This window comes from Streptomyces sp. NPDC056835 (genome assembly GCF_042789485.1).
GTDB lineage: Bacteria > Actinomycetota > Actinomycetes > Streptomycetales > Streptomycetaceae > Streptomyces.
In genome coordinates this window covers 115,344-164,730 of sequence record NZ_JBHUBB010000020.1, presented here as the reverse complement: position 1 = coordinate 164,730, position 49,387 = coordinate 115,344, and the positions used below count along the sequence as shown (strand labels likewise).

Sequence of the window (49,387 nt, the reverse complement as noted above, 5' to 3'; positions counted from 1 at the left end):
AACGCTCGGCTGGGAAACCCCAGCCGAGCGCCTGTCTAAACTGCTCGCGGCCTGATCAACCGACCACGGTGTTGCAACGACCCCTCGAATTCGCCCAACTGCCGTGCGGGGCTTCTGTGTTCGTTGACGTGCGCGTATGCTCAGAACTGGTAGTTAGAAGTGTTGGGGTCCGCGAGGGTGACCCAGCCCGTGCCGTCGGGGCGGCGGTGGTCGCCCACGAGGGTGGCGCCGAGGGTGAGGAGGCGGTCCACCTCTTCGTCGCGGGTGCGGTCCTGGGGCTGGAGGTCCAGATGGACTCTGTTCTTGATGGTCTTGGTCTCGGGCACCTGGATGAACAGCAGCGTGGCGCCCTCTGCCGCGAGCAGCGCTTCCGGGTCGCCGGGATTGTCGTCGTCCGCCAGGGAGGCGCCGAGGACCTTGGCCCAGAAGCTGCCCAGGGCGTAGGTGTCCGCGCAGTCGACGGTGATGTGGCGTACCAGGGATGTCATGCGGTCACTCTGATTATTCCGGCTGTTTCTGTCCAGGGTGATTCCGCAGTGCGAAATGAACTCGACTGGACGGGTTGTCGCCGGTAGATGTGGAACATGACCTCACTTCCCGAAGAGCTGTTGCCCAGTACGCGTCGAGCTCTGTTGCATCGCATCGCCCGAGCTCAGGCCGAGGGCCGCGCTCCGTCACTGGTCGGTGCGGTGGCGCGGGAGGGGCGGATGGTGTGGACGGGGGCGCGTAGTTGCATGGAGGGGCATGCTCCGGACTCGGATACGCAGTACCGGATCGGGTCGATCACCAAGACGTTCACCGCCGTGCTGGTGCTGCGGCTGCGTGATGAGGGGCTGCTTGATTTGAATGACCCCCTGGAGAAGCACCTTCCGGGCACCGGGGTGGGTGAGGTCACGATCGCTCAGCTCCTGGGGCATAGCGCGGGGTTGAGCGCGGAGGCTCCGGCGCCCTGGTGGGAGCGGACACCGGGGTCGCTCCGCCCCGAGCTCGCGGACGTCCTCGGTGAGCGGCCCGTGCTGCACCCGGCGGGGCGGCGCCACCACTACTCGAATCCGGGCTTCACGCTGCTTGGTTCGCTGGTGGAGGCCGTGCGGCGGGCGTCCTGGGAGGAGGTGCTGCGGCGTGAGGTTCTTGAGCCGCTGTCCATGGGCCGTACGTCCGCACAGCCGGTGGCTCCGCACGCGGGTGGCTGGGCTGTGCATCCCTGGGCCGATGTGATGCTGCCGGAACCGGTGGAGGACCTGGGGCTGATGGCCCCCGCCGGTCAGCTCTGGTCGACGGCCGCCGATCTCTGTCGTTTCGCGGTCTTCCTCTCGGAGGGGGACGAGAGGGTTCTGAGCGCGGAGTCCGTGCGGGAGCTGCGGACTCCGGCCGTCCCGCCCGAGGCCGGCGAGCGGAACGGCGGCTACGGGCTCGGGACGCAGCTTGTCTGGTGGGAGGACCGGACGCTGGTGGGGCATACGGGTTCGCTGCCCGGCTTTGTCGCCGGCCTGTGGGTCAGCGTGGAGGAGGACGTGGCCGCGGTGGTGCTGGCCAATGCCACCTCGGGGCCGTCTGTCGGGGCGATCGCCGCCGATCTCATCGGCATTGTGGCGGACGCGGAGCCCCGCATCCCCGAACCGTGGCGTCCGCTGCCCGAGGCCGAACCGGAGCTGCTGGCTCTCACCGGGCCGTGGTACTGGGGCACGCAGCCCTTCGGGCTGAAGTGGTCGTCGGGCCGGGGCCTGGAGCTGAACCCGCTACGAGGCGGCGGACGTGGTTCCCGCTTCGTGGTGCAGCCGGATGGCGACTGGAGAGGGCTCGACGGCTACTACGCGGGGGAGACCCTGCGGGTGGTACGCCGCCCTGATGGCTCGGTGAGCCATCTGGACCTGGGGTCGTTTGTTTTTACGCGTGAGCCGTATGGGCCGGACGACGCGGTTCCCGGGGGCGTGGACGCGAAGGGCTGGCTCGGCCTCGGGGATTTCAGGGAGTAGGGAGACCATGATGTTTCACGTGAAACCGGGCACGCAGGTCCCTTGGCCTTAGAACGCGTGCGACTCCGAAGCCGCGAGCTTGGATTGCGGCTTCGGCTCCGTAAACGTGCGGGTGGTTTGGCCGGCTGAGGATGCGGTCCTCAGAGAGTCATCTTGAAACCGACATGTGAGGCGGTGAAGCCGAGCCGCTCGTAGAAGCGGTGGGCGTCGGTGCGGCTGGCGTCGGAGGTCAGCTGGACCAACTGGCAGCCCTGGCGGCGGGATTCGTCGACCGCCCACTCGATGAAGCGGGTACCGAGTCCGCTGCCGCGCTCATCGGTGTGCACGCGTACGGCCTCGATGATGGAGCGGGTCGCGCCGCGCCGGGAGAGCCCGGGGATGATCGTGAGCTGGAGCGTGCCGATGACCCGGCCGTCGAGTTCGGCCACCACGACGTGCTGGTTCGGGTCGCGGGCGAGTCGTTCGTAGGCCTCGGCGTACGGGGTGAGGTCGTCGGGGGATTCGCGCTGGGCACCCAGGGGGTCGTCCGCGAGCATCGCCACGATGGCGGGGATGTCGTCGGGGGCGGCGGGCCGTATTTTCAGATCGCTCATGAGCCGCACAGTACGCCGGAGGGCGGCGGTGCGGGCCGGACGGGGCTGTGGCCGGTTTCGGGGCTTTTCCGGATGCCCTGTGGTGCCCCGTGGGTGTCCTGTGGTGCTTCTGTGGCTTCTGCTCTGGGCCTGCGGGGCCTGCCGGGCCTCCACGGTCGTCCCGGGCGGCCCTGGTCGGCCGGGGAGGCTCAGCCGGTCGCCATGTTCAGCGGCGCGAACCGCCGGGACCGGTCGCCGGGCAGGTCACGGTCGCCGTATGTCATGAGTGTGGTGCGGGTGACCGGTTTCAGGCCGTGATCCTTGAGCCAGTTCAGCAGTTCTTTGTGGCGCAGGTCGATGACGGTACGTACCGGTCGGTCCGAGCCTGTGGCCAGCGGGGAGATCAGCGCTTTCGCTGTCTCCGTGTCCCGGGCGATCACAGGGCCGATGACATTGGCGGCCGGTGTGGGCCAGAGCGCCGCGTATCCGATGAGGGTGGAGCCTTCCTCGGCGACTCTGAGCCGGTCAGCGAAGGCGGGGAGCCGCGCGATGAGGTGGGTGCGGTCTGCTCCGAGGACTTCGGTGTCCAGGTGTACGAGGGCCGGCAGATCGCCGGCGGACGCGGGCCGGGTGGTGATCTGTGGTGGGCGTTCCGGCGACCGGAGGTCTCCGAGAAGCGTCTCGGCTTCGCCGATGCCGGTGAAGCCGAGCTTTTCGTAGAGCGGGCGTCCGAACGGGGTGGCGTACAGGGTGAGCGGGATGTTCCCGGCCTCGTGCAGCGCGTGATCCATGAGCCGCCGCCCGAGCCCCTGGCGGGCGTGCCGCCCGGCGACCAGCAGCATGCCGATGGCGGCGAGCTCCGGGCGGTCCGTGGGGCCGTACGAGGTGACGACGCACACGGCTGCCAGTCCTGTGCCCGCCGGGTCGTCGATGCCGTAGGCGGTGCTCGCCGAGAGGAGCAGACCCCATCTGCGCTCCTCGCGCGCCCAGCTGCGGTCTTCGGCGAGGTCGGCGCAGGACTTGAGGTCGCTCATGGTCAGACGGCGGATCGGCTGTGCGGAGAGCGGTGTCGACATAAGGATCAGGCTGTCGGAGCCGGTGATCGTTCGTCCACCGCTTTAGGAGAAGTGGTCCGACGGGATGTGGCTGTGCGCTGCAGACGCCGGCCGCGCCGTGTGAGTCCCCAGGGTTTGAGCACCGAGATCGCTGTCATGAAGAGATAGGCGCAGCTCGCCACGGTGGGCGCGGCGACGAGGCTGCTGTCGGGGAGTCCGGCGGCCGCGGCGTGGTTGATGGTCGGTCGCAGGGCGAAGACGGTTGCTGCGAGAGTGATCAGGGTGAGCCAGAACTTGGTCCACACCCAGCGATGTCGGGCCAGGCCCCAGGGGGTTCCGAGTGAGAGCAGCGCTCCGCTGACGAGGGCGAGCAGGGCGATGGGGACGATCAGCCAGTCGGTGAAGATCTTCATGGCCCGGTAGGCGGCCTGTGTGGTGCTGGCGTCATTGGTGATGAAGGCGGTGACGCCGAGGGTGAGGAGGCCGAGGGTGAGTCCCAGCCAGCTCACGGATGTGGCGACATGGGCGACGAGGAGGGTCCGGCGCACGGGCCGCTTGAGTTGTTTCACGTGAAACACGGTGTCTTGCGGCGAGGTGTGGGGCGTCTGCCCGCGGGAGTAACCGCGCGTACTAACCTCGGCGTACATGGCGAGCGTGCGCAGACTTCATCTCTTCGACCTCGATGGAACGCTGATCCGTGGTTCGGCGGCGGCTGTGGAGATTTCCCGGCAGCTGGGGCTGGGCGCCGAAATCGCGGAGTTGGAGCGTGAGTTCCTGTCTCTCGGGCTGGCGCCGAACGAGTTCGCGGTGCGGGCCCGGGAGCTGTGGGCCGAACTCACCACGGCGCAGGTGGCGGCGGCTTTCGAGGGCGCGCCCTGGCTGCTGGGTATCCGTGAGGTCTGGGCGGATATCCGGAAGCGGGGGGATTACTGCGCTGTTATCTCCTTGTCGCCCGACTTCTTTGTCGCGCGGCTGCTGGAGTGGGGTGTGCATGCCGCGCATGGTTCCCGCTGGCCGGCGCTGCCTTTCACCGAGCCGGTCGACCGGGCGGGCATTTTGAACCCTGCCGCCAAGGTGAAGATCGCGAACCGGCTGTGTGCAGAGTTCGGGGTGAGCCTGGACGACTGTGTTGCCTACGGTGATTCGATGTCGGACGCGGAGATCTTCGCGACGGTGCCCCGGGCGGTGGCGGTGAATGCGGATCACCATCTGTCGGGGCTTGCTACGCACACGTACACGGGGGGCGATCTGCGTGAGGCCTATGAACTGGTGCGCCTACAGTGAACCGGTACGGCGGCGGCAGTAATACTCTGACCCGGAGGTGCCGCGGGGAAACGCGGCCGGAATCCGGCGAGTGAGCACAGGAGCGATGCAGCCTAACGGTAAATCCGGTGTGGATGCCCGGACTTCGCGCTCTTTGTCCCCTGCGCCGGGCCGGCCTGTCATGCTGCGTGTACAGGCGGTGCGGGCAATGTCGTACTCCTTCACCTTGTGCCCGAATTGGGGCTTCGGGGGAGGTTAACGTGAGGTGTCAACAGTCCTAGTCAGAGCGGGGAATTGCTAGCGTATTCCGGGCCAGCGGAAGTGCGCAGACCGACCGAAAGATGTTCGAGGCGAGGCACACTATGGACGCTCCGACCACCACGTCGGCCGACAACGGCACTTCTGGAGGCGGCGGAGGAGGCGGTTGGTTCGCGGCCCGTAGAGCGCCGAAGGGCGAGGGCCGGCCGGACTCCGGGACCGCGGACGGCACGGAAGAGACGGCGGGGCGGGAACGAATACCCGTTCCGAGTCGCTCACTTGCCTCCATACGCCCGGTGGGCTCCGGGGCGGCTCGTTCCGCTCCGCCCTCGCGTGAGAACGCCGTGGGGCACGAGGTACGCACGGATACGGCGGCCCGGCGGCAGCCGGGGCCGGTGGACGACGTTCCCGAGGCATTCCGGCCGCGCGGCAAGGGAGTGCGCGGCGGGGACGGACCGGCCCCTCATCCGCCGGTCCACGAGGATCCCGCGACAGCAGCCCCCGTCACAGCGGACCCTGTTGCAGCGGACCCTGTTACAGCCGCCACGGATCCCGCCAAGGATCCCGCCCCGACGGCCGGCAGCGGCGGTGAGCCGGCCTCCGAAACCGCGCCAGGGGCAGCGAAACCGGCCGCACCGGTGTCGGCCGCACTGCCTCCCGAGGCTCCGGCGCCGCAACCCTCCGCCGCGGCCACTGCCGCGCCCTCCGCTTCCGCCGGCCCCTCCGCTCCCGCGGACGACCCGAACGCTTCCCCGGACGCGCTACTGGTCCGCCGCACGCTGGCCGAGATCGCGCCGGTCGCCGACCAGGTCACCTCGTACTTCTATTCACTGCTCTTCGTCCGTCACCCGGATCTGCGGGGCCTCTTTCCGGTCGCCATGGATGCCCAGCGTGACCGGCTCCTCAAGGCGCTGCTGACCGCCGCCGAGCACATGGACTCCCCGGCCGTGCTGACGGGCTATCTCCGGCAACTGGGCCGGGGGCACCGCAAGTACGGCACGCAGGCCACGCACTACCCCGCCGTCGGTGAGGCGCTGCTGGGCGCGCTGTCCCGTTACGCCTCGGCCAGTTGGGACGACGAAACCGAAGGCGCCTGGGTCAGGACGTACACCACGATCTCGCAGATCATGATCGACGCGGCGGCGGAGAACGAGCTGCACGCTCCGGCCTGGTGGCAGGCCGAGGTGGTCTCGCACGATCTGCGCACGTCCGACATCGCTGTCGTCACGGTCCGTCCCGATCAGCCGTATCCGTTCGTGGCGGGGCAGTACACCAGCCTGGAGACGCCGTGGTGGCCGCGGGTCTGGCGGCACTACTCGTTCGCTTCCGCGCCCCGCCCGGACGGTCTGCTGTCCTTCCACGTCAAGGCGGTTCCGGCGGGCTGGGTCTCCAACGCGCTGGTCCATCACGCCCGTCCCGGCGACGTTCTGCGTCTGGGCCCGCCGGCCGGTTCGATGACCGTCGACCACAGCACGGACAACGGTCTGCTCTGTCTGGGCGGCGGCACGGGCATAGCGCCGATCAAGGCGCTCGTCGAGGATGTCGCCGAGCACGGGCACCGGCGCCCCGTCCAGGTCTTCTACGGTGCGCGCCACGATGAGGATCTGTACGACATCGAGACGATGCTGCGGCTCCAGAGCGTGCATCCGTGGCTGGCGGTGCGTCCGGTGGTCGCCGAGGGGCCCAGCCAGGGGCTTACGGGACAGCTTCCGGAGGCGGTGCGCGACTACGGTCCCTGGCATGAGTACGACGCGTATCTGTCGGGACCGCCCGGGATGATCCGCAGCAGTCTCGACGCGCTCAAGGGGGCCGGGATCCCGCTGGAGCGGATCCGCCACGACTCCCTCGAAGAGCTGCTGGTGGCGGCCGTCGGCTAGGTCCTGTGGACCGGGCCGGACCTAGGCCCTGTGGACCTGGCCGGACGTGGCCGGGCAGGCGGCTCGGCCGGCCGGTGGTCTCAGCCCAGGTCGGGGGCGTGCATCGCGCGTACGCCCTCGATGTTGCCGTCCAGATAATGCCGCAGTGACAGCGGTACGAGGTGGACGGCGGCGATCCCGACGCGGCTGAAGGGCACCCGTACGATCTCGTACTCGCCGTGTGGCTCCTCGATCTCGGGGCCGTGCCGCAGCGAGGGGTCCATCGACGCCAGCCGGCAGACGAAGAAGTGCTGCACTTTGACGCCGGTCACGCCGCCGTCGGCGATGTGTTCCACGGTGTCGACGAAGCAGGGCACCACATCCATGATCTTGGCGCCGAGCTCTTCGTGGACTTCGCGATGGAGCGCGTCGACGACGGTGGTGTCCGTCGGCTCGACTCCGCCGCCGGGGGTGAGCCAGTAGGGATCGACTCCCGGCTTGGTGCGTTTGATCAGGATCAGGTCGTCGCCGTCGAGCAGGATGGCGCGTGCGGTGCGCTTGACCACGGGCCTTTCGGTCATGGGAAGAGGTTCGCCCGGGATTCCCCTTCTGAAACTCCGGCCGGTTCTTCCCTCACCACTCCTCCGCGGCGCGCAGCAGCCATTCGTGCGCCCGCGCGACCGGGGGCAGGGTGAGGGTGCCGGTGCGTACGACCAGGAAGTAGGTACGCAGCGGGGGTACGGGCGGATCGAGCAGCGCGACCACCTCCCCGCGCTCCAGTGCTCCTTCGCAGAGGTAGCGGGGCAGTACGGCCAGTCCGGCGCCCGCCGCCGTGCATTCGAGGACGGCCCGCAGGTCGGGGGCGATCACGGTGCCGGCGGCGGCCGGCTGGGACTCGAAGACGCTCGCCCAGTAGCGGGAGACGAGCGGGAGGGATTCGTGCACCTCCACCACCGGCAGCTGCTCAAGCACCACCTGGCCCTCGCGCAGCACGTCATGGCCCAGCCGGGCGGCCCAGCGGGGTGCGGCGATCAGTACGTGTTCCTCATCGCAGAGCGGAGTCGAGGTGAGCAGTCCGCCGCGTGGCCGGGTCGTGGTGATGGCCAGATCGTGGTGTCCGGCGGCCAGGCCCTCCAGGGTCTCTTCGGGGCTGCCGAAGAAGGAGGTACGCAGGGCGAGGCCCTGGGTGGTGAGCGGGGTGAGCGCGGGCAGCGCCCGCAGGGAGGTGAACTCCGGTGGTCCGGCCAGGTGGAGTGTCCGTACGCCGGATTCCTCGTCGAGTCCGGTCTCGGCGATCTCGACGAGCGCGTCGAGATGGGGTGCGGCCCGCTGGGCGAGTTCGTCGCCGATGGTGGTGGGTGTCACGCCGCGGGCCTGGCGCAGGAAGAGCGGCCGGCCGAGCTGTCGTTCCAGGGTTCTGATCTGGCCGGTGACGGCGGGCTGGGAGAGGCCGAGCAACGCTGCGGCGCGGGTGAAGGAGCCCGCGCGGTGCACGGTGACAAAGGTGCGGAGCAGGGCCAGGTCCATGTTCCCGCTCTCCCGTCTTGAGCCTCGGCCCCCGCGGCAACTCCGGACAGTCAACTATAAATAAGTCGATAGGTCGCTGTCGCTACTGTGATTGGACACTGACGCAGAGTCAACTAGCCTTGGGCAAATGGTTCTCCGCGCGTGGAACCTGGGACGGTCCGAGCCATGAGGGGGGAGGCTCGGACCGTCCGCCAAGGGGAGGTGCGGGTCGTGCGGGACGTTGAGGACCCGCAGGATCCAGCCGACCCGGAGGCATGGAGAGGGGCCATGTCAGGGGATGTCAGAGGACTGTGCTCAGGGAGCCGCCTCGTCCAGGGCCCGCAGCACGTCCGCGATCAGGTCTTCGGGATCCTCGGCCCCGACGGAGAAGCGGATGAAGCCTTCCGGTACGGCGTCGCCGCCCCACCGTCCGCGCCGTTCCGCCGTGGACCGTACGCCGCCGAAGCTGGTCGCGTCGTCGACCAGCCGCAGCCCGTCCAGGAAGCGCTCGGCCCACTCCCGGTCGGGGAGTACGAACGACACCACGGAGCCGAAGCGCCGCATCTGCTGGGAGGCGATGCGGTACGAGGGGTCGCCGGGCAGCCCGGGGTAGCGCAGCCCGGCGACATCGGCGCGTGTCTCCAGTGCCTGTGCCAGTACGAGCGCGCCGGCGCACTGCCGGTCGACGCGCAGCTGGAGCGTGGCCAGTGAGCGGTGCGCCAGCCAGGCCTCCATCGGCCCGGGAATCGCTCCGACGACCTTGCGCCAGCGCCGTACGCCCGCCGCCAGTTCCGGATTCCCGCTGGTGACATGGCCGAGCAGGATATCGCCGTGGCCGGTCATGCCCTTGGTGTCACTGGCCACCGAGAAGTCCGCGCCCAGTTCCAGCGGCCGCTGTCCGAGCGGCGTGGCGAGAGTGTTGTCGACCGCGACCAGCGCGCCCTCGGCGTGCGCTGCCTTCACCAGCCGCCGGATGTCGCAGACGTCCAGGCCGGGGTTGGACGGTGTCTCGATCCACAGCAGCCGTGCCCCTTCCAGGACGCGCAGCTGGGCATCCGCGCCGGTCGGCGCGGTCCGTACCGTCACGCCGTACGCCTCCAGGCGTTCCCGCAGCAGCGGCAGTGCCTGGTAGCCGTCGTCCGGCAGGACGATCGTGTCACCGGCCCGCAGCTGGGAGAAGGCCACCGCCGAGATCGCCGCCATCCCGGAGGCGAAGACGACGGTCTCGACCGGCTCCCCCGGCGCCTCCAGCTCGCTGATGGCGCGTTCCAGATGGGTCCAGGTCGGGTTCTCGTCCCGGCCGTAGGTGTACGGGCCGGTCGGCTCGCCCGGCAGGTGGTAGTGGGCGGCGAAGACCGGTCCTGGCAGGGTCGGTTCGTACTTCACGGGGTCGGGCAGTCCGGCCCGTACCGCTCGGGTGCCGTCCCCGATGCTCTTACCGTCTCCTGGTTTGCTCATGCCGCCTTCCCGATCGCGTTCCGTACGGCGGCGAGCAGCCCTTCGCCCGCAGCCTCCACCAGCTCCAGACATTCCTCGAAGTCGGCGCTCCCGCCGTAGTAAGGATCGGGCACGCCGAGACCGCCGGACGGTTCGCCCGAGATGTCGAGGGAGAGGTCGTAGGAGCGCAGCAGGCGTACCTTCGCCGCGTCCCCGGGCGTCGGTGCGAGGCGCCGCAACTCGCGCAGATGCCCTTCGTCCAGCGCGATCACCAGATCGAGCCGTGCGAACCACGAGGAGTGGAACTGCCGCGCGGTGTGGTCGCCGGCGTAGCCGTGCGCGTCGAGGACGGCTATGGCGCGCGGGTCGGCGCCGTCGCCTTCGTGCCAGCCGTCGGTGCCCGCGCTGTCCACCTCGACCAGACCGTCGAGGCCGGCTTCCGTCAGTCGTGCGCGGAAGACGGACTCGGCGATGGGCAAGCGGCAGATATTGCCCGTGCAGACGAAGCAGACGCGATACGGAGAGATCATGGGGCCGCTCAGTCCTTGCCGTCGGGGAGCACGACGTTCAGCGCCCACGACACGATCGAGATGATCAGGCCGCCGAGTACGGCTGTCCAGAAGCCCTCGACATGGAAGCTCAGGTCGAGCTTGTCCGCGAACCACGACGTCAGCAGCAGCATCAGGGCGTTGATCACCAGCGTGATCAGCCCGAGAGTCAGGATGAACAACGGCAGTGTCAGCAGCTGCACCACCGGCTTGACTATGAAGTTGACCACGCCGAAGAGCACGGCGACGAGCACCAGTGTCAGGATCTTCTTGCCGGTGCTGGGGCCGGTCAGGGTGATGTTCTGGATCAGCCAGATCGCGACTGCCAGGGCGCCCGCGTTGGCTATCGTCTTGACTAGGAAATTCTTCATGGTCTGATCGTGGCATGAAGGCATTCCGACTGGATGAGCTGGAGGCGGAACGTGCCGCCAACGACGGGGCGTATCTGCAGTTTGTGCGGGAACGCAACATGTCTGTGGGCCTGTACGCGCTGGACGCCGGCGCGAGTGACCCGCAGCAGCCGCACCGGCAGGACGAGGTGTACTTCGTCGTGAGCGGCCGCGCCTCGCTCACCGTCGGGATGGAGACCACGCAGGTCAGCAGGGGAAGCGTGGTGTACGTGCCGGCCGGAACCGCGCACAAGTTCCATCACATCACCGAGGATCTGCGGGTGATGGTCGTGTTCTCCCCGCCCGAGGGCTGACCGCCGCCCCTTCTACCCCTTTTTGCCCCCCTGCCGCTTCCACCCGCTTCCACCCCCTCTCGACTCTCCTGTCCATCCGTCGTTCCCGCCCTGCCGCCCCGTCCGCCTCCCGACTCTCCCGACCCTCAGGACCGCCTCAGGGTCGGATCAGGGGAGATCGGGGGCCGCGGGGCCTCCGCGATCGCTCCCACGGCTCTAGCATCGAGGGAGTAAGACAGATATTCGGGCTCTCGGCGAAGCGAGGTAAGAACGATGGCGGTTCGGGACGTACTCACAGGACTGCCCTGGTGGGTGAAGTGGATCGCGGTTCCCCTGATCGTCCTCGTCGTGTTCGGCGGACTGATCACGACGGTCGTCTCGATCGTGGTCGGCCTGCTCTTCAAGGTGCTGATCCTGGTGGCTCTGGTCGGTGGACTGGTCTATGTCGTACGGAAGTTCATGTCTTCCTCTTCCTCCTCGTCACGCGGCGACTGGTAGGGCTCCGGCTCGAACGGCCGTTAGCCCGCGCGAGGGAAAGGTGAAGGGCAAACCATCCCTCGCCCCGGCCTGCCCCTAGAGTGGCAAACGACTGCCGCGCCCTGGGAAAACACCATTGACGATCGCTCTGACCATTGGTTTGTGCGATTTTTCTGGGCGGGGCCTCAAGGTTCCTCGGGTCCGCCTCAAGGTTCCTTCGGTCCCTAGGTTCCCTCAGGGGTGCGGCGGGCGCGCGGGGGCGGCCCCCGCGGGCGGGCTCGTGCCCGTCAGCATGCCTGGGGGTGACCTTTGGCCACAGCTACACGTACCGCAGCCCCAACCCTGATCGGTTCGGTACAGCGAGCGCTGCGACTGCTGGAGTCGGCGGGCTCCCATCCGGACGGGGCTCCCGCGAAGCAGCTCGCACGCGAGGCCGGACTGCCCCTTCCCACCGCCTACCACCTGCTGCGCACGCTGGCGCACGAGGGCTATCTCCGCCGCGAGAAGGGCGTCTTCGTACTCGGTGACGCCGTACAGCGGCTGGCACACGGCAATGGCCCGCAGAATCGTCGCAGCAAGATCACCGAATCGCTCGGCCGATGGCGCGACGCGACCGGCGTCCCGGTGTACTTCGCGGTCTACGACGACGGTGAGATCGATCTCGTCTCCGTGGCGGACAGCCCCTCGGCCCCGGCGGTCGCCCACGGGGACATCCGTGAGACGGGGCACGCGCACGCGCTGGGGCAGTGTCTGCTCAGCCGGCTCGACGAGGAATCCCGCCGCGATCATCTGGACCGCTATCCCGTCCGCCCGCTCACGCCCTACTGCGTGCCCGACCGCCGGACGCTGCTGGAGCGCCTTGGCTCCCTGGGGCCGGCCGAGCCGGTGGTGGAGCGCCAGGAGTACCGGATCGGTACCGTCTGCGCGGCCGTACCGATCGAGGCCGGAGTCACCACGGGCGCAGTGGCCATTTCCGTACCACTCCATCAACAGGAGCGACTGCTCCCGGCGATCGAACGATTACGTAGAGAGATCGAATCGCTGGCGAGCTCTCTCGCCTTCTCTATCAGTATCTGAAAAATTACTCCTTGTGATCTGCTAGCGCGTACAGGACGATTGCGTCAAGGGGATCCACGGGATCATTCCCAGCCACTGCTTCATCTACTCCGGAGTACACGATGCGCGAGTCGGTCCAGGCCGAGGTCCTGATGAGCTTCCTCGTCTCCGAGGAGCTCTCGTTCCGAATCCCGGTGGAACTCCACTACGAGGTGAGGGATCCGTATGCCGTGCGGATGACCTTCCATCTGCCCGGCGATGCCCCCGTGACCTGGACTTTCGGCCGTGAGCTGCTGCTCGACGGAATCAACACGCCCAGTGGGGACGGCGATGTGCATATCGCGCCGACCACTCCGGAGGACCTGTCCGACGTCCATATGCGGCTCCAGGTCGGCGACGACCACGCCCTCTTCCGGGTCAGCGCGGCGCCACTGGTGGCCTTCCTCGACCGTACGGACCGGTTGGTTCCGCTCGGTCAGGAGCGCACGCTCAGTGACTTCGAGGGCAATCTGGAGGAGGCACTCGGCCGCATCCTCGCCGAGGAGAACGCCGGCTGACCCGGCTGACCCGGCGGACCTGGCGCAGACCCGGCGGACCGGCCATTCCGGCCCCGCGTGGTCACTTCTTGCGCCGGCGCCCCCTGCCGCCGAGCTTGCGGGTCACCGCGCTCTGTACCGGGACCGAGGTGGCCGACGCGGAACCCGGTTCAGGCGATGACCCCGAGCCGGGCGCGGAAGCCGGGCCGGGCGCTGAACCTGGTCCGGGCGCGGAAGCCGGGCCGGGGCCCGGTCCCATAGGCGCCGGGTACGGTGCCGCGGCGGGCATCTCCGGAGTCTGCCGGTCGGCGGAGACCACCAGCGCCGCCAGCGCCGTCGTGACCGGCACCGACGCGACCAGACCGATCGAGCCCACCAGGGTCCGGACGATCTCCTCCGCCACCAGCTCGCTGTTCGCGACCGTTCCCATGCTCGACTGCGCGATCGAGAAGAGCAGCAGAAGCGGCAGCGCCGCGCCCGCGTAGGCGAGGACGAGCGTATTGACCACCGAGGCGATATGGTCCCGGCCGATCCGGATGGCCGCCCGGTAGAGCGCGCGTGGCCCCATCGACGGATCCGCCTGACGCAGCTCCCAGACCGCCGACGTCTGGGTCACCGTCACATCGTCGAGCACACCGAGCGAACCGATGATCACGCCCGCCAGGAGCAGACCGCTCATATCGATCTCGGGATACAGGCCGTGGATCAGCCCGGTGTTGTCGTCGGTGTTGCCGGTCAGGCTCGCCCAGCCGATGAAGACCGACCCCAGCAGTCCGATCAGCAGCAGCGAGATCAGCGTGCCCAGGACCGCGACCGAGGTACGCGCCGTCAGGCCGTGGCAGAGATAGAGAGCGATCAGCATGATCGCGCTGGCCCCGACGACCGCCACGATCAGCGGGTTCGATCCCTGCAGAATCGCGGGCAGGATGAAGAGCGTCAGAATCGCGAACGAGGCGATGAGCGCGACCAGCGCCATGATGCCCCGCATTCGCCCCACCACGACCACCACCAGCGCGAAGATCCCGGCCAGCAGTGTCAGCGGCAACTTACGGTCCACGTCCGTCACGGAGTACTGGAGATCCCGTGGCGCATCGGGTGCGTATGCCACCACGACACCCTGTTTCACGTGAAACTGCCGCGGTGCGTCCGGCTGGACGACCTCGACGAAGGTGCGCCCCTTCTCTTTGCCGGTCGTGACCTCGACCGTGGCCTTCTTGCACTCCCCGGTCTCCGCCTGCTGCGCCTCGCGCCCCTGGGGCTTCGTGATGTCGCCGGTCGACGGGAGCTGGGAGGCGTTGACGTCCTTGCAGTCGACCCGTTCGATCCGTACGACCTGGCCCTGTTCCGTCTGCCGGTCGAAGCCCACGCCGGTGCGCTCGTGTGCCGGGGCGCTGCCCGGCCAGAGCACGGCCAGTCCGACGGCCACAGCGGCCGCGAACGGAATCAGGACCGCCGCGATGACCTTGCGGAGGTGCTGGGAGACCGGAGCGGCCGGCCCATGGCTGTGCGAGTGGCCGTGCGCTTCGTGAGTCTGCTGGGGAGGGGTCACCGACCGATCATCGCAAGAAGGAAGAGGCCCTCTGTTCAGCACGCCGGATATGACGCTAGCGTGGAGGCAACCTTTGCACACGCGGGAGCTCGGAGCACCGGGCTGAGAGGGCGCTGACTGTGTGGTCCCGGGGGATTCTCTCCGGACACCTGCGCTGCGCCGACCGCTGAACCTGTTACCGGGTAATGCCGGCGTAGGGAGTAGGTCTCATGACCGTTCAGGACGCCCATCCGTCTGCCTCCGACTCGGGTAATCCGAGCGAGGCCGGAAAGTCCATCGGCTGGCACAAGGGATATGTCCAGGGCTCACGCCCGGACCTCCAGGTGCCGGTCCGTCAGGTGCATCTCACCAACGGCGAGGACGTGACGCTGTACGACACGTCGGGTCCGTACACCGATCCCGGCGTCGAAACCGACGTACGCCGGGGTCTCGCACCGCTGCGCGAGAACTGGATCATCGGTCGCGGTGACACCGAGGAGTACGCGGGCCGGCCGGTCCGTCCCGAGGACGACGGGCTCAAGCACACCTCACCGCGCGGGGGGCTGCTCCGGAGCGGATCGAACGATCTGCGTGGCCTCGACGCGGTCTTCCCCGGCCGGCCGCGCCAGCCCAGGCGGAGCCGGAGCGGGCAGCCGGTGACGCAGCTCGCGTATGCCCGGCGCGGTGACATCACTCCGGAGATGGAGTACGTCGCGATCCGCGAGAATGTGCCCGCGGAGGTCGTCCGCGAGGAGATCGCCGCCGGCCGGGCCGTACTGCCGGCCAATGTCAATCACCCGGAGATCGAGCCGATGATCATCGGCAAGCGGTTCCTGGTGAAGGTCAATGCCAATATCGGCAATTCCGCCGTCACCTCCTCCATCGAGGAGGAGGTGGAGAAGATGACCTGGGCGACGCGCTGGGGCGCGGACACGGTCATGGACCTCTCGACGGGCCGCAATATCCACACCACCCGGGAGTGGGTGCTGCGCAACTCCCCCGTCCCCATCGGCACCGTCCCGCTGTACCAGGCGCTCGAAAAAGTGGATGGCAAGGCCGAGGAGCTGACCTGGGACATCTACAAGGACACGGTCGTCGAGCAGGCCGAGCAGGGCGTCGACTACATGACGGTGCATGCCGGAGTGCTGCTGCGGTACGTGCCGCTGACGGCCCGTCGCAAGACGGGCATCGTCTCGCGCGGTGGTTCGATCATGGCCGCCTGGTGTCTCGCGCACCACAAGGAGTCGTTCCTGTACGAGAACTTCGAGGAGCTGTGCGAGATCCTCGCGGCCTACGATGTGACGTACTCCCTGGGTGACGGTCTGCGGCCCGGTTGCATCGCGGACGCCAACGACGAGGCGCAGTTCGCCGAGTTGCGCACGCTGGGCGAGCTGAACTCGACCGCCAAGCGGCTGGGCGTGCAGACGATGATCGAGGGCCCGGGGCATGTCCCGATGCACAAGATCAAGGAGAACATCGACCTTCAGCAGGAGATCTGCGAGGAGGCGCCGTTCTACACGCTCGGCCCGCTGACGACCGATGTGGCCCCGGCGTACGACCACATCACCTCCGGCATCGGCGCGGCGATGATCGCGTGGTGGGGGACGGCGATGCTCTGCTACGTCACGCCCAAGGAGCACCTCGGCCTGCCGGATCGCGATGATGTGAAGACCGGTGTCATCACGTACAAGATCGCGGCGCACGCGGCGGACCTCGCCAAGGGGCATCCGGGGGCGCAGGAGTGGGACGACGCGCTGTCCGACGCCCGGTTCGAGTTCCGGTGGGAGGACCAGTTCAATCTGGCCCTCGATCCGGACACGGCACGGGAGTTCCATGACGAGACCCTGCCGGCCGAACCGGCGAAGACGGCGCATTTCTGCTCGATGTGCGGCCCCAAGTTCTGCTCGATGAAGATCTCGCAGGACATCAGGCGCAGGCACGGAGGTGACATGGAGTCGGCGGGGACGGAGGAGGCCGGGATGGAGTCCGCCGAGATCGAGGCGGGCATGGCGGAGAAGTCCAAGGAGTTCGCCGCGGCGGGCAACCGGGTGTATCTGCCGCTCGCGGACTGAGCGAGCTTCTGTCACCGGGGGCGTTTGTCCCCGGGGCGTCAGTCGCCGGGCCTGTCACCGGGGCATCGTCGCCGGGCCCGTCGCCGGGATGCCCGTCATCGGGGCCGCTTCCGCGGTCGGCGGGACCGCGCACCGGCTGGAGGCTACTCCGGCCGGTGTTCCGGGCCGCCGAAGTCGGGGCTGGAGAAGTCCGGGCTGCTGAACGTCGGGCGCCGGCCGGCGGTCGAGCCCTCGTCCGGGCTGGAGAAGTCCGGGCGGCTGTAGCCGATCTTGGGCAGGTGCTTCGCCGGCTGTGCCTGGCGCGGCGCGGGCGGGGCGGCCCGGGTGCCGGCGCTCGGGTCGGCCAGCGCTGTCCGCAGGAAGGGCAGGATGCCGCGCTCCAGCAGGGCCTGGCGCCAGGCCTCCCGCGCGTGGGCCACCTCGTCGGGCAGCTCGCCGCCCCATGGTTCCTCGGCAGGAAGCTGGGTCGCGGTATTGCGCAGGGCCGTGACGAGCAGACCTATCGCGGCGACCAGGAGGCCGACGACGGTCACGGCGGCGAAGAACCACCCGACCGCGACCATGCTGCGGGCGAAGGCGGGCGGCGGGCTGAGCGCTTTGAGGAGGTAGCCGACAAGCAGGAAGATCACCGCCGCGGTGCCGCCGAGGACCGGGGCCAGCACGGTGATAACAACCGCGAGCCCCGCGCCGGCGTCCGGAGCCTCGCTCCCCGACGGGGTCGAGGCGACGTCCTGGACTGATGAGGAAGAGGGCGCGGGCGAGCGGAATTCCTCGCGGATCTTCGTGAAACGCTCGTACTCCGCGGCGGCGGACGTGGTGATCAGCGCCGTGGCGCCCAGGGCCATCGTGCGCAGTTGCTCGCTGGTGAGCCGCTGTCCCGCCGCGGAGAGTTCCGCACGGTCGTGCGCGTGGCGCAGCGCCTCGTCGAGGATCCGCTCGAAATCCGCGCGATCCTCGCTCAGCAGGTGTGGAGCGCTGTTCATGTGGATCCCCCGATGCTCCGTAGGGCCGGTTCGCCCGTGTGGGACGGGCAGTTGGCGGAAACGGAGGAGAGCCTGCTACGGATAAGGCGATGGTAGAGCTGTTGTGGCGGGGCGTGACAGGGGGTTTCGGGAAATCACCTGTCACACATCGATTCAGTTATCCAGCGGAAGCTGTACGACCAGCAGCTTTCCCGCCATGGTGACGCCGCCGTCCATCGCGATGGCAAGTCCATCGGCATATACGTGCGGCCCTTCCACTACCGGGCCCGTGTCGCCTTCGTCGTCCGAAGCGTCTTCTGTACCGACTTCGCCGAGCAGATAGGGAATGGGGCTGTGGCCGTGCACGACGCGCTGTCCGCCGTACTGGGAAAGCAGTTCGCGGACGGCCTGCGGCCCGCCGTCGTCACGGAACGCGAAGCGTTTGGTGAGCTTGCGGAACAAATCCCAGCATTCGTCGGCGTCATTGCGGGTGAGGATCTGATGGACGGTGTCGTTGACGTCCTCGATGCTGGATCCGTAGTCCAGATAAGCCGTTGTGTCGGAGTGCATCAGCAGATGCTCGTCCTCCTCGACAACCGCGTCGAGCCGGGACATCCACTGCAGATGGACATCCTGGAGGCGCTCCATATCGGTCCGCTGGCCGCCGTTGAGCAGCCAGGCCGCCTGGAAAGTAGCGGTGCCCGCACCTGAACTGACGGGCGTGTCGCCGAATCGCTTGGCGCCGATGAGTAGCAGTTCGTGATTGCCCATCAGGGCCTTGCAGTAGCCGCCGGCCGCCGCCGCCTCGGCGGAGAGCCGCATGACGAGGTCGATGACACCGATGCCGTCGGGGCCGCGGTCGGTGAAGTCGCCGAGGAACCAGAGCCGGGCGTTGCCCGCCGCCCAGTGACCGTCGGCGTCGATGAGGTCCTGCGCGGCCAGCGCGTCGACGAGTTCGTCGAGATAGCCGTGGACATCGCCGACGGCGTAGAGCGGGCCGCGGCCGTCGGGCGCCGACGGCTCCACGGAGTCGACCCGTACCTGGACGGTGTCTCCCCGGTTGATCACCGGGAGGTCGCGCTCGGTGGGGGTGTAGCCCTCCGGCGGTTCATGGTCCGGGAACGCGTTGCCGGGATGCCCGGACGGGCCGTCGGCCGGTGTGCCGGACGGTCCGGGCTCTCCGGACTGCACGGGAACCTGCGCGTACGGCGGTACGCGGAAGTCGCGCAACGTCGCCGTCCGCACCACGGGTTCCTCGCCGGCCCCCTGTGTCATCGACCCCTCCACCACCGTCGCGCCGCCGTACACCTCTCGGGCCTGCCGGGCTGGATGGGGGTGAGCCCATCGCAGGTAGGACGAGGTCCGTGGTGTCGTGCGCCCATCATAGGAACGCCGCTCCCGCTCTGTGACGCACCAGGGGGGAGAATTCGGCGGGACCTCGGGTTCAACGGCTGTTTTCACGCCGATCGCCCGAAATGCGAAAAGGTCTGGTCCTTCTTGCGGCCTCTGGGGCGGCGAGTTTCCGGCACTGTTCGACGAGTTTCCGAGGCCGTTCGGCGAGTCGCCGGGCCGCCCGACAGGTCTCCGGGACCGTACGGCGGCTCTCCGGGCCGCCCGACAGGTCTCCGGGGCCGCTCCACAGGCCCGGGGACCGTACCGTCCGTTGTCCTCGGCCCTCGGTCAGTCGCCCGCGGGGGACCGGGGCGCGCTGACCGTGGTGCGCGGGGGCCGCCGTTGGGAGGAGGTCCGGATGATCAGTTCGGTCGGTATCACCTGCTCGACCGGCCGGCCGTTGTCGATTCCCTCGATGGCGTCGATGAGGAGCTGGATGACGGCGGTGCCGATACGGCGCGGCTTGAGCGAGAGCGTGGTGATGGGCGGTTCGGTCGCCGCGTACACCGTGGACTCGCTGCAGCAGACCAGCAGCAGATCCTCGGGGACGCGCAGCCCGTACCGCCGGGCGGCGGCGAGCAGATCGGTGCCGTTGGGGTCGAAGAGCCCGTAGACGGCGTCGGGGCGGTCGGGGCGGGCCAGCAGCCGGTCGGCGGCGACGGCCCCGGCGCACGGGTCGTGGGCGGGATAGGACTCGTAGACCGGGTCCTGGCCGACGCGCTCGCACCAGTGCAGATAGGCGGTGGTGGAGAGCCGGGTGTAGGTGTCCGTGGTGGTGCCGGTGAGCAGGCCGATCCGGCGTGCCCCGGCCGCGGCGAGATGGTCGAGCAGTTCGAGTACGGCCGCCTCGTGGTCGTTGTCGACCCAGGCGGTGACGGGAAGGGTGCCCGCGGGCCGGCCGTCGGAGACGACGGGAAGGCCCTGGCGGACGAGTTCGGTGACGACCGGATCGTGGTCGGACGGGTCGATGACGACGGTGCCGTCGAGGGCGACGTTCGACCAGACGTCATGGCGGGAGGTGGCGGGGAGGATGACGAGGGCGTAGCCGCGGGCCAGCGCGGCGGAGGTCGCGGCCCTGGCCATCTCGGCGAAGTAGGCGAACTCGGTGAAGGTGAAAGGTTCATCCCCGTAAGTGGTCACGGTCAGGCCGATGAGTCCTGACTTGCCGGTACGGAGGGTTCGGGCCGCGGCGGAAGGCCGGTAGCCGAGGCGCTCTGCGACTTCTCGGACATGGCGTCGGGTGGCGTCGGGTAACCGTCCCTTGCCGTTGAGCGCGTCCGAGACAGTCGTGATGGAGACACCGGCTGCGGCGGCTACGTCCCGGATGCCCGCCCGACTTTGCCGGCTTCCCCGGCGGGTTGTGTCCGTCCGGCTCACCTGGTGTTTCCCTGCTGCTGTCATGGCGAGCCGATAGTAGGGCGCTGAGGGGCGGTGGGGCCGGTCGCATATGCACCCGGCAGCAGGCACGTTTCTGCATGATCAAAAATAATCAACGAGCTGGGAAGTCAAGGAGGTTGGTGGGGTTCGCATTGGTCTGCCATGCAAGGAGCGGCATGGACCTGTCGAAGGGCCCATGTTTCGAAGAGGTCTCAACTCACCTCTACGGGGGATGCGCGCCACGGCGCAGGCCACCGGCGCGCGCCAGGAAGGCGAGTGCGCCCCACTCCTGCGGGCTTTCCCGGTGCCCGCCATTCGCAGGGGCCGCGAATCCTCATAAGGTGAGCAGTATTGAGGATGTAAGGACCCGTGAACGGCCGAGGAGGACCTGCGGTGAGCGAGACGAGCCCCAAGCTGCGTGCCGAGCTGGACGGCATCCCCACCTACAAGCCGGGCAAGCCCGCGGCGGCCGACGGACCCGTCGCGTACAAGCTGTCCTCCAACGAGAACCCCTATCCGCCGCTGCCCGGGGTCATGGAGCAGGCGATCTCGGCCGCGGGCGTCTTCAACCGCTACCCGGACATGGCGTGCACCGGCCTGATGAATGAGCTGGCCGACCGATTCGGGGTGCCCGTCTCGCATCTGGCCACCGGCACCGGTTCTGTGGGCGTCGCCCAGCAGCTGCTTCAGGCCACCGCGGGCGTCGGTGACGAGGTCATCTACCCCTGGCGCTCCTTCGAGGCCTACCCGATCATCACGCAGATCTCGGGCGCCACGTCGATAAAGGTGCCGCTGACCGCGGGCGAGGCGCACGACCTGGACGCGATGGCCGAGGCGATCACCGACAGGACGCGGCTGATCTTCGTCTGCAACCCGAACAACCCGACCGGCACGGTGGTGCGCAGGGCCGAGCTGGAACGATTCCTGGACCGGGTGCCCGGGGATGTGCTGGTGGTGCTCGACGAGGCGTACCGCGAGTTCATCCGGGCCGCCGAGGGCGACGACGGTGCGGTTCCGGACGGGATCGACATCTATCGCGACCGGCCGAATGTGGCCGTGCTGCGTACCTTCTCCAAGGCGTACGGGCTGGCCGGCCTGCGGGTCGGCTTCGCGGTCGCCCATGAGCCGGTCGCCGCCGCGTTGCGGAAGACCGCGGTCCCGTTCGGTGTGAGCCATATCGCACAGGAGGCGGCGATCGCCTCGCTGCGCGCCGAGGACGAACTGCTGGGGCGGGTCGGCTCGCTGGTCGCCGAGCGGGAGCGGGTCTACCGGGGGCTGGTCGGGCAGGGCTGGACCGTGCCCGAGACACAGGCCAATTTCGTATGGCTGCGGCTCGGCGCGCGCACGCTGGACTTCGCCGCGGCCTGTGAGGCGGCCGGTGTGATCGTACGGCCGTTCGCCGGCGAGGGCGTACGGGTCACGATCGGCGAGAACGAGGCCAATGATCTCTTCCTGCGGACGGCCGAGGCGTTCCTCAAGGAGATGTAGGCGGGAGCCGGAGCCGGGTCTCGGAACGTGGGGCGGTCTCTTCGAGGCCGCCCTTCGGCGTTCCCCGGGGCCTCTTCGACGGCGTTCCCGCGGGCCTCTCCGCGGAGGGGACCCCCCACGCGAAGATCCGGAAAGGTGTGCGACATAATGCTTGTGAATGTGAACGCGTTCACAAGCGTGTCCCGTTTCCTGGTGTTACGTCCAGGTCAAATGGGACAGGCCGCCGCTGTGACACGGCGATGTGATGTAAGGAGAGATGACGTGGACCTCGCTCTGGCGCCGGAGACCCTGGCGCGATGGCAGTTCGGCATCACCACCGTCTACCACTTCCTCTTCGTCCCCCTGACGATCTCGCTCGCCGCGCTCACCGCCGGGCTGCAGACGGCGTGGGTGCGCACGGAAAACCCGAAGTACCTCAAGGCCACGAAGTTCTGGGGCAAGCTCTTTCTGATCAATATCGCGATGGGTGTCGTCACCGGCATCGTGCAGGAGTTCCAGTTCGGGATGAACTGGTCCGACTACTCGCGGTTCGTCGGAGACGTCTTCGGAGCCCCGCTCGCCTTCGAGGCACTGATCGCCTTCTTCTTCGAGTCCACCTTCATCGGACTGTGGATCTTCGGCTGGGACAAGCTGCCCAAGAAGATCCATCTGGCCTGTATATGGATGGTCTCGATCGGCACGATCCTCTCCGCGTACTTCATCTTGGCGGCCAACTCCTGGATGCAGCATCCGATCGGCTACCGGATCAACAAGGAAGCCGGACGGGCCGAGCTGACCGACTTCTGGGCAGTGCTCACCCAGGACACGACGCTCACGCAGTTCTTCCACACGCTCACGGCCGCCTTCCTCGTCGGCGGTGCCTTCATGGTCGGTATCGCGGCCTTCCATCTGGCCCGCAAGCGCCATATCCCCGTGATGCGGACCTCGCTGCGCCTCGGCCTGATCACCGTCATGGTGGCCGGGCTGCTCACCGCGGTCAGCGGCGACACCCTCGGCAAGGTCATGTTCAAGCAGCAGCCGATGAAGATGGCCGCTGCCGAGGCGCTCTGGGACGGCGAGGCGCCCGCGCCGTTCTCCCTGTTCGCCTACGGGGACGTCGACAAGGGGCACAACGAAGTCGCCATCGAGATCCCCGGGATGCTCTCCTTCCTCGCCAACAACGACTTCAGCTCGCACGTCCCCGGTATCAACGACATCAACAAGGCCGAGCAGGAGAAGTACGGCCCCGGCGACTACCGGCCCAACATCCCCGTCGCCTACTGGGCATTCCGCTGGATGATCGGCTTCGGCATGGCGTCCCTGGCCATCGGCACGGTCGGGCTCTGGCTGACGCGCAAGAAGTTCCTGCTGCCGCCAGCTCTGCGGACCAGCGAGGACGAAGTGCCGAATCTGGTGCTGTTCCGGAACAAGGCACTCAGCCCGAGATTCGCCAAGTGGTACTGGATCACCGCGCTCTGGACGCTGCTCTTCCCGCTGATCGCCAACTCCTGGGGCTGGATCTTCACCGAGACGGGACGCCAGCCATGGGTGGTGTACGGAGTGCTGCGCACCGCCGACGCCGTCTCCCCCGGCGTCTCCCAGGCGGAGGTGCTCACCTCGATGATCGTCTTCACCCTGCTGTACGCGGTCCTCGCGGTCATCGAGGTCAGGCTGATGGTCAAGTACGTCAAGGCCGGGCCGCCGGAGCTCACGGACGCCGACCTCAACCCGCCCACCAAGATCGGCGGCGACCACACGGACGCCGACCGGCCGATGGCCTTCTCGTACTGAGGAGTTGAGGAGCAATGGAACTCCACGACGTCTGGTTCGTCCTGATCGCCGTCCTCTGGACCGGCTACTTCTTCCTTGAGGGATTCGACTTCGGCATCGGGATCCTCACCAAGCTGCTGGCCCGTAACCGCAAGGAGCGTCGGGTCCTCATCAACACCATCGGGCCCGTCTGGGACGGCAACGAGGTGTGGCTGCTGAGCGCCGGAGGAGCCACCTTCGCCGCCTTTCCCGACTGGTACGCCACGCTCTTCTCCGGCTTCTATCTGCCGCTGCTGCTCATCCTGGTCTGTCTGATCGTGCGCGGTGTCGCCTTCGAGTACCGGGCCAAGCGGCCCGACGAGAGCTGGCAGCGCAACTGGGAGAACGCGATCTTCTGGACCTCTCTGATACCCGCGGTGCTCTGGGGCGTCGCCTTCGGCAACATCGTGCGGGGCGTGAAGATCGACGCGCAGAAGGAGTATGTCGGCACCCTCGGTGATCTGCTCAACCCGTACGCGATCCTCGGCGGGCTGGTGACCCTGGCCCTCTTCACCTTCCACGGCACGGTGTTCGCCGCGCTGAAGACGGTGGGGGACATCCGGGTCAGGGCCAGGAAGCTGGCTCTCGGTCTCGGAGTGGTCACCGCCGCGCTGGCGCTCGGCTTCCTGATCTGGACTCAGGCGGACAACGGGGACGGCAAGAGCCTGGTCGCCATGATCGTCGCCGTGGCGGCACTGGTCGCCGCCATCGGGGCCATCGCGGCGGGACGTGAGGGCTGGTCGTTCGCGCTCTCCGGCGTGACGATCGTGGCCGCGGTCGCGATGCTCTTCCTGACGCTCTTTCCGAACGTCATGCCGTCCTCGCTGAACGAGGCGTGGAGCCTGACGGTGACGAACGCCTCGTCGACCCCGTACACGCTGAAGATCATGACGTGGTGCGCGGGTATCGCCACTCCGGTCGTGCTGCTCTACCAGGGCTGGACGTACTGGGTGTTCCGTAAGCGGATCGGTACGCAGCACATAGCCGAGTGAGTAGCCGCGACGAGGAAGCCGGACCGCATGGCGGCGCCGGGGTGCAGGCAAGGCAGTGGCGGCAGAGCAGTAGCAGTAGCAGTAGCAGTAGCAGTAGCAGTAGGAGTAGGTGTTTCACGTGAAACCAATCGACCCCCGTCTGCTCCGGTATGCCCGGGCTACCCGCTTCTTCCTGGTGGCCGTGGTGGTCCTCGGGGTGGCCGGCGCGGGGCTGGTCATCGCTCAGGCGATGCTCGTCGCGGAGGTGGTGGTCGGGGCGTTCCAGCGCGGGTTCGACGGCTCCGACCTGCGTACTCCTCTGCTGCTGCTGGTAGCGGTCGCCGCCGGGCGCGCTCTGGTCTCCTGGCTGACCGAGCTCGCCGCCCACCGGGCGAGCGCCGCGGTCAAGTCCGAACTGCGCGGACGGCTGCTGGAGCGCGCCGCCGAACTGGGGCCGGGGTGGCTGAGCGGGCAGCGCATCGGTTCGCTGGTCGCGCTCGCCACCCGCGGGGTCGACGCGCTGGACGACTACTTCGCGCGCTATCTGCCGCAGCTGGGGCTCGCGGTGGTGGTGCCGGTGGCGGTTCTGGCCCGGATCGTCACGGAGGACTGGGTCTCGGCGGCCATCATTGTGGTGACCCTTCCGCTGATCCCGTTGTTCATGGTGCTCATCGGCTGGGCCACGCAGGCCCGGATGGACCGTCAGTGGCGGCTGCTGTCCCGGCTGTCGGGGCACTTCCTGGATGTGGTCGCGGGGCTGCCGACACTCAAGGTTTTCGGCCGGGCCAAGGCCCAGGCCGAGTCGATCCGTACGATCACCTCGGAGTACCGGGGGGCCACCCTGCGTACGCTGCGGATCGCCTTCCTGTCGTCGTTCGCGCTCGAACTGCTCGCGACGCTGTCGGTGGCGCTGGTCGCGGTCACCATCGGGATGCGGCTCGTCCATGGCGAACTCGATCTGTACACCGGGCTGGTGGTGCTGGTCCTCGCCCCCGAGGCCTATCTGCCCATCCGGCAGGTGGGGGCGCAGTATCACGCGGCGGCCGAGGGGCTTTCGGCGGCCGAGGAAATCTTCACGGTGCTGGAGACCGAGCCGCCGGCGGGCGGTACGGGGGAGGTGCCGGAAGCGCTGCGGCTGGAGCTGGACGAGGTGACGGTCCGCCATCAGGGCCGTACCGAGCCTTCGTTGGACGCGGCCACGCTGACGGTCGAGCCGGGGGAGACGGTCGCTCTGGTCGGCCCCAGCGGTATCGGCAAGACCACTCTGCTCAATGTGGTCCTCGGGTTCGCCGTTCCCGATGAGGGCCGGGTGCGGGTGGACGGCCGGGATCTGGCCTCCCTCGACCCGGAGCGCTGGCGCGAACGGATCGCGTGGGTGCCGCAGCGGCCGTACCTCTTCGCCGGGACGATCGCGGAGAACGTACGGCTGGCCCGGCCGGACGCGGACGACGCGGCTGTACGGGAAGCGCTCCGGGACGCGGGGGCGTACGACTTCGTGGCGGCGCTCCCGGACGGAGCGGACACCGCGCTCGGCGAGGACGGGACGGGACTCTCGGCGGGGCAGCGTCAACGGCTCGCGCTGGCCCGCGCCTTCCTCGCGGACCGGCCGCTGCTGCTGCTCGACGAGCCCACGGCGGCACTCGACGGCGAGACGGAGGCGGGCATCGTCGAGGCGGTGCGACGGCTCGCGGTGGGCCGTACGGTGCTGCTGGTCGTCCACCGGCCGGCGCTGCTCGCGGTGGCGGACCGGGTGGTGACCCTCGGGGAGCGGGCGCGGCCCCGCGCGCGTACGGCGGCATCCGCGCGGCCGGAGCTGTCCGAGCCGCCGGCGTCCATGGCGCGGCCGCTGACGCCGATGGCGTCCATGGCGTCAGTGGGGTCGGCGATCGAGGAGTCCGGGCCCGGGCTCGGCCTCGGCGACGTCCCCGCACTTCCCCCGTCCGGCGAAGAGCACGCCGTACCCGCCACCTTCGGCGCGGCCGACGGCGGAACGGACCGCGGAAACGAGAGGGGCGGCGGACGCGGCGGAGGTGGCGGAGAGCGTGGGGACGGCGGAGAGCGTGGGGACGGCGGGAGTACCGCCTCGCGGACTCCGCTCGCGCGGATGCGAGCCGCCACCGGTGCGCTCCGTGGGCGCTTCGTGCTCGCGCTGGTCCTCGGGAGCTGTGCGCTCGGCTCCGCCGTCGGGCTCATGGCGGTGTCCGGTTGGCTCATCTCCCGCGCCTCCGAGCAACCGCCCGTTCTCTATCTGATGGTCGCGGTGACGGCGACCCGCGCCTTCGGTATCGGGCGGGCCGTCTTCCGGTACGCCGAGCGGATCGTGTCGCACGACGCGGTGCTCAGGATGCTCGCCGACCTCAGGGTCTCCGTCTACCGGAGGCTGGAGCGCATCGCGCCCGCCGGGCTGCGCGAAACCAGGCGCGGCGATCTGCTGTCCCGGCTCGTCGCCGATGTGGACGAACTCCAGGACTACTGGCTGCGGTGGCTGCTCCCGGTCGGCTCCGCCCTGCTCGTCGGAGTGGGCGCGGTCGGATTCACCGCGTGGCTGCTGCCCGAGGCAGGCGCCGTACTGGCCGCGGGGCTGCTCGTCGCCGGCGTGGGCGTACCGTTTCTGAGTGGTGTCCGCGCCCGCCGGGCCGAGCGGCAACTCGCCCCGGCACGGGGACTGCTGGCCACGCGCGTCGCGGATCTGCTCAGCGGCGTCGCCGAGTTGACCGTCGCGGGCGCGCTGAAGAGCCGGACGCGCCGGACGCGGGAGGCCGACGGAACGCTGACGGCCATCGCCTCCCGCGGCGCGAGCGCCAACGCGCTCGGCGGCGGGCTCTCCACCCTGGTCTGCGGACTGACCGTCGCCGCGGCCGCGTACGTGGGGGTCGGGGCCCTGGCCGACGGACGGCTCGCGGGAGTCGAACTGGCCGTGGTCGTCCTGACCCCGCTCGCCGCGTTCGAGGCCGTCACGGGGCTGCCGCTCGCCGTGCGGTACCGGCAGCGCTCGCGGCGCGGCGCGGAGCGGGTGTGCGAGGTGCTGGACGCGCCCGTACCCGTGCGGGAGCCCGAGCGGCCGGCCGTCGCTCCCGTATCGCCGTTCCCGCTGGAGGTGCGCGGGCTGGCCGCGCGGTACCCGGGGCAGCGGCGGGACGCGCTCAGCGGCTTCGATCTGACCCTGACCGCCGGGAAACGGGTTGCCGTCGTCGGGCCTTCCGGTTCGGGCAAGACGACGCTGGCTCAGGTACTGCTGCGCTTCCTGGACCCGCGCGAGGGCGGCTGCCGGCTCGGCGGTACGGACACGGCCACGCTCGACGGGGACACCGTCCGCCGGTTCGTGGGGCTGTGCGCCCAGGACGCGCACCTCTTCGACAGCTCCGTACGGGAGAACCTCAGGCTCGCCCGTACGGACGCGACCGAGGACGAACTGCGCGACGCCCTGCGCCGGGCCCGGCTGCTCGACTGGGTCGACGCCCTGCCCGCCGGACTCGACACGCTCGTCGGCGAGCACGGCGCACGGATCTCCGGCGGCCAGCGGCAGCGGCTCGCGCTGGCCCGCGCACTTCTCGCCGACTTCCCCGTGCTCGTCCTCGACGAGCCGGCCGAACATCTGGACCTGGCGACGGCCGACGCGCTGACCACCGATCTGCTGGCGGCGACCGAGGGGCGGACGACGCTGCTCATCACCCACCGTTTGCAGGGCCTTGACACGGTTGACGAGGTGATCGTGCTCGACGGCGGTCGCCCCGTACAGCGCGGCTCCTACGCCGAACTGGCCGCTGAGGAGGGGCCGCTGCGCCGGATGCTGGAGCGCGAACGCGCCGGAGACCTCCTGGAAGCTCAGAAGTCGACTTTCCCTGTCAAATAGGACTTATTAGGCTCACGGGTATGGACGTGCCCGAACCCAAGGACCCCCTCGAAGTCGCCATCCGCGCGGCAACCAGCCTTGAGGGCCTGTCCGCCGAGACCGCCGCGCGCGTGCCGCAACTGCTGGAGGCGATGTGTTCGGTCGGCACCGGACTCGGGCAGCACTCCACGCTCGACCGGATCTGTGCGACCGCGGCCGAACTCGCCGACGCCCGGTACGCGGCGATCGGCGTGGTCGACGAGGAGGGCGAGGGCCTTTCCGACTTCGTGACTTACGGGGCCGACGAGGAGGTGGCCCGGCGGATCGGACGCAGACCGGACGGACGGAGAGGCCTCCTCGGCGCGCTGATCCGGGCCCCCGACCCGATCCGGCTCACCGATCTGACGACCGATCCGCGCGCCGCCGGTTTCCCGCCGGGCCACCCGCCGATGCGGACCTTCCTCGGTGTCCCGATCCGCGTCGGGGAGCGGACGATCGGCAACTTCTATCTGGCGGAGAAGGCGGGCGGGGGCGAGTTCGACGACAGCGATCTGCGCCTGTTGCGGGTGCTCGCCACCGAGGCCGGGGTGGCCATCGGTAACGCCCGGCTGTACGAGGCGGCCCGGCAGCGCGAACGGTGGATCGACGGCTCGGTCGCCGTCACCACCGCCCTCCTCTCCGGCGGCGACGCCGACGACGCGCTCTCCGTCGTCGCGGAGCAGGCCCGCAGACTCTCGGATTCGGCCACGGGCGCGGTGATGCTCCGCGCGCGGACCGGCGGCCTGGAGATCGTGGCCGTCTCCGCCGGCCGTCCGATGATGAGAGTGGGCTTCCGCGTCCCTGCCGACGCCCCCGCCGCCGTGGCTCTGCTGGCCGGTGAATCCGTCTTCGTGGACGACGCCGCCACCGACCCGCGCCTGGTGACCGGGCTGGCCTCCCAGTTCGGCCCCCTCATGCTGCTGCCGCTGCGTACCGACGGGCGGGTGCTCGGCGCGCTGGTGATGCCGCGCACACCGGGCGCACGCCCGTTCAGCCGACGGGAACGCACGCTGGCCAGGCAGTTCGCCGCGCAGGCGGCGCTGGCTCTGATGATGGCAGGCGCACAGCGGGACCGGGAGCGGCTGGCCGTACTGGAGGACCGCGACCGGATCGCACGTGACCTCCACGATCTGGTCATCCAGCGGCTGTTCGCCACCGGGATGACGCTGGAGACGGCCCAGCGCGGCGAGGTCGCGCCCGAGGTGCACCACGGCATCGAGAGGGCGGTCGCGGAACTGGACGTGACGATTCAGGAGATCCGGACGGCCATCTTCGCGCTCCAGCAGGGACCGGCCGAGGCGCCGCCCGGGATGCGTACCCGAGTGCTGCGGGAGATCACTATGGCGGCCGTGCCCCTGGGCTTCCAGCCCACCCATCGCTTCGTCGGCCCGGTCGACTCCGTCGGCGAACTCGCCGGGAAGAACCTGATCGCGGCGCTACGGGAGGCCCTTTCCAATGCCTTCCGGCACGCGCACGCCACCCGTATCGAAGTCGTCGTCGACTCCACGGTCCGGCTTCCCGACGGCGGACGCGCGGTCCGGCTGTCGGTCGCCGACGACGGGGTGGGGATTCCGGAGGGCGGGCGGCGCAGCGGACTGCGCAACCTCAAGCGACGGGCGGAGTCGCTGGGCGGATCGAGTACGTGCGAGCCGGGGCTCGGGGAGGGCAGGCGCGGTACGACGGTGGTGTGGGAGGTCCCGCTGTAGGGAGGTCTTGCTGTAGTGAGGTCTCGCTGTAAGGAGCGCCGCTCTTCCCCTGTGGGCCCGGCCGGGTGTCTGTCTGCTCGGGCCCGCTTGTTCAGTGCCCGTGCGTTCAGTGCCCCTCTGATTGGCGGCGGGCCACGATCTGCTCGATGACGATCGCGACGCCGTCCTCGTTGTTGGTGACCGTGCGTCCGGAGGCGGCGGCCAGTACGTCCGGGTGAGCGTTGGCCATCGCGTACGACGTCCCGGCCCAGGTCAGCATCTCCAGATCGTTCGGCATGTCGCCGAAGGCGACGACCTCGTCGGACGAGATGCCGCGCTGGGCGCAGCAGAGCGCGAGCGTGCTCGCCTTGCTGACCCCCGGGCCGCTGACCTCAAGGAGCGCGCTCGGGCTGGAGCGGGTGATGGTGGCGCGGTCACCCACCGCCGTACGGGCCACGGTGAGGAAGCCGTCGGGCGTCAGGTCGGGGTGGTAGGCGAGCAGCTTCACCACGGGCGCGGCGGACTCGTCCTCCTGCTTCTGTTCCCGTTCCTGTACCTGTACCTGTTGCTGTACCTGTTCCTGGAGGAGCTTTTCCGCGGTAGCGACGGTCGCGCCCGGATCCTGGTGGAAGGGCGGATACGTCGGCTCGTAATGGATGCCGGTGGTCAGTTCGACGGCGAAGGTCGTGCCGGGCGCGGCGTCGCGCAGCGCCTGGACGACCTCCAGGGCGGTATCGCGCTCCAGGGGGCGGACCTGCAAGAGCTTTCCGCCGGCGTGCAGATCCACGACCGCGGCGCCGTTGGCGCAGATCGCCATCCCGTGGCCGTGCACATGCTCGCTGACGACATCCATCCAGCGGGCCGGGCGGCCGGTGACGAAGAAGACCTCGATACCGGCCTGCTCGGCGGCGGCGAGCGCGGCGATCGTACGGTCCGAGACGTACTTGTCGTCGTGCAGCAGGGTGCCGTCGAGATCGGTGGCGATCAGCCGGGGTCTGGCGGGGAGCGGGGAGTCGTCGGGCGCGGGCGCGGGTCCATTGGGCGAGGTCACGCGTTCATTCTCCCGTACGGGTGCGCACGGGCGTGCGGAGGGTCGCACATCTGAGTGGCCCCGGGGTGCATGAGTGGACCTGGGGCGCGCCTCACCCTCCCCGGCCACGGCGTCCAGCTCCGCCTGGGCCCCGACGCCCGCCGGCACCCCCACCCTTGGTGGCCAACAGCCCGCGTATCGTCTGCGGCATGCGTCTGAGTACGGTAATTCTCCCCGTTCACCGGTGGGCCGAAGGACAGAAGATCTGGCGGCGGGCCGAAGAACTCGGGTTTCACGCCGCGTACACCTACGACCATCTGTCCTGGCGTACTTTCCGCGACGGGCCTTGGTTCGGGGCGGTACCCACGTTGACCGCGGCGGCAACGGCTACGCGGAGCATCCGTTTGGGGACACTCGTGACGTCGCCGAACTTCAGACATCCGGTGACGCTCGCCAAGGACCTCATCTCGCTGGACGATGTCTCGGACGGCCGGATCACCCTGGGGATCGGCGCCGGCGGGACCGGTTTCGACGCCACGGTGCTGGGACAGGTGCCATGGACGCCGAAGGAGCGGGCCGACCGGTTCGCCGAGTTCGTTCCGCTGCTCGACCGGCTGCTGAGCGAGGACTCCGTGACGTACGAGGGGACGTACTACTCCGCCGTCGAAGCGCGCGACATCCCGGGGTGTGTACAGCGGCCCCGGCTGCCCTTCGCGGTGGCGGCCACCGGGCCGCGCGGGCTGAAGCTTGCAGCCAGGCACGGTCAGGCATGGGTGACGACGGGGGATCCGAAGCTGTTCGAGACGGGTACGCCGGAGCAGTCGCGTGCCGCCATCAGCGGGCAGATCGACCGGCTGGGCAAGGCCTGTGCGGAGATCGGGCGGGAGGTGTCCGAGGTGGAGAAGATCCTGCTCACCGGCTTCACCCCGGACCGTGATGGCCCGATGGAGTCGCTCGACGCGTTCGTGGACTTCGCGGGCAGGCACTTCGAGCTGGGCATCACCGAGATCGCGGTGCACGCCCCCATCCCGGACTCGGAATTCGCCGCCGACCAGCGGGTCTACGAGCGGATCGCCACCGAGGCGACGGCCCAGCTCCGCCGGTAGCGCTCGTCCGGGGCCGGTCGGCTGTCGGTCGGCTGCCGTCGCTCGTCGGCCCTCGGCCCTCGGCTCTTGGCCCTCAACTCTCAGCCGGGAAAGCGCAGGTACCGCGGCGGTACGGAGTCGGTGAGCCAGACGCCATTGGCGCTGACGTGGAACACCAGCCCGTCGCGGTGCATCGCTCCCGCGTCCACCGGCAGGACGACGGGTCGTCCGCGGCGCGCACCCACCCGTGTCGCGGTCTCACGGTCGGGCGAGAGATGGACGTGGTGGCGGTCCATGGGGCGTAGCCCTTCCGCCCTGATCGCGTCCAGGTTGCGGGCGACCGTGCCGTGGTAGAGGTACGCGGGCGGTTGTGCCGGGGCCAGCTCCAGGTCGACCGTGACGGTGTGGCCCTGGTTGGCGCGGATCCGGTCGCCGTCGATGGTGAAGCGCCGCTTGTCGTTGACGGCGACCACGTGGTCCAGTTCGGCACGGCTCAGCCGGAAGCCGTGTGCGGCGGCCGCGGTCATCAGCTCGTCGACCGGCACCCAGCCGTTCGCGTCGAGGGTGATGCCGATTCGCTCGGGCTGGTGGCGCAGATGTTTGGCGAGGTACTTCGACACCTTCACGATGCGTCGTTCGTCGGATACTCCGGTCATCGCATCAGCGTGACCGGTGGCGCTGTCCGGCGCCACCCATTTCAAATTGCTGACGGTCCGTAGGTTTGATCCACAGTCAACTCTGGTTATCCACAGGCTATTTGGCGAATCTGTGGACAACTGGCTTACCGTTTAACCTATTTGGTTAATTTGTCCGCCCTGTCTGTGGGTTGAGGCGAGGTCGTCCAAGGCCCTTGCCCGTACCTCGCGTTCGGTGGCCGCGGTGACAAAGGACGCCACCCCCTCCCGGCCAACAAGCTTTTCCACAGCCCGGATCGTGTCGGCGGGCAACGGCACGGACCAGGTCCCGGACCGTCCCGGGAGCGGGGTGTCCACCCCCAGCTGCCGCTGGAGGTGACGGGAGGCGAACAGCCGCATCGCACGCGCCAGTTCCGCGTCGACCGACTGCCGCGCCAGCGGCCGCATCCGGCGCACCAGCGCGGCCGCCTCGGCCGCGTCCGCGTCGGTCGGAGGTTGGTGACCGAGATAGCGGGCGAAGACATGCTCGGTGGTGAACTCCAGGAAACGGGAGGCGATGTACTCGACCTGACCGCGAAGTTCCCGTAGATGTCCGGAGATCGCGGACAGCGGTACCCCGGCCGCGTGCAACTCCGCCGCCACGGCAAGCTCTTGAGGGCTGGGGACGAGAAAGGCGTCGTCCTGGTCCGGGATACGTTCCAGCACCCCCAGCTCCAGGGCCTCCTCGATGGCCGCGTCGTCACCCGCGCCGCCGAACCGCTCGTCCAGCTCCGCCCGCGAGATCCTGGCCGCCTCCTCGTCGGTCCACGGTCCGTGCACCTCGGCGACGAGCCCGAGCACCCCGCCCAGCCCGCGCCCGGCGTCCCACGCCTCCAGCAACTCCTTGATGGAGGCGAGGGTGTAGCCCCGGTCAAGGAGGTCGGCGATCTGCCGCAGCCGGGCGAGATGGGTGTCGTCGTACACATTGGCCCGGCCGCGCCGCTCCGGCCTGGGCAGCAGCCCGCGGTCCTGGTAGGCACGGATCGTACGGACCGTGGCGCCGCTCGCCTGCGCGAGGCCGTCGATCCGGTACTCGGCGCCGGGCTCGGACCGCGGATCGGACCCGGACACACTCACGCCCTTCGCCCCAGGCCCACGCGGCCCACCGCGCCCGCCGCCGCACGCGCCGCCGGCGAGGTCGCGAGATAGTCGACGGCCTTGCGCAGCGAGCCCTCCTGGGAGGGGTGGTACGAGTGCCGGAAGTAGCGGGGTATCGCGGAGCCGAGCTCCCGCCAGGTGGGCAGCAGACCCTTGCCGACCGCCTTGTTGTGGCCACGCAGCGAATAGCGCGGCCGGCCCGCGAGCTGGGGGTCGTGCCGGATCAGATAGGCGGCACCCCAGGCCCACAGCCACACCAGAACGGGCGCGGTGACGCACATCGTCCCGATCCGCCGGGCGTACCGCGCCGGATCGGAGCCGCCGCAGTGCTGGTACATGTCGAACGCCACCGCCCGGTGCTCGACCTCCTCCGCGCCGTGCCAGCGCAGCAGATCGAGCATGACCTCGTCGGCGCCCGCGCGGTCCAGCTCCTCCGCGCGCAGCACCCAGTCGCCGAGGACCGCTGTGAACTGCTCGATCGCGGCGACGAACGCCAGCCGGTAGAGGAGCCATTTCCCGGCCGGGAAGGGTATCCCCCAGGGTGGTTTCTCGCCGAGCAGGCGCTCGAAGAGGAAGTCCACCCGCCGGGTGTACGCGTCGGTGTCCAGCCGCTGCTCCGCCAGGTGGTTCAGCACATAGGAGTGCTGCACGCTGTGTGTGGCCTCCTGCCCCATGAACCCCTTGACGTCCTTGCGTAGCCGCGCGTCGGTGACCAGCGGAAGGGCCTCTTTGAAGACCTTCACGAACCACCGCTCGCCCGCGGGCAGCAGCAGATGCAGCACATTGATGACATGGGTGGCGGTGGGCTCGCCCGGTATCCAGTGCAGCGGGGTCTCACGCCAGTCGAACGAGACCCTGCGCGGCACGATGGGGTGCTTCTCATCTCTTTCGGCGCTCACAGCGGCGGCTCCACCCGCGCGAGGGCGCGCAGCGCGCCTGGCGCGAACCGGGACAGCAGCCGCGCCCCGCGGGCCTCCGGAGTGACCGGCACCACGGCCTGGTTGCGGACGACGGCGCGGAGCACGGCGTCGGCGACCTTCTCGGGCGGGTAGTTGCGCAGACCGTACAGCCGGGACGACTTCTTCCTGCGCCGCTCCTCCTCCTCGGCGGAGACCCCCGTGAAGCGCGCGGTGGAGGTGATGTTGGTATTGACGAAGCCGGGGCAGATCGCGGAGACCCCGATGCCCTGCCCGGCCAGTTCGGCCCGGAGACACTCGCTGAGCATCAGCACCGCCGCCTTCGACGTGCTGTACGCGGGCAGCGCCTTTGAGGGCTGATACGCCGCGGCGGAAGCGGTGTTGACGATATGACCGCCCTGGCCGCGCTCGGCCATCTGCTTGCCGAAGAGCCGGCAGCCATGGATGACGCCCCACAGATTGACGTCCAGGACCTTCTTCCAGTCGTCGGCGGTGGTGTCGAGGAATGCTCCCGACAGCCCGATCCCCGCGTTGTTGACCAGCACATCGACGATGCCGTACTCCGTGGCGACTCTCTCGGCGAGCTTCTCCATCGCCTGCCCGTCGCCGACGTCGGCCGGCTCGGCCCAGGCGTCCGGGGCGCCGATCAGCCGGGCCAGCTCCGCGGTCCTGGCCGCCCCCTCCGCGTCCCGGTCGACCGCGACGATCCGCGCGCCCGCCTCGGCGAACGCGAAGGCGGTGGCCCGGCCGATGCCGCTGGCCGCGCCGGTGACCAGCACCAGCTGTCCGCCGAAGCGCTCGGCGTACGGCCCGCTCGGCGCCGCACCACCGTCCGGAAGCCCGCCGTCCTCGTGGGCCGTGACGAAGTCAGCGATCCAGGAGGCCAGTTGGTCGGGGCGGGTGCGGGGCACCCAGTGCTTGGCGGGCAGCGTGCGCCGTACGAGCCGCGGAGCCCACCGCTCCAGATCGTCGTAGAGCCGTTCCGACAGGAAGGCGTCGTCAGTCGGCGTGATCAGCTGTACGGGGGCGTGCGCGTAGGCGTCGGTACGCGGCCCGCGCAGCCGGGCGCGGACGTTGTCCCGGTAGAGCCACGCGCCGTGCGCCGCGTCCACCGGCAGCGAGGACGTCGGGTACGTACCGCCCGGGATCTTCTCGATCCTCTGGAGGATCCTCGGCCACCGCTTGCCGAGCGGCCCGCGCCAGGCCAGCTCCGGCAGCACGGGCGTATGCAGCAGATAGACGTACCAGGACTTGGCGCCCTGCCCGAGGAGCTGGCCGGCCCGGCGCGGAGTGGGCCGCGCCGCCCGCTGCTTGATCCAGAGCCCCAGATGATCGAGGGAGGGTCCCGACATCGAGGTGAAGGAGGCGATCCGGCCCTCGGTCCGCGCCACCGTGACGAACTCCCAGGACTGCACGGAGCCCCAGTCGTGGCCGACCAGATGGACCGGCCGGTCCGGGCTCACCGCGTCGGCGACCGCCAGGAAGTCGTCCGTCAGCTTCTCCAGCGTGAAGCCTCCGCGCAGCGGGACCGGCGCCGTCGACGCGCCGTGGCCCCGTACGTCGTACAACACCACATGGAAACGGTCCGCGAGTCGCCCCGCGACCTCGGACCAGACTTCCTTGCTGTCCGGATAGCCGTGCACCAGCAGGACGGTCGGCCGCGCCGGATCGCCCAACTCGGCGACGCACAGCTCGATCCCGCCCGTACGCACCCGGCGCTCCCGCGCGCCCGCCAAGCCCGTGTCCTTACCACCGCTTTCGCCCGCACCGTTACTCATACTCATGCGGCCTCCGCCACTCATGCGGCCTCCGCCCAGCGCCGCACATGCGGCAGATCGTCATCCAGCCAGAACGCGCTCTGCTCAGGGTCCCGGGAGTCGGTGACCACCAGGATCTCCTCGAACTTCGCGCCGGTACCCCGGAATCCGAGGTGGGGCTCGACCGCCCACAGCCCCGGCTTCGGCGGGTGATCGGAGAATCTGTACGGGCTCCACAGCGGCGACCAGCCGTCCCGGTGGCCGTGCAGGGCGTCGCCCGCCAGCCCCTTGAGTGACTGGGTGCCGAACCCGAACACATGGGGCGACCAGCGGCGCTCCTTCACGCGGTCGATCTTGTGGGCGATGACACCGAAGGGGTACGCGCGATGCCGGTTGGCGTACCCCTGCCGCACCATCAGCCGGTCCACGTCCTCGTAGATCTCCCGCAGCGGGCGCCGCTCGCGCACCTCCCGCAGGATCAGCCCGCGGTGCGCCTCAAGGTCGGCGAGCAGTTTGCCGTGCAGCCGGTTCGGCCCCAGACAGCCCGAGTAGCCGACATCGGCCGTGAAGCCGCGGTGGACCGGCGCCAGATCGAGGATGAACGGCATGCCCGCTTCCAGCCGCCGGCCGGTGGGAAAGAACTGGAGCGGTATCCGGAAGCCCGCGAACGCCGTACGGTCCCCGAACCACGCGAAGGGCAGATGGAACCAATCGCGTACACCACGGGCACGGAGCCACTCGCGCTGCATGTGCGCGGCCTCACGCTCGGTCACCCCCGGCCGCAGCCGCGCGGCGACCGCCTCCGCGCACGCGTACGCCAGGCGCTGCACCTCCCTGAACCCCCGCAGCTCCGCGCTCCGCGCGTCCGTCACCGCGTCGCTTCCCACCCGTCCCCACCCCGTTCCATGTGCGGTACGTGTTCGTAACGTCACACTGATGAATGTGACAATGGTCGGCGGCGACGTCAAGGGCCGGGGCATTCCTGTGGATAACCGGCGGGCGCCCGGTGCCCCTTACGGGTTCCCTACATCTGGAGGCTGACATGGATCCAGCCGCCTGGTCTGACGCTCACCGCGACCCGCGCCACTACGGTCGAACCGTGACAGTGATCGCAACAGAAGGCCTGAGCAAGCGGTTCCCCCGGGTGACCGCGCTTGACCGGCTCTCCTTGGACATCGGACCGGGTGTGACCGGCCTGGTGGGCGCCAACGGGGCCGGCAAGTCCACCATGATCAAGATCCTGCTGGGTCTGTCCCCCGCCACGGAAGGCCGGGCCACGGTGCTCGGGCTCGATGTCGCCACCAGTGGCGGCGCCATCCGCGAGCGCGTCGGATACATGCCCGAGCACGACTGCCTGCCGCCGGACGTCTCGGCCACCGAGTTCGTCGTCCACATGGCGCGCATGTCCGGACTTCCGCCGACCGCCGCCCGCGAGCGGACCGCCGACACGCTGCGCCATGTCGGCCTGTACGAGGAGCGATACCGCCCCATAGGCGGCTACTCGACGGGCATGAAGCAGCGCGTCAAGCTCGCACAGGCGCTGGTCCACGACCCCCAACTGGTCCTCCTCGACGAGCCGACCAACGGTCTCGACCCGGTCGGCCGTGACGAGATGCTGGGTCTCATCCGGCGCGTCTACACCGACTTCGGTATCTCCGTACTGGTCACCTCGCACCTCCTGGGCGAGCTCGAACGCACCTGTGACCATGTCGTCGTCATCGACGGCGGAACGCTTCTGCGCTCCAGTTCCACCAGCGACTTCACCCAGACCACCACCACCCTCGCGGTCGAGGTCACCGACACGGACGCGCACCCCGACGGCACGCGCTCCCTGCGCGACGCCCTCACCACCGCCGGACTCACCCTGCACGCCGGCATGGAGGAAGGACTGCCCGGCGCGGGCCACATCCTGCTGATCGAGGCCAAGGGCGAGGAGACATACGACGTCGTCCGCGACACCGTCGCCGAGCTCGGCCTGGGGCTCGTACGGATGGAACAGCGCCGCCACCACATAGCGGAGGTCTTCCGCCCGCAGCCGTCCGCCGAAGGGGCCCAGCCGGGCCAGGGCGCCGACGAGGCGGAGTACGCACTGCAGAAGGGAGGCGCCCGCGATGAGCACTGAGACCGAGACCGGCACCGGGACCGGCGCCGGAGCCACCCGAATCCACAACATCGGGTACCGCACCTACGACGGGCCGCGGCTCGGCCGCGCCTACGCCCGGCGCTCCCTCTACTCGCAGTCCCTGCGCGGCGCGTACGGACTCGGCCGCTCGGCCAAGTCCAAGGTTCTGCCGATGATCCTCTTCGCGGTGATGTGCCTGCCCGCGGCGATCATCGTCGCGGTCGCCATCTCGACCAACCTCAAGACGCTGCCGCTCGACTACACGCGCTACGCGATCGTCACCCAGGCCGTCATCGGCCTCTATCTCGCTGCCCAGGCCCCGCAGTCGGTCTCGCGGGATCTGCGCTTCAAGACCGTGCCGCTGTACTTCTCCCGCCCGATCGAGCGCGTCGACTACGTCGTCGCGAAGTACGGGGCGATGGCCTCCGCGCTCTTCGTGCTGACCGCGGCGCCGCTCGTCATCCTCTATGTGGGCTCGCTGCTGGCCAAGATGGACTTCGTCGACCAGACCAAGGGATTCGGCCAGGGACTGGCATCGGTCGCGCTCCTCTCGCTCCTCTTCGGCGGGATCGGCCTGGTGATGGCCGCGCTCACGCCGCGCCGCGGCTTCGGTGTCGCCGCGGTCATCGCCACCCTGACCATCTCCTACGGCGCGGTCTCCACCGTCCAGGCGATCGCCTGGCAGACGGACGCGCTCGGCGCGGTCAAGTGGCTCGGCCTCTTCTCGCCGGTCACGCTCATCGACGGCGTACAGACCGCCTTCCTGGGCGCCACCTCCGCCTTCCCCGGCGAGGCGGGCCCCTCGGCCGGTGTGGGCGTGATCTATCTGCTGGTCGTACTCGCGCTCGTCCTCGGCTCGTACGCCGTTCTCATGCGCCGTTACCGGAAGGTCGGGCTGTGACCACCATCAATATCGAGCACACCTCGCGCTGGTTCGGCAATGTGGTGGCCGTCAACGACGTCACGATGACGATCGGCCCCGGCGTCACCGGCCTGCTCGGCCCCAACGGAGCGGGCAAGTCCACCCTCATCAACATGATGGCGGGTTTCCTCGCCCCCTCCACGGGCACTGTCACCCTCGACGGGGAGCAGATCTGGCGAAACGAGTCCGTCTACCGGCAGATCGGTATCGTGCCGGAACGGGAGTCGATGTACGACTTCCTCACCGGTCTCGACTTCGTCGTGGCAAACGCCGAACTGCACGGACTGGGCGCGAAGGCGGCCCGTGCGGCGCTCGCCACGGTCGAGATGGAGTACGCGCAGGACCGCAAGATCGCGACGTACAGCAAGGGCATGCGCCAGCGCGTGAAGATGGCGTCCGCGCTGGTGCACGACCCGTCGGTGCTGCTCCTGGACGAGCCGTTCAACGGGATGGACCCGCGCCAGCGGATGCAGCTGATGGATCTGCTGCGGCGTATGGGCGCCACGGGCCGGACAGTCCTGTTCTCCTCCCATATTCTGGAGGAGGTCGAGCAACTCGCCTCGCACATCGAGGTGATCGTGGCCGGCCGCCATGCCGCCTCCGGCGACTTCCGCAAGATCCGCCGCCTCATGACCGACCGTCCGCACCGCTATCTCGTACGGTCCAGCGACGACCGCGCGCTCGCCGCCGCGCTGATCGCCGACCCGTCGACGGCCGGTATCGAGGTCGACATCGCCGAGGGCGCACTGCGCATCCAGGCGGTCGACTTCGGCCGCTTCACCGAACTGCTGCCGCGGGTCGCCCGTGAGCACTCCATCCGGCTGCTCGCGGTCTCGCCCTCGGACGAGTCCCTCGAATCGGTCTTCTCCTACCTCGTAGCGGCCTGAGCGGCCTGAAAGGAGCTGTGACGTCATGTACAACCCCACAGTCGCCCGGCTCACCTACCGGGCCCTGCTCGGCAGGCGCCGGGCCGCGATCCTCTTCGTACTGCCCGCTCTGCTGATCGTCATCGCGGCGGCCGTCCGCGGCTTCAACGGAGTGGACGACCAGGTCGCGTCGGACGTGCTGGGCGGCTTCGCCCTGGCCACGATGGTGCCGCTGATCGGCGTGATCGCGGGGACGGGCGCGATCGGGCCCGAGATCGACGACGGCTCGATCGTCTATCTGCTGTCCAAGCCGGTGAAACGGTCGACGATCATCTTCACCAAGCTGCTCGTGGCGATAGCCGTGACCATGGCGTTCTCCGCGATCCCCACGTTCATCGCCGGATACATCCTGAACGGCAACGGCCAGCAGATCGCCATCGCCTATACGGTCGCGGCGCTCGTCGCCTCGATCGCCTACAGCGCGCTGTTCCTGCTGCTCGGTACGGTCAGCCGGCACGCGGTGGTCATAGGCCTTGTCTACGCGCTGGTCTGGGAAGCCCTCTTCGGCAGCCTGGTGGCGGGCGCGCGCACGCTCAGCGTCCAGCAGTGGTCCCTGGCGCTCGCCCAGAAGATCGGCGACGGCACGACGATCACCTCGGACGTCGGACTGCCGCTGGCGGTGGTCCTGCTGGTGGGTGTCTCGGTGGTCGCGACCTGGTACGCGGGCCAGAAACTACGGACGTTGACGCTCGCGGGCGAGGAGTGAGCCGAGGGCCTGCCACCGCAGCCTCCTCCGCCCGCCGCCTGCCTCGTCATCCGACGTACGCCCTTGTGCGCACCCGTTACGCCGCAACCCCTGCCCGATGGGTAGGGGTTGCGGCGTAACTGTACGCTTATCGGCTCGTTGTTCGGGGTGCGTGGAGGCAACTGGGATTCGTAGCGTCGAGCCTTTGTGAAACTGGGGATTGCCGGTGCCGGATCGAAAGCCGCACCGGTCATTGAGTGAGTAGCCACCGTGAGCCGACCTCCGCCCCTGAAGCCCGGGGACAGGGCCGACCATCATCGGTTCTCAAGGGGAAGGCATTTCCATGCCACCTGAAGGTGCTCTGCTCGAATCGCGCACGATGCGCGAAAGCGTCGTGGGGCGGGTCGAGGCGCTCGACAAGATCAAGGCGCTGCGGCTGCTGCACGACGGCGTACACATCGCGACGGAGGGCGTCGCGCGTTACTTCGAAGTATCCACAGACGTCATCAGGCAGTTGACCGCGAGGCATCGCGCGGAGCTGTCCGAGAACGGGATGCATGTCCTACGAGGCTCTGAACTGCGGGAATATCAGAGTGACAGGATGTCACTCTCATCCGAGGGTGAGGGAAGTTATCCACAGAGGCGTTCCAGTCTCACGCTCTACACCCGTCGCGCGGTCCTCAACATCGCGATGCTTCTTCGTGACAGCGACATCGCGCGGTGCGTCCGGACGTACCTCCTCGATGCTGAGAACGATCTGCGGAAGGGGTACGTGGACCTCGACCGGCGGGTCACCGATGTCGAGGCCTGCCTCGGTGGGGTCGGGGTCGCGCTGCGGGAGCTGGGGCCGGTTCTGAACCGGATGTCGTACCGGCTCGACAGTCTGGACCGGCGGCTCGACGCGACCAATCGGGTTGTCGCCGCCATCAGCAACCGGCTGTGCGAGATGTCCGCGGACATCCACCGCGTGGACGCCAGGGTGGACGACGTCGTCCACCAGCTGAGGGATCTGCGTCGCGGGCGTAAGCGCCGCTGATCCTCTTGGGCCGGCCCCGTCCGTCCGTGGCACCTCATGGGCGGGCGCGGGCCGTGCCGCGGATATTCGGTGGCGCCGAACCGCCCTGCCGGTCAGAGTAGTTGTGTCAGGGCACACCACAGACCGGGAGCGGAACGCGGCGATGACCGGGAGGCCGAGTCCGTCGAGTTCCCAGCGGGGCAGCACCGCGTAGGCACCGGAGTAGCCATCACCACTCCGCGCAGCCGCCGGCGCGCTGCCTGGGGGGCGGCCGCTTCGAGCGCGCATCCGCGCGGGCCGCCCCTTCCCGGAGGGATTGGCCGAGCGGTGAGGCTGCGGCTTGTCAGACAGCGCCCCTGAGCCTGGCCTGAGCCGCAGGGCCTGAGCCGCGGTCGGGTGGAAGCCCGCGCACGTTCGGGCCGCGTATCCTCCGCCGACGTCCCCAGGTCCCGTGCCCATCCCCTCGCACGGCACTTGGCGCACAAGCCCTGGGGCCTTCTCCTCGATCAGGCCCGGCTCTGGCCCAGCAGCTTCTCCAGCACCAGCGCGATGCCGTCGTCCTCGTTCGATGCCGTGACCTCGTCCGCCACGGCCTTCAGTTCCTCGTGCGCGTTGGCCATCGCCACGCCGTGCCGTGCCCAGCCGAACATCGGGATGTCGTTCGGCATGTCGCCAAAGGCGATCGTGTCCGCCGCCTTGACGCCCAGCCGGCGTGCCGCCAGCGAAAGTCCGGTGGCCTTGCTCAGGCCCAGCGGGAGGATCTCCACAACACCGGCGCCCGCCATCACCACGTCCACCAGACTGCCGACCACCGCCCGCGCGGCCTGCGCCAGCGCGTCGTCGTCCAGCTCCGGATGCTGGATGTACACCTTGTTGAGCGGCGCCGACCACAGCTCCGCCGGATCGTCGACCAGCACTGACGGCAGCGGGCCTTCCTGCAGCCGGTAGCCGGGGCCGACCAGCACATCGCCGTCGAGTCCGTCCCGGCTCACGGCCAGCGCCAGCGGGCCGACCTCCCCCTCGATCTTGGCGAGCGCCAGCCCGGCCAGTTGACGGTCCAGCGTCAGCGACGTCAGCAGCTTGTGCTCACCGGCGTGATAGACCTGCGCACCCTGGCCGCACACCGCGAGACCCTCGTATCCCAGATCGTCCAGTATGTGCCGGGTCCACGGCACGGCCCGTCCGGTGACGATGATGTGCGCGGCGCCCGCCGCGGTGACGGCGGCGAGCGCTTCGCGCGTACGGCCGGAGACCGTGCCGTCCTCACGCAGCAGCGTGCCGTCCAGATCGGTCGCGACCAGTCTGTACGGGAACGGCGGCTCGGAAGGGAGCGCGGAAGACGGCGCGGGAGACGGCGAGGACGCCGGCGCGGGCGCCGCCGAGGGGTCCGTGCTCACTTGGCGATCGGTTCCAGTGCCTCACGGCCGCCCAGATACGGGCGGAGCACCTCCGGCACCCACACCGAGCCGTCCGGCTGCTGGTGGTTCTCCAGAAGCGCCACGATCGTGCGCGGGACGGCGCACAGCGTGCCGTTCAGCGTCGCCAGCGGCTTGACCTGCTTGCCGTCCCGCATCCGGACGGAGAGCCGGCGGGCCTGGAAGCCGTCGCAGTTGGACGCCGAGGTCAGCTCGCGGTACTTGCCCTGGGTCGGGATCCACGCCTCGCAGTCGAACTTGCGCGAGGCCGAGGCACCCAGATCGCCCGTGGCCACATCGATCACCTGGAAGGGCAGCCCGAGGCCGGTCAGCCACTGCTTCTCCCAGTCCAGCAGCCGCTGGTGCTCGGACTGCGCTTCGGCCGGGTCGACATACGAGAACATCTCGACCTTGTCGAACTGGTGGACCCGGAAGATGCCCCGGGTGTCCTTGCCGTACGTCCCGGCCTCGCGGCGGAAGCACGGCGAGAAGCCCGCGTACCGCAGGGGCAGCTTGTCGGCCTCGATGATCTCGTCCATGTGGTACGCGGCGAGCGGCACCTCTGACGTACCGACCAGGTAGTAGTCGTCCTTCTCCAGGTGGTACACGTTCTCCGCGGCCTGGCCGAGGAAGCCCGTGCCCTCCATGGCGCGCGGGCGGACCAGCGCGGGTGTGAGCATCGGGATGAAGCCGGCCTCGGTGGCCTGCGCGATCGCCGCGTTGACGAGGGCGAGCTCCAGCAGCGCGCCGACACCCGTCAGATAGTAGAAGCGCGAGCCGGACACCTTGGCGCCCCGCTCGACGTCGATGGCACCCAGCGCCTCGCCGAGCTCCAGGTGGTCCTTGGGCTCGAAGCCCTCCGCCGCGAAGTCACGGATCGTGCCGTGCGTCTCCAGGACGACGAAGTCCTCCTCGCCGCCCACCGGGACGTCGGAGTGGACGATGTTGCCGATCTGGAGGAGCAGCCGCTTGGCGTCCTCGTCGGCTTCGTGCTGCTCGGCATCGGCGGCCTTGACGTCCGACTTCAGCTGCTCCGCCTTCTTGAGCAGCTCCGCCTTCTCCTCCGGGGACGCCTTGGGGATCAGCTTGCCGAGCGACTTCTGCTCGGAGCGCAGCTCGTCGAAGCGCAGGCCGGACGACCGGCGCCGCTCGTCGGCGGAGAGCAGGGCATCGACAAGCGCGACGTCCTCTCCACGGGCGCGCTGGGAGGCGCGAACACGGTCGGGGTCCTCACGGAGCAGGCGAAGGTCAATCACCCCACCAGGCTACCGGTGCGCACTGACACCGCCCCACTCGATATCGACAGGCGCGCCCCTTTGTCCTAATTGCCGGAATTGGTAAACCTGTCAGGAAATCCCTCGCCGGTCGTTCGGTGTTCGTCAATAAAGAGGACGCAATTCCCCGGAATGAGGCATTCCGGCGTTGCCACCTTGACTCACTTTCCTTGTGGGGCACGGGACTTGAGCCGGCTGAGGCGCGCGTTGTCCACAGAAATGCACAGGGTTCCAGAGTTATCCACAGGCTGTGTGGGAGGTCTGTGGATCGCTGAAAAGATCGTCTCGAAAGCCGCGGTCGGTCCGGAGGATTCTCTTCTCAAACCCGCTTTACACACTCATTCGGGTGGGAATTACTCGCTCTAACGAGTTGATCACGGGAATTGAGGTGACGCTGGGCTCCTTGGCGCCCTGTGGACGGACGGGGGGTGACGGGAGCGATTTGTCGACTGTGCCGGTCCGTGTTGTCGACTTGTCCCCAGGATGAGAGCTGAGCCTGTGGATAACTCCGCGATGCATCCACAGGTCCCGCCGCCGGACCTGGGGCCTGGTCCACAGGACAGGGACCACGTCCCACCGGGCTGGGCCTCAGGCGCGGCCGTCCTGGCTGCGCGCCAGCCAGTCCGACGCCTCGATGAACGCCGTGTCGGAGGTCCCGGGCCGCAGCGGCCGCACATCGGCCGGGGACATTCCAGCCCGCGGGTACGAGCCGAGGAACCGCACCTTGGGGCAGATCCGCTTCAGCCCCATCAGTGCCTCACCCACCCGCCGGTCCGAGATATGACCCTCGGCGTCCACCGCGAAGCAGTAATTGCCGATTCCCGCGCCCGTCGGCCGCGACTGGATCAGCATCAGGTTGACCCCGCGCACCGCGAACTCCTGGAGCAGTTCGAGCAGCGCGCCCGGGTGGTCGTCGCCCAGCCAGATGACCACCGACGTCTTGTCCGCACCCGTCGGCGCCGCCGGACGCGCGGGCCGGCCCACCAGAACGAAGCGCGTCTCCGCGTTCTCCGCGTCATGGATCTCGGTGACCAGAGCCTCAAGGCCGTACGTCGCCGCCGCGAACTCACCCGCGAAGGCCGCGTCGAACCGGCCCTCCTGTACCAGCCGTGCCCCGTCCGCGTTCGACGCGGCCGATTCCCACAGCGCGTCCGGGAGATGGGCCCGCAGCCAGTTGCGCACCTGCGGCTGGGCGACCGGATGACCGGTCACCGTCTTCAGATCCGACAGCTCCGTCCCCGGCCGTACGAGCAGGGCGAAGGTGATCGGCAGCAGCACCTCGCGGTAGATCATCAGTGGCTCGCCGGAGGCGAGCTCGTCGAGGGTCGCGGTGACCCCGCCCTCCACCGAGTTCTCGATCGGTACCAGTGCGGCCGCCGCCTCCCCGTTCCGGACGGCGTCGAGGGCCGCCGGCACGGACACCATGGGGACGAGTTCCCGCGTGGCGGATTCCGGGAGCGTACGGAGGGCCGCTTCCGTGAAGGTGCCCTCGGGGCCGAGATACGTGTAGCGCGTGGCCGACATACGGTCACCCTAATAGGCCGACGCGGCTCGTGGATCCGGCCCCGTAAACCCCGAGGTGGGGGGCGTGCGGGCTCAGGACTCCAGGAGCCGCTGACCCACGTACTCCCCCTCGCGCGCGCCCCCGGGCACCGCGAAGAGACCGCTCGCCTCGTGCCGGATGAACGCCGAGAGCGCGTCCCCCCGGTCGAGCTTGCGCTGCACCGGTACGAACCCCTTGAGCGGATCGGCCTGCCAGCAGACGAAGAGCAGCCCAGCGTCCGGTGTCCCGTCCGGCCCGATTCCGTCGTGGAAGGAGAAGGGACGGCGCAGCATCGCGGCCCCGCCGTTGGCCTCCGGCGTCGAGATCCGGGCGTGCGCGTTGCCGGGGATGACGGGCTTGCCGTCCGGTCCCAACCGGTCCAGGTCCGGATCGGTCGTCTCCGTACCGCCCGTGAGCGGGGCGCCGTCGGACTTGCGCCGCCCGATGACCTGCTCCTGCTTGGTGAGCGTGAGCTTCTCCCAGTCGTCCAGGAGCATGCGGATACGCCGTACGACCGCGTAGGAGCCGCCCGCCATCCAGGACGGGGTGCCGGCCGCCGGGGTCGCCGGGACGAAGATCCGCCGGTCGAAGTCCGGCTCCGACGGCTTGGGGTTGCCGGTGCCGTCTATCTGGCCCATCAGGTTCCGGCTGGTCATGGGGTGGGGCGTGGCGCCGGGAGTGCGGTTGAAGCCGTTCATCTGCCAGCGCACCCGGGCCGCCGCGCCCGCGTCCTTCTGGAGCGCGCGCAGCGCGTGGAAGGCCACGAGCGCGTCGTTGGAACCGATCTGGATCCAGAGATCGCCGTTGCTGCGTTTGGCGTCGAGATGGTCGGAGGAGAAGGCGGGCAGCGGATCCAGGGCGGCCGGGCGCCGGGCGGCCAGGCCCGTACGGTCGAAGAAGGTGCGGCCGAATCCGAAGGTCACGGTGAGGGAGGAGGGTCCCGCGTCCAGGGCGATACCGGTGTCATGGCCGCCGTCCGGTCCTGCTTCGTCCGGTCGTGTCCCGTCCGGTCCGGTTTCTTTCGATCGTGTCCCTTCTGCCGCGCCGCCCCCGGCCGGTTCACCGGCCATCAGCGTCCGTGCCGTGGCGGACCAGCGGCGCAGCAGCGCGGCGGCTTCCTTCCGTCCCGCGCCCGGGGCCAGGTCGAAGGCGATCAGATGGCCACGGGCGTGCAGGGGGGTGGTGATGCCGGGCTGGTGCGCGCCATGGAAGGGGACGGAGTCCGTGCCGACGCTGGTCAGCGCGGTCGCCGGCGCGGGGCGGCTCGCCGCGTACGCGCCGGCTCCCCCCACCGCTCCGAGGGCGAGTCCGGTGGCCCCGGCGGCGCCCGCGGTGCCGAGGAGCCGTCGCCTGGAGATACCGGCGAGAGGGGCCCGGCCGGGTTCGTCCTCGCGGGCCCCGTCCTCGGGGTTGGCGCGGAGGGGCCGGGAACGGCCGTCGCCGTGGCCGTTCCGGTTGTCGTGGTCCTGCCGGGTCGTCTCGCTCACGTTGGGTCAGCCGATCTTCACGTTCTTGTCGACGGTCGTCTGGTCGATGTCGGAGGTACGAATGGTCAGCTGGAGCTGCCACTCGCCCGGCATCGGGATCTGCACGGCGTCCGCGCTCCAGTGTCCGGGAGCGAAGCGCTCGGGGACGATGGGCAGCGGACCGATCCGCTGGGCCGTGAGCGTGAAGGCGGCCTTCACCTCGGGCACATCCAGCGGTTGTCCGTCCGGGCCTTCGACGTAGATATGCATCACGTTGGCGCCGGAGCGGCCGGGGTCGAGGGTGAGTCGCACGGTGCCCTTGCCGTTCTCGCCGCCGGTGTCGAAGGGCAGTGTGAGGTCGATGGGGCCTGCGGACGCGGGCGCGGTGGCGGCCGTGCCACCGGTCGCGCCGGCTTCCTGCTCGGCGGTACGGCCCGGCTCGGTGGAGGTCAGTACGGTCGTGACGGCGAGGAGCACCACGGCGACTCCGGCTTCGGCCAGTACGGAACGGCGAAGTCCGATTCGCCCCGGGTCGGCGTCGCGGATCCGCTTCTGGCGAGCAGTCGCCAGTGCCGCTTTCTGCCGTGCGAGCTGGGTAGCTCTCTCACTGTCACCAACGACGGTCGTCGCCGCGGCGGTCTCGGTTCCACTCCCAGTCTCCGATCCCGTCGCGGCTTCGGCTTCGGCTTCGGCTTCGACCTCGTTCTCCGCTTCCGCCTCGATTCCTGCCCCTGCTTCTTTCCCGGTCCGCGCCTCCCCTTTCCCTGTCCCTGCCTCCGTTGTTCCCGCCTCCGTCGGTTGCCCCAGCCGTCCCGTCCACCGCCGGGAGAACCAAGCGATCCCGACCAGCACAGCGACGAGCCCGACCTTGACCAGAAGGAGCTGCCCATATGACGTGCCCCAGAGCGCCGACCATGATCCGACCTGACGCCAGGACTGGTAGAGCCCGGTCGCGGCGAGTACCACGACGCTGACGAAGGCGATGCGCGAGAAGCGCCGCGCCGCCGCGTTCTCGATGGAGGGTGCCCGGTAGAGGGCGACGAGCAGCGCCGTGAGCCCGCCGAGCCAGGTCGCCACCGCCAGCAGGTGCAGGACGTCCACC

At 69.3% G+C, this 49,387-nt stretch carries 42 protein-coding genes, 1 pseudogene and 1 riboswitch (1 of these 44 running past the window's edge); of the genes and pseudogenes, 19 read left to right on the top strand and 24 right to left on the bottom strand.

What is annotated here, in order from left to right; genetic code table 11:
• Positions 1-149 precede the first annotated feature (149 nt).
• A pseudogene (locus tag ACFRMN_RS23500) lies at positions 150-488 on the bottom strand (VOC family protein); the annotation flags it as partial.
• A gap of 96 nt (positions 489-584) precedes the next feature.
• Here ACFRMN_RS23500 and ACFRMN_RS23495 point away from each other — a divergent pair.
• Entirely contained in the window at positions 585-1,976 is a 1,392-nt protein-coding gene (locus tag ACFRMN_RS23495; protein WP_383022525.1) for a serine hydrolase domain-containing protein, read from the top strand.
• Positions 1,977-2,116: 140 nt separating this feature from the next.
• On the opposite strand, the gene ACFRMN_RS23490 is transcribed toward ACFRMN_RS23495, so the two are convergent.
• The 3 genes from ACFRMN_RS23490 to ACFRMN_RS23480 all read right to left on the bottom strand — a co-directional run bounded on the left by ACFRMN_RS23490 (position 2,117) and on the right by ACFRMN_RS23480 (position 4,172).
• Positions 2,117-2,569: a GNAT family N-acetyltransferase gene (locus ACFRMN_RS23490; protein ID WP_383022523.1), complete on the bottom strand. Its 453-nt coding sequence runs from the start codon at positions 2,567-2,569 to the stop codon at positions 2,117-2,119.
• Between the two features lie 188 nt (positions 2,570-2,757).
• Complete coding sequence (locus tag ACFRMN_RS23485; RefSeq protein WP_383022521.1) at positions 2,758-3,624, bottom strand: GNAT family N-acetyltransferase; 867 nt, start codon at positions 3,622-3,624, stop codon at positions 2,758-2,760.
• Positions 3,625-3,629: 5 nt separating this feature from the next.
• Positions 3,630-4,172, bottom strand: a complete 543-nt coding sequence (locus ACFRMN_RS23480; RefSeq protein ID WP_383022520.1) for a DUF2269 domain-containing protein — start codon at positions 4,170-4,172, stop codon at positions 3,630-3,632.
• A gap of 76 nt (positions 4,173-4,248) precedes the next feature.
• Between ACFRMN_RS23480 and ACFRMN_RS23475 the strand changes: the two genes are divergently transcribed.
• Positions 4,249-4,887: an HAD family hydrolase gene (locus ACFRMN_RS23475; RefSeq protein ID WP_383022518.1), complete on the top strand. Its 639-nt coding sequence runs from the start codon at positions 4,249-4,251 to the stop codon at positions 4,885-4,887.
• A gap of 320 nt (positions 4,888-5,207) precedes the next feature.
• A complete protein-coding gene (locus tag ACFRMN_RS23470) occupies positions 5,208-7,001 on the top strand; it encodes a globin domain-containing protein (RefSeq protein ID WP_383022516.1) in 1,794 nt (597 codons plus the stop codon).
• Positions 7,002-7,081: 80 nt separating this feature from the next.
• Here ACFRMN_RS23470 and ACFRMN_RS23465 read toward each other — a convergent pair whose 3' ends face one another.
• The 5 genes from ACFRMN_RS23465 to ACFRMN_RS23445 all read right to left on the bottom strand — a co-directional run bounded on the left by ACFRMN_RS23465 (position 7,082) and on the right by ACFRMN_RS23445 (position 10,842).
• Entirely contained in the window at positions 7,082-7,561 is a 480-nt protein-coding gene (locus ACFRMN_RS23465; protein ID WP_383022514.1) for an NUDIX domain-containing protein, read from the bottom strand.
• Between the two features lie 52 nt (positions 7,562-7,613).
• Positions 7,614-8,507 (bottom strand): LysR family transcriptional regulator, encoded by an 894-nt coding sequence (locus tag ACFRMN_RS23460; RefSeq protein WP_383022512.1) that lies wholly within the window; start codon positions 8,505-8,507, stop codon positions 7,614-7,616.
• Positions 8,508-8,801: 294 nt separating this feature from the next.
• The gene (locus ACFRMN_RS23455; protein ID WP_383022510.1) at positions 8,802-9,944 is read right to left on the bottom strand and encodes a cystathionine gamma-lyase; all 1,143 of its coding nucleotides are present in this window, start codon (positions 9,942-9,944) and stop codon (positions 8,802-8,804) included.
• Positions 9,941-10,453, bottom strand: coding sequence for a low molecular weight protein-tyrosine-phosphatase (locus ACFRMN_RS23450; RefSeq protein WP_383022509.1), 513 nt, complete (start codon positions 10,451-10,453; stop codon positions 9,941-9,943). Before ACFRMN_RS23450 ends, ACFRMN_RS23455 begins: the two co-directional genes overlap by 4 nt.
• Positions 10,454-10,461: 8 nt before the next feature.
• Positions 10,462-10,842 (bottom strand): phage holin family protein, encoded by a 381-nt coding sequence (locus ACFRMN_RS23445; protein WP_383022507.1) that lies wholly within the window; start codon positions 10,840-10,842, stop codon positions 10,462-10,464.
• Positions 10,843-10,856: 14 nt separating this feature from the next.
• On the opposite strand from ACFRMN_RS23445, the gene ACFRMN_RS23440 reads away from it, so the two are divergent.
• From ACFRMN_RS23440 to ACFRMN_RS23425, 4 genes are all read left to right on the top strand, one after another.
• Positions 10,857-11,174: a cupin domain-containing protein gene (locus tag ACFRMN_RS23440; RefSeq protein WP_030349859.1), complete on the top strand. Its 318-nt coding sequence runs from the start codon at positions 10,857-10,859 to the stop codon at positions 11,172-11,174.
• Positions 11,175-11,426: 252 nt separating this feature from the next.
• Complete coding sequence (locus tag ACFRMN_RS23435; protein ID WP_383022505.1) at positions 11,427-11,651, top strand: DUF5326 family protein; 225 nt, start codon at positions 11,427-11,429, stop codon at positions 11,649-11,651.
• Between the two features lie 288 nt (positions 11,652-11,939).
• Positions 11,940-12,707 (top strand): IclR family transcriptional regulator, encoded by a 768-nt coding sequence (locus tag ACFRMN_RS23430; protein ID WP_383022503.1) that lies wholly within the window; start codon positions 11,940-11,942, stop codon positions 12,705-12,707.
• Between the two features lie 101 nt (positions 12,708-12,808).
• Positions 12,809-13,243 carry an SsgA family sporulation/cell division regulator gene (locus ACFRMN_RS23425; protein WP_030349862.1) on the top strand — a complete coding sequence of 145 codons (435 nt, stop codon included), beginning with the start codon at positions 12,809-12,811 and terminating at the stop codon, positions 13,241-13,243.
• A gap of 61 nt (positions 13,244-13,304) precedes the next feature.
• On the opposite strand, the gene ACFRMN_RS23420 is transcribed toward ACFRMN_RS23425, so the two are convergent.
• Entirely contained in the window at positions 13,305-14,771 is a 1,467-nt protein-coding gene (locus ACFRMN_RS23420) for a YibE/F family protein (protein ID WP_383022502.1), read from the bottom strand.
• Positions 14,772-14,842: 71 nt separating this feature from the next.
• Positions 14,843-14,988: riboswitch (TPP riboswitch) on the top strand.
• Here ACFRMN_RS23420 and thiC point away from each other — a divergent pair.
• Positions 14,981-16,822, top strand: a complete 1,842-nt coding sequence (thiC, locus tag ACFRMN_RS23415; RefSeq protein WP_383022501.1) for a phosphomethylpyrimidine synthase ThiC — start codon at positions 14,981-14,983, stop codon at positions 16,820-16,822. It overlaps the preceding riboswitch by 8 nt.
• A 143-nt stretch (positions 16,823-16,965) precedes the next feature.
• Here the strand turns inward: thiC and ACFRMN_RS23410 are convergent, their stop codons facing one another.
• The 3 genes from ACFRMN_RS23410 to ACFRMN_RS23400 all read right to left on the bottom strand — a co-directional run bounded on the left by ACFRMN_RS23410 (position 16,966) and on the right by ACFRMN_RS23400 (position 20,577).
• Entirely contained in the window at positions 16,966-17,811 is an 846-nt protein-coding gene (locus ACFRMN_RS23410) for a hypothetical protein (RefSeq protein WP_383022538.1), read from the bottom strand.
• A gap of 147 nt (positions 17,812-17,958) precedes the next feature.
• Positions 17,959-19,059, bottom strand: a complete 1,101-nt coding sequence (locus tag ACFRMN_RS23405) for a metallophosphoesterase (protein ID WP_383022500.1) — start codon at positions 19,057-19,059, stop codon at positions 17,959-17,961.
• Between the two features lie 405 nt (positions 19,060-19,464).
• Positions 19,465-20,577, bottom strand: a complete 1,113-nt coding sequence (locus tag ACFRMN_RS23400) for a LacI family DNA-binding transcriptional regulator (RefSeq protein WP_249951504.1) — start codon at positions 20,575-20,577, stop codon at positions 19,465-19,467.
• A 369-nt stretch (positions 20,578-20,946) separates the two neighbouring features.
• On the opposite strand from ACFRMN_RS23400, the gene hisC reads away from it, so the two are divergent.
• From hisC to ACFRMN_RS23375, 5 genes are all read left to right on the top strand, one after another.
• Positions 20,947-22,041 (top strand): histidinol-phosphate transaminase, encoded by a 1,095-nt coding sequence (gene hisC / locus ACFRMN_RS23395; RefSeq protein WP_383022499.1) that lies wholly within the window; start codon positions 20,947-20,949, stop codon positions 22,039-22,041.
• 261 nt (positions 22,042-22,302) lie between these two features.
• Entirely contained in the window at positions 22,303-23,811 is a 1,509-nt protein-coding gene (locus ACFRMN_RS23390) for a cytochrome ubiquinol oxidase subunit I (protein WP_383022497.1), read from the top strand.
• A gap of 14 nt (positions 23,812-23,825) precedes the next feature.
• Positions 23,826-24,821: a cytochrome d ubiquinol oxidase subunit II gene (cydB, locus tag ACFRMN_RS23385; RefSeq protein ID WP_383022496.1), complete on the top strand. Its 996-nt coding sequence runs from the start codon at positions 23,826-23,828 to the stop codon at positions 24,819-24,821.
• A 118-nt stretch (positions 24,822-24,939) separates the two neighbouring features.
• Positions 24,940-28,653, top strand: a complete 3,714-nt coding sequence (gene cydD, locus ACFRMN_RS23380) for a thiol reductant ABC exporter subunit CydD (RefSeq protein WP_383022494.1) — start codon at positions 24,940-24,942, stop codon at positions 28,651-28,653.
• A 20-nt stretch (positions 28,654-28,673) separates the two neighbouring features.
• Positions 28,674-30,377, top strand: coding sequence for a GAF domain-containing protein (locus ACFRMN_RS23375; RefSeq protein ID WP_383022492.1), 1,704 nt, complete (start codon positions 28,674-28,676; stop codon positions 30,375-30,377).
• Positions 30,378-30,483: 106 nt separating this feature from the next.
• On the opposite strand, the gene ACFRMN_RS23370 is transcribed toward ACFRMN_RS23375, so the two are convergent.
• A complete protein-coding gene (locus ACFRMN_RS23370; protein ID WP_383022491.1) occupies positions 30,484-31,407 on the bottom strand; it encodes a Cof-type HAD-IIB family hydrolase in 924 nt (307 codons plus the stop codon).
• A 188-nt stretch (positions 31,408-31,595) separates the two neighbouring features.
• Between ACFRMN_RS23370 and ACFRMN_RS23365 the strand changes: the two genes are divergently transcribed.
• Entirely contained in the window at positions 31,596-32,492 is an 897-nt protein-coding gene (locus ACFRMN_RS23365) for an LLM class flavin-dependent oxidoreductase (RefSeq protein WP_383022489.1), read from the top strand.
• Between the two features lie 80 nt (positions 32,493-32,572).
• Here ACFRMN_RS23365 and ACFRMN_RS23360 read toward each other — a convergent pair whose 3' ends face one another.
• The 5 genes from ACFRMN_RS23360 to ACFRMN_RS23340 form a co-directional block, all read right to left on the bottom strand.
• Positions 32,573-33,127, bottom strand: coding sequence for an RNA 2'-phosphotransferase (locus ACFRMN_RS23360; protein ID WP_383022488.1), 555 nt, complete (start codon positions 33,125-33,127; stop codon positions 32,573-32,575).
• A 132-nt stretch (positions 33,128-33,259) separates the two neighbouring features.
• Positions 33,260-34,222: a MerR family transcriptional regulator gene (locus ACFRMN_RS23355; protein ID WP_383022486.1), complete on the bottom strand. Its 963-nt coding sequence runs from the start codon at positions 34,220-34,222 to the stop codon at positions 33,260-33,262.
• Entirely contained in the window at positions 34,219-35,142 is a 924-nt protein-coding gene (locus ACFRMN_RS23350; RefSeq protein ID WP_383022485.1) for a metal-dependent hydrolase, read from the bottom strand. Before ACFRMN_RS23350 ends, ACFRMN_RS23355 begins: the two co-directional genes overlap by 4 nt.
• Positions 35,139-36,944 (bottom strand): SDR family oxidoreductase, encoded by a 1,806-nt coding sequence (locus ACFRMN_RS23345; protein ID WP_383022483.1) that lies wholly within the window; start codon positions 36,942-36,944, stop codon positions 35,139-35,141. Before ACFRMN_RS23345 ends, ACFRMN_RS23350 begins: the two co-directional genes overlap by 4 nt.
• Positions 36,945-36,958: 14 nt before the next feature.
• Positions 36,959-37,789 carry a M24 family metallopeptidase gene (locus tag ACFRMN_RS23340; RefSeq protein ID WP_383022536.1) on the bottom strand — a complete coding sequence of 277 codons (831 nt, stop codon included), beginning with the start codon at positions 37,787-37,789 and terminating at the stop codon, positions 36,959-36,961.
• Positions 37,790-38,022: 233 nt separating this feature from the next.
• Between ACFRMN_RS23340 and ACFRMN_RS23335 the strand changes: the two genes are divergently transcribed.
• From ACFRMN_RS23335 to ACFRMN_RS23315, 5 genes are all read left to right on the top strand, one after another.
• Positions 38,023-39,039, top strand: a complete 1,017-nt coding sequence (locus ACFRMN_RS23335; protein WP_383022535.1) for an ABC transporter ATP-binding protein — start codon at positions 38,023-38,025, stop codon at positions 39,037-39,039.
• Positions 39,029-39,940 (top strand): ABC transporter permease, encoded by a 912-nt coding sequence (locus tag ACFRMN_RS23330; RefSeq protein WP_383022481.1) that lies wholly within the window; start codon positions 39,029-39,031, stop codon positions 39,938-39,940. Before ACFRMN_RS23335 ends, ACFRMN_RS23330 begins: the two co-directional genes overlap by 11 nt.
• Entirely contained in the window at positions 39,937-40,848 is a 912-nt protein-coding gene (locus ACFRMN_RS23325; protein WP_383022480.1) for an ABC transporter ATP-binding protein, read from the top strand. Before ACFRMN_RS23330 ends, ACFRMN_RS23325 begins: the two co-directional genes overlap by 4 nt.
• Positions 40,849-40,873: 25 nt before the next feature.
• Positions 40,874-41,593, top strand: coding sequence for an ABC transporter permease (locus ACFRMN_RS23320; RefSeq protein ID WP_383022479.1), 720 nt, complete (start codon positions 40,874-40,876; stop codon positions 41,591-41,593).
• 322 nt (positions 41,594-41,915) lie between these two features.
• Positions 41,916-42,608: a hypothetical protein gene (locus ACFRMN_RS23315; RefSeq protein ID WP_383022477.1), complete on the top strand. Its 693-nt coding sequence runs from the start codon at positions 41,916-41,918 to the stop codon at positions 42,606-42,608.
• 485 nt (positions 42,609-43,093) lie between these two features.
• Here the strand turns inward: ACFRMN_RS23315 and ACFRMN_RS23310 are convergent, their stop codons facing one another.
• The 5 genes from ACFRMN_RS23310 to ACFRMN_RS23290 all read right to left on the bottom strand — a co-directional run.
• Entirely contained in the window at positions 43,094-43,888 is a 795-nt protein-coding gene (locus tag ACFRMN_RS23310; RefSeq protein WP_383022533.1) for an HAD family hydrolase, read from the bottom strand.
• A gap of 92 nt (positions 43,889-43,980) precedes the next feature.
• A complete protein-coding gene (gene serS / locus ACFRMN_RS23305) occupies positions 43,981-45,258 on the bottom strand; it encodes a serine--tRNA ligase (protein ID WP_383022475.1) in 1,278 nt (425 codons plus the stop codon).
• A gap of 606 nt (positions 45,259-45,864) precedes the next feature.
• Entirely contained in the window at positions 45,865-46,800 is a 936-nt protein-coding gene (gene pheA / locus ACFRMN_RS23300; protein WP_383022473.1) for a prephenate dehydratase, read from the bottom strand.
• Between the two features lie 72 nt (positions 46,801-46,872).
• Positions 46,873-48,177 (bottom strand): iron uptake transporter deferrochelatase/peroxidase subunit, encoded by a 1,305-nt coding sequence (gene efeB, locus ACFRMN_RS23295; protein ID WP_383022531.1) that lies wholly within the window; start codon positions 48,175-48,177, stop codon positions 46,873-46,875.
• A gap of 135 nt (positions 48,178-48,312) precedes the next feature.
• Positions 48,313-49,387: the 3' portion of a copper resistance protein CopC gene (locus ACFRMN_RS23290; protein ID WP_383022471.1), read on the bottom strand. It continues 959 nt past the right edge of the window; the window shows 1,075 of its 2,034 coding nt (coding positions 960-2,034); its start codon lies beyond the right edge, outside the window — the gene reads right to left on this strand; its stop codon occupies positions 48,313-48,315.

Bases quoted from the DNA above. Each gene is read 5' to 3' on its own strand.
- ACFRMN_RS23495 (WP_383022525.1), top strand. From the start codon at position 585: ATGACCTCACTTCCCGAAGAGCTGTTGCCCAGTACGCGTCGAGCTCTG.
- ACFRMN_RS23490 (WP_383022523.1), bottom strand. From the start codon at position 2,569: ATGAGCGATCTGAAAATACGGCCCGCCGCCCCCGACGACATCCCCGCC.
- ACFRMN_RS23485 (WP_383022521.1), bottom strand. From the start codon at position 3,624: ATGTCGACACCGCTCTCCGCACAGCCGATCCGCCGTCTGACCATGAGC.
- ACFRMN_RS23475 (WP_383022518.1), top strand. From the start codon at position 4,249: ATGGCGAGCGTGCGCAGACTTCATCTCTTCGACCTCGATGGAACGCTG.
- ACFRMN_RS23470 (WP_383022516.1), top strand. From the start codon at position 5,208: ATGTTCGAGGCGAGGCACACTATGGACGCTCCGACCACCACGTCGGCC.
- ACFRMN_RS23465 (WP_383022514.1), bottom strand. From the start codon at position 7,561: ATGACCGAAAGGCCCGTGGTCAAGCGCACCGCACGCGCCATCCTGCTC.
- ACFRMN_RS23460 (WP_383022512.1), bottom strand. From the start codon at position 8,507: ATGGACCTGGCCCTGCTCCGCACCTTTGTCACCGTGCACCGCGCGGGC.
- ACFRMN_RS23455 (WP_383022510.1), bottom strand. From the start codon at position 9,944: ATGAGCAAACCAGGAGACGGTAAGAGCATCGGGGACGGCACCCGAGCG.
- ACFRMN_RS23450 (WP_383022509.1), bottom strand. From the start codon at position 10,453: ATGATCTCTCCGTATCGCGTCTGCTTCGTCTGCACGGGCAATATCTGC.
- ACFRMN_RS23445 (WP_383022507.1), bottom strand. From the start codon at position 10,842: ATGAAGAATTTCCTAGTCAAGACGATAGCCAACGCGGGCGCCCTGGCA.
- ACFRMN_RS23440 (WP_030349859.1), top strand. From the start codon at position 10,857: ATGAAGGCATTCCGACTGGATGAGCTGGAGGCGGAACGTGCCGCCAAC.
- ACFRMN_RS23435 (WP_383022505.1), top strand. From the start codon at position 11,427: ATGGCGGTTCGGGACGTACTCACAGGACTGCCCTGGTGGGTGAAGTGG.
- ACFRMN_RS23425 (WP_030349862.1), top strand. From the start codon at position 12,809: ATGCGCGAGTCGGTCCAGGCCGAGGTCCTGATGAGCTTCCTCGTCTCC.
- thiC (WP_383022501.1), top strand. From the start codon at position 14,981: ATGACCGTTCAGGACGCCCATCCGTCTGCCTCCGACTCGGGTAATCCG.
- ACFRMN_RS23405 (WP_383022500.1), bottom strand. From the start codon at position 19,059: ATGACACAGGGGGCCGGCGAGGAACCCGTGGTGCGGACGGCGACGTTG.
- ACFRMN_RS23400 (WP_249951504.1), bottom strand. From the start codon at position 20,577: ATGACAGCAGCAGGGAAACACCAGGTGAGCCGGACGGACACAACCCGC.
- cydB (WP_383022496.1), top strand. From the start codon at position 23,826: ATGGAACTCCACGACGTCTGGTTCGTCCTGATCGCCGTCCTCTGGACC.
- ACFRMN_RS23375 (WP_383022492.1), top strand. From the start codon at position 28,674: ATGGACGTGCCCGAACCCAAGGACCCCCTCGAAGTCGCCATCCGCGCG.
- ACFRMN_RS23365 (WP_383022489.1), top strand. From the start codon at position 31,596: ATGCGTCTGAGTACGGTAATTCTCCCCGTTCACCGGTGGGCCGAAGGA.
- ACFRMN_RS23360 (WP_383022488.1), bottom strand. From the start codon at position 33,127: ATGACCGGAGTATCCGACGAACGACGCATCGTGAAGGTGTCGAAGTAC.
- ACFRMN_RS23345 (WP_383022483.1), bottom strand. From the start codon at position 36,944: ATGAGTATGAGTAACGGTGCGGGCGAAAGCGGTGGTAAGGACACGGGC.
- ACFRMN_RS23330 (WP_383022481.1), top strand. From the start codon at position 39,029: ATGAGCACTGAGACCGAGACCGGCACCGGGACCGGCGCCGGAGCCACC.
- ACFRMN_RS23320 (WP_383022479.1), top strand. From the start codon at position 40,874: ATGTACAACCCCACAGTCGCCCGGCTCACCTACCGGGCCCTGCTCGGC.
- ACFRMN_RS23315 (WP_383022477.1), top strand. From the start codon at position 41,916: ATGCCACCTGAAGGTGCTCTGCTCGAATCGCGCACGATGCGCGAAAGC.
- pheA (WP_383022473.1), bottom strand. From the start codon at position 46,800: ATGTCGGCCACGCGCTACACGTATCTCGGCCCCGAGGGCACCTTCACG.